General features: G+C 69.0%; 45 protein-coding genes, 1 tRNA gene and 1 pseudogene (2 of these 47 cut by a window edge). 18 read left to right on the top strand and 29 right to left on the bottom strand.

Annotated features, from left to right (window positions below; all coding sequences use genetic code 11):
• The 10 genes from bfr to K7G19_RS16200 all read right to left on the bottom strand — a co-directional run.
• Positions 1–456 carry the 5' portion of a bacterioferritin gene (gene bfr / locus K7G19_RS16245; RefSeq protein WP_053821000.1) on the bottom strand. Its footprint begins 24 nt before the window's first position, so the window shows 456 of its 480 coding nt (coding positions 1–456); the start codon lies at positions 454–456; its stop codon lies beyond the left edge, outside the window.
• A gap of 120 nt (positions 457–576) precedes the next feature.
• Complete coding sequence (locus tag K7G19_RS16240) at positions 577–921, bottom strand: bacterioferritin-associated ferredoxin (RefSeq protein ID WP_255650797.1); 345 nt, start codon at positions 919–921, stop codon at positions 577–579.
• Between the two features lie 192 nt (positions 922–1,113).
• A complete protein-coding gene (gene ptsP / locus K7G19_RS16235; protein ID WP_149317149.1) occupies positions 1,114–2,895 on the bottom strand; it encodes a phosphoenolpyruvate--protein phosphotransferase in 1,782 nt (593 codons plus the stop codon).
• A 50-nt stretch (positions 2,896–2,945) separates the two neighbouring features.
• Positions 2,946–3,215, bottom strand: a complete 270-nt coding sequence (locus K7G19_RS16230) for an HPr family phosphocarrier protein (protein WP_149317150.1) — start codon at positions 3,213–3,215, stop codon at positions 2,946–2,948.
• Complete coding sequence (locus K7G19_RS16225) at positions 3,184–3,639, bottom strand: PTS sugar transporter subunit IIA (RefSeq protein WP_149317151.1); 456 nt, start codon at positions 3,637–3,639, stop codon at positions 3,184–3,186. The genes K7G19_RS16230 and K7G19_RS16225 overlap by 32 nt, the downstream gene beginning before the upstream one ends.
• 81 nt (positions 3,640–3,720) lie before the next feature.
• A complete protein-coding gene (gene gshB, locus K7G19_RS16220) occupies positions 3,721–4,737 on the bottom strand; it encodes a glutathione synthase (RefSeq protein WP_226108127.1) in 1,017 nt (338 codons plus the stop codon).
• 66 nt (positions 4,738–4,803) lie between these two features.
• Positions 4,804–6,099 carry a glutamate--cysteine ligase gene (gene gshA, locus K7G19_RS16215; protein WP_149317153.1) on the bottom strand — a complete coding sequence of 432 codons (1,296 nt, stop codon included), beginning with the start codon at positions 6,097–6,099 and terminating at the stop codon, positions 4,804–4,806.
• Positions 6,100–6,617: 518 nt separating this feature from the next.
• The gene (amt, locus tag K7G19_RS16210; protein WP_149317154.1) at positions 6,618–8,156 is read right to left on the bottom strand and encodes an ammonium transporter; all 1,539 of its coding nucleotides are present in this window, start codon (positions 8,154–8,156) and stop codon (positions 6,618–6,620) included.
• 71 nt (positions 8,157–8,227) lie between these two features.
• Positions 8,228–8,566, bottom strand: a complete 339-nt coding sequence (locus tag K7G19_RS16205; protein WP_006159494.1) for a P-II family nitrogen regulator — start codon at positions 8,564–8,566, stop codon at positions 8,228–8,230.
• Between the two features lie 60 nt (positions 8,567–8,626).
• Entirely contained in the window at positions 8,627–9,397 is a 771-nt protein-coding gene (locus K7G19_RS16200; RefSeq protein WP_149317155.1) for a TorF family putative porin, read from the bottom strand.
• A gap of 381 nt (positions 9,398–9,778) precedes the next feature.
• Here K7G19_RS16200 and K7G19_RS16195 point away from each other — a divergent pair.
• Together K7G19_RS16195 and K7G19_RS16190 are read left to right on the top strand one after the other, a co-directional pair.
• Positions 9,779–10,027 (top strand): annotated as a pseudogene (locus K7G19_RS16195) (accessory factor UbiK family protein); the annotation flags it as partial.
• A gap of 343 nt (positions 10,028–10,370) precedes the next feature.
• Positions 10,371–12,017, top strand: coding sequence for a YifB family Mg chelatase-like AAA ATPase (locus tag K7G19_RS16190; RefSeq protein ID WP_226108126.1), 1,647 nt, complete (start codon positions 10,371–10,373; stop codon positions 12,015–12,017).
• Positions 12,018–12,439: 422 nt separating this feature from the next.
• Here the strand turns inward: K7G19_RS16190 and K7G19_RS16185 are convergent, their stop codons facing one another.
• From K7G19_RS16185 to K7G19_RS16175, 3 genes are all read right to left on the bottom strand, one after another.
• Complete coding sequence (locus K7G19_RS16185) at positions 12,440–13,099, bottom strand: LysE family transporter (RefSeq protein WP_226108125.1); 660 nt, start codon at positions 13,097–13,099, stop codon at positions 12,440–12,442.
• Positions 13,100–13,374: 275 nt separating this feature from the next.
• Positions 13,375–14,853, bottom strand: a complete 1,479-nt coding sequence (locus tag K7G19_RS16180) for an MFS transporter (RefSeq protein WP_226108124.1) — start codon at positions 14,851–14,853, stop codon at positions 13,375–13,377.
• Positions 14,853–15,437: a hypothetical protein gene (locus tag K7G19_RS16175; protein ID WP_226108123.1), complete on the bottom strand. Its 585-nt coding sequence runs from the start codon at positions 15,435–15,437 to the stop codon at positions 14,853–14,855. Before K7G19_RS16175 ends, K7G19_RS16180 begins: the two co-directional genes overlap by 1 nt.
• Before the next feature lie 163 nt (positions 15,438–15,600).
• On the opposite strand from K7G19_RS16175, the gene K7G19_RS16170 reads away from it, so the two are divergent.
• The 10 genes from K7G19_RS16170 to K7G19_RS16125 all read left to right on the top strand — a co-directional run bounded on the left by K7G19_RS16170 (position 15,601) and on the right by K7G19_RS16125 (position 25,833).
• A complete protein-coding gene (locus tag K7G19_RS16170) occupies positions 15,601–16,209 on the top strand; it encodes a thioredoxin fold domain-containing protein (protein WP_226108122.1) in 609 nt (202 codons plus the stop codon).
• 296 nt (positions 16,210–16,505) lie between these two features.
• Positions 16,506–17,051: a TlpA disulfide reductase family protein gene (locus tag K7G19_RS16165; protein ID WP_149317161.1), complete on the top strand. Its 546-nt coding sequence runs from the start codon at positions 16,506–16,508 to the stop codon at positions 17,049–17,051.
• 259 nt (positions 17,052–17,310) lie between these two features.
• Positions 17,311–19,437: an ATP-dependent helicase gene (locus K7G19_RS16160; RefSeq protein WP_370639554.1), complete on the top strand. Its 2,127-nt coding sequence runs from the start codon at positions 17,311–17,313 to the stop codon at positions 19,435–19,437.
• Between the two features lie 328 nt (positions 19,438–19,765).
• The gene (locus K7G19_RS16155; protein WP_006578238.1) at positions 19,766–20,086 is read left to right on the top strand and encodes a ferredoxin; all 321 of its coding nucleotides are present in this window, start codon (positions 19,766–19,768) and stop codon (positions 20,084–20,086) included.
• Positions 20,087–20,169: 83 nt separating this feature from the next.
• Positions 20,170–20,814 (top strand): alpha/beta hydrolase, encoded by a 645-nt coding sequence (locus K7G19_RS16150; protein WP_149317163.1) that lies wholly within the window; start codon positions 20,170–20,172, stop codon positions 20,812–20,814.
• 114 nt (positions 20,815–20,928) lie between these two features.
• Positions 20,929–22,134 (top strand): D-alanyl-D-alanine carboxypeptidase family protein, encoded by a 1,206-nt coding sequence (locus K7G19_RS16145; protein ID WP_149317164.1) that lies wholly within the window; start codon positions 20,929–20,931, stop codon positions 22,132–22,134.
• A 23-nt stretch (positions 22,135–22,157) separates the two neighbouring features.
• Positions 22,158–22,448 carry a DUF493 family protein gene (locus K7G19_RS16140; protein ID WP_053820987.1) on the top strand — a complete coding sequence of 97 codons (291 nt, stop codon included), beginning with the start codon at positions 22,158–22,160 and terminating at the stop codon, positions 22,446–22,448.
• Between the two features lie 169 nt (positions 22,449–22,617).
• Positions 22,618–23,820: a class I SAM-dependent rRNA methyltransferase gene (locus tag K7G19_RS16135; protein WP_226108120.1), complete on the top strand. Its 1,203-nt coding sequence runs from the start codon at positions 22,618–22,620 to the stop codon at positions 23,818–23,820.
• A gap of 492 nt (positions 23,821–24,312) precedes the next feature.
• Positions 24,313–25,290 (top strand): nitronate monooxygenase family protein, encoded by a 978-nt coding sequence (locus tag K7G19_RS16130; RefSeq protein ID WP_149317166.1) that lies wholly within the window; start codon positions 24,313–24,315, stop codon positions 25,288–25,290.
• A gap of 120 nt (positions 25,291–25,410) precedes the next feature.
• Complete coding sequence (locus K7G19_RS16125; protein WP_149317167.1) at positions 25,411–25,833, top strand: YbaN family protein; 423 nt, start codon at positions 25,411–25,413, stop codon at positions 25,831–25,833.
• A gap of 110 nt (positions 25,834–25,943) precedes the next feature.
• Here the strand turns inward: K7G19_RS16125 and K7G19_RS16120 are convergent, their stop codons facing one another.
• The 7 genes from K7G19_RS16120 to K7G19_RS16090 form a co-directional block, all read right to left on the bottom strand.
• Complete coding sequence (locus K7G19_RS16120) at positions 25,944–27,191, bottom strand: phenylacetate--CoA ligase family protein (protein WP_226108119.1); 1,248 nt, start codon at positions 27,189–27,191, stop codon at positions 25,944–25,946.
• 125 nt (positions 27,192–27,316) lie between these two features.
• Complete coding sequence (locus K7G19_RS16115; protein WP_149317169.1) at positions 27,317–28,132, bottom strand: ABC transporter ATP-binding protein; 816 nt, start codon at positions 28,130–28,132, stop codon at positions 27,317–27,319.
• 116 nt (positions 28,133–28,248) lie between these two features.
• On the bottom strand, positions 28,249–29,586 hold the full coding sequence (locus K7G19_RS16110; protein ID WP_149317170.1) for an ABC transporter substrate-binding protein: 1,338 nt from the start codon (positions 29,584–29,586) through the stop codon (positions 28,249–28,251).
• A 94-nt stretch (positions 29,587–29,680) separates the two neighbouring features.
• On the bottom strand, positions 29,681–30,757 hold the full coding sequence (locus K7G19_RS16105; protein ID WP_149317171.1) for a branched-chain amino acid ABC transporter permease: 1,077 nt from the start codon (positions 30,755–30,757) through the stop codon (positions 29,681–29,683).
• 36 nt (positions 30,758–30,793) lie between these two features.
• The gene (locus K7G19_RS16100) at positions 30,794–31,708 is read right to left on the bottom strand and encodes a branched-chain amino acid ABC transporter permease (RefSeq protein ID WP_149317172.1); all 915 of its coding nucleotides are present in this window, start codon (positions 31,706–31,708) and stop codon (positions 30,794–30,796) included.
• A gap of 66 nt (positions 31,709–31,774) precedes the next feature.
• A complete protein-coding gene (locus tag K7G19_RS16095; protein ID WP_149317173.1) occupies positions 31,775–32,725 on the bottom strand; it encodes an ABC transporter ATP-binding protein in 951 nt (316 codons plus the stop codon).
• A gap of 13 nt (positions 32,726–32,738) precedes the next feature.
• Positions 32,739–34,748 carry a long-chain fatty acid--CoA ligase gene (locus tag K7G19_RS16090; RefSeq protein ID WP_226108117.1) on the bottom strand — a complete coding sequence of 670 codons (2,010 nt, stop codon included), beginning with the start codon at positions 34,746–34,748 and terminating at the stop codon, positions 32,739–32,741.
• A gap of 258 nt (positions 34,749–35,006) precedes the next feature.
• Between K7G19_RS16090 and K7G19_RS16085 the strand changes: the two genes are divergently transcribed.
• The gene (locus tag K7G19_RS16085; protein WP_006578248.1) at positions 35,007–35,675 is read left to right on the top strand and encodes a Crp/Fnr family transcriptional regulator; all 669 of its coding nucleotides are present in this window, start codon (positions 35,007–35,009) and stop codon (positions 35,673–35,675) included.
• A 10-nt stretch (positions 35,676–35,685) separates the two neighbouring features.
• Here K7G19_RS16085 and K7G19_RS16080 read toward each other — a convergent pair whose 3' ends face one another.
• From K7G19_RS16080 to icmF, 4 genes are all read right to left on the bottom strand, one after another.
• Complete coding sequence (locus tag K7G19_RS16080) at positions 35,686–37,743, bottom strand: hypothetical protein (protein ID WP_226108115.1); 2,058 nt, start codon at positions 37,741–37,743, stop codon at positions 35,686–35,688.
• Between the two features lie 392 nt (positions 37,744–38,135).
• A complete protein-coding gene (locus K7G19_RS16075; protein ID WP_150084045.1) occupies positions 38,136–38,996 on the bottom strand; it encodes a 3-hydroxybutyryl-CoA dehydrogenase in 861 nt (286 codons plus the stop codon).
• Between the two features lie 87 nt (positions 38,997–39,083).
• Positions 39,084–39,500: an HIT family protein gene (locus K7G19_RS16070; protein WP_226108113.1), complete on the bottom strand. Its 417-nt coding sequence runs from the start codon at positions 39,498–39,500 to the stop codon at positions 39,084–39,086.
• A gap of 250 nt (positions 39,501–39,750) precedes the next feature.
• On the bottom strand, positions 39,751–43,083 hold the full coding sequence (gene icmF, locus K7G19_RS16065) for a fused isobutyryl-CoA mutase/GTPase IcmF (protein ID WP_226108111.1): 3,333 nt from the start codon (positions 43,081–43,083) through the stop codon (positions 39,751–39,753).
• A gap of 281 nt (positions 43,084–43,364) precedes the next feature.
• On the opposite strand from icmF, the gene K7G19_RS16060 reads away from it, so the two are divergent.
• Entirely contained in the window at positions 43,365–44,441 is a 1,077-nt protein-coding gene (locus K7G19_RS16060; protein WP_226108109.1) for a hypothetical protein, read from the top strand.
• Between the two features lie 161 nt (positions 44,442–44,602).
• Here K7G19_RS16060 and K7G19_RS16055 read toward each other — a convergent pair whose 3' ends face one another.
• The 3 genes from K7G19_RS16055 to K7G19_RS16045 all read right to left on the bottom strand — a co-directional run bounded on the left by K7G19_RS16055 (position 44,603) and on the right by K7G19_RS16045 (position 48,477).
• Positions 44,603–44,950 (bottom strand): DUF2917 domain-containing protein, encoded by a 348-nt coding sequence (locus K7G19_RS16055; RefSeq protein ID WP_226108107.1) that lies wholly within the window; start codon positions 44,948–44,950, stop codon positions 44,603–44,605.
• Between the two features lie 466 nt (positions 44,951–45,416).
• Positions 45,417–46,805, bottom strand: a complete 1,389-nt coding sequence (locus K7G19_RS16050; RefSeq protein WP_226108105.1) for an amino acid permease — start codon at positions 46,803–46,805, stop codon at positions 45,417–45,419.
• A gap of 340 nt (positions 46,806–47,145) precedes the next feature.
• Positions 47,146–48,477 carry an aspartate aminotransferase family protein gene (locus K7G19_RS16045; RefSeq protein WP_226108103.1) on the bottom strand — a complete coding sequence of 444 codons (1,332 nt, stop codon included), beginning with the start codon at positions 48,475–48,477 and terminating at the stop codon, positions 47,146–47,148.
• Between the two features lie 362 nt (positions 48,478–48,839).
• On the opposite strand from K7G19_RS16045, the gene K7G19_RS16040 reads away from it, so the two are divergent.
• The gene (locus K7G19_RS16040; RefSeq protein WP_226108101.1) at positions 48,840–50,282 is read left to right on the top strand and encodes a PLP-dependent aminotransferase family protein; all 1,443 of its coding nucleotides are present in this window, start codon (positions 48,840–48,842) and stop codon (positions 50,280–50,282) included.
• 162 nt (positions 50,283–50,444) lie between these two features.
• Here K7G19_RS16040 and K7G19_RS16035 read toward each other — a convergent pair whose 3' ends face one another.
• Positions 50,445–51,017: an acyloxyacyl hydrolase gene (locus K7G19_RS16035; RefSeq protein WP_226108099.1), complete on the bottom strand. Its 573-nt coding sequence runs from the start codon at positions 51,015–51,017 to the stop codon at positions 50,445–50,447.
• A gap of 520 nt (positions 51,018–51,537) precedes the next feature.
• Here K7G19_RS16035 and dmeF point away from each other — a divergent pair.
• Positions 51,538–52,554, top strand: a complete 1,017-nt coding sequence (dmeF, locus tag K7G19_RS16030; RefSeq protein ID WP_226108097.1) for a CDF family Co(II)/Ni(II) efflux transporter DmeF — start codon at positions 51,538–51,540, stop codon at positions 52,552–52,554.
• Between the two features lie 43 nt (positions 52,555–52,597).
• On the opposite strand, the gene K7G19_RS16025 is transcribed toward dmeF, so the two are convergent.
• Positions 52,598–52,671 (bottom strand) — tRNA-Cys (locus K7G19_RS16025).
• Positions 52,672–52,876: 205 nt separating this feature from the next.
• Here K7G19_RS16025 and K7G19_RS16020 point away from each other — a divergent pair.
• Together K7G19_RS16020 and K7G19_RS16015 are read left to right on the top strand one after the other, a co-directional pair.
• Entirely contained in the window at positions 52,877–54,187 is a 1,311-nt protein-coding gene (locus K7G19_RS16020) for an exonuclease SbcCD subunit D C-terminal domain-containing protein (protein WP_226108095.1), read from the top strand.
• A protein-coding gene (locus K7G19_RS16015) for an AAA family ATPase (RefSeq protein WP_226108093.1) crosses the window boundary here: on the top strand, positions 54,184–57,671 show its 5' portion. It continues 586 nt past the right edge of the window; 3,488 of the gene's 4,074 nt are visible here — the first part of the coding sequence; it begins with the start codon at positions 54,184–54,186; the stop codon falls past the right edge of the window. The genes K7G19_RS16020 and K7G19_RS16015 overlap by 4 nt, the downstream gene beginning before the upstream one ends.

Genomic DNA, 57,671 nt, shown 5'->3' with positions numbered 1-57,671 from the left:
CGATTGCAGATAGTTCTGCAGGCCGACCTTGTCGATCAGGTCCAGCTGCGTTTCCAGATACTCGATGTGCTCTTCGGTATCGGTCAGGATGTCGACCAGAATCTCGCGGCTGACATAGTCGCCGACCGATTCACAGTAGGCGATGCCTTCCTTGACCGTCACGTGAGCGGTCTGCTCCAGCTTCAGGTCGCACTTGAGCATCTCGGGCGTGTCTTCGCCGATCAGCAGCTTGTGCAGGTCCTGCAGGTTGGGCAGTCCGTCTAGCATCAGAATGCGTTCGATCAGCCGGTCGGCATGCTTCATTTCGCCGATCGATTCCTTGTACTCCACGTCGCCGAGCTTCTTGAGGCCCCAGTGGCGATACATACGGGCGTGCAGGAAATACTGGTTGACCGCGGTCAGCTCGTTGGTGAGCTGCGCATTCAGATACTGGATGACCTTCTTGTCACCTTTCATCGGGGGCTCCTGTTGCTACGGGCCCGCAAAAACGCGACGCGGCGCTGGTTGCGCCGCGTGCAGTCAGAGGAAAACGACGAAGACACGCGCCGATCGCCGGTCTGCGATCGGGAGGCGTGTTCAGGCAACCAGCTCGGTTTGCTGGTCGTTCGCGACTGCCGGGTCCCGTGTGTCCATTATGGCACGCGGTCCCGACGAGGAACAGGAGGAAAACCGGACGACGTGAACGGTCTGGGCCGTCACCGTGGTGGACGCGCCGTGGCAGGACGCTGCAACGCCCTCGGCGAGAACCTGCTGCGCGCAATCGCGGCAGCGGCCGCAGCAAGTGCCGACGCCGAGCGTTTCGGCCAGCTCGTCGAGCGTGGACACGCCCAGCTGGACGGCGCCATGGATCTCGCGATCGGTTACCTGGTTGCAGATGCAGACGTACACAAAGCCTCCTTGGGGCAGCGCGGACACCGGCATGTCCTGACTGTTGGAGGCAGAATAACAGAGATCAAAAATGATAACAATTCCCATTAAGAAACAGAAACATCATAGGGGAATTGGAATCACTTCCTTCCAAATCAAGGGCTTAGGCCGTCACGTGGCGGCTCGCCACGCGGTCCACGAAGCACTTATGGAGCACAAGGAAGGGCCGCTATAACCCCGCGAGTTTCAGGGTTGTGACAGTCGCGCCAGCGCGGCGGCGGCCTCTTCCGGCTCGTAGGCGCACAGCACCTGTTCGACCAGGCCCTCCAGCCGGGTGCAGTCCGCATGCAGGATCTCCTGCTTGACGCGCAGCAGCTGGGCGGGGTGCATCGAGAACTCGCGCAGGCCCATGCCGAGCAGCAGCCGGGTCATCGCCGGGTCGCCCGCCATCTCGCCGCAGACGGCGACCGGCACGCCGGCGTGATTTGCCTCGCGGATGGTGCGCGCGATCAGTTGCAGCACCGCGGGATGCAGCGGGTCGTACAGATGCGCGACGGCGTTGTCGGCGCGGTCGATCGCCAGCGTGTACTGGATCAGGTCGTTGGTGCCGATCGACAGGAAGTCCATGCGCCGCAGGAACAGCGGCAGCAGCAGCACCGCGGCCGGGATCTCGATCATCGCGCCGACCTTCAGGTTGGGATCGTAGGCGACCCCGCGCTGATCGAGCTCGTGCTTGGCGCGCGCCACCAGTTCCAGCGTCTGGTCGATCTCGCGCGCATGCGCCAGCATCGGGAACAGCAGCCGCACCGGCCCGAAGGCCGAGGCGCGCAGCAGCGCGCGCAGCTGGGTCAGGAACATCGCCGGCTCGGACAGCGACCAGCGGATCGCGCGCAAGCCCAGCGCGGGATTGAGCGCGGTCTCGTATTCCTCGGCACGGCCGTCGCGCCCGTCGCGGAAATCCAGCAGCGGCTTGTCGGCGCCGATGTCGATGGTGCGGATGGTGACCGGCAGCCCGCGCATCGCCTCGACCGCGCGGCGGTAGGCCTCGAACTGTTCGTCCTCGCCGGGCAGTTCGCCGCGCCGGTTCATGAACAGGAATTCGGAGCGGAACAGGCCCACGCCGACCGCGCCGGCGGCCAGCGCGGCGGACGCGTCCTCGGCCATCTCGATATTGGCCAGCAGATCGATCTCGATGCCGTCCAGCGTCACCGCGGGCGTATGCCGCAGCCGCTGCAGCCGCTTGTTCTCGAGCGCCCGCTCGCTCTGCCGATGACGGTATTCCTCGAGGATGATCGGCGTCGGGTCGACGATCACCAGCCCGGCATCGCCGTCGATGATGATCCAGTCATCCTGGCGGATCAGCTCGCTCGCGTTCTGCACGCCGACCGCGGCCGGAATGTCGAGGCTGCGCGCGACGATCGCGGTATGCGAGGTGCGCCCGCCCAGGTCGGTGACGAAGCCGTGGAACACGGTATGGCGGAACTGCAGCATGTCGGCCGGCGAGATGTCGTGGGCGACCACGATCACGCCGGGGGTGGGCTGGCCGTCGGCCGCCACCGCGGGCACCGGCGCCGGCGTCAGCACCGGCGCGCCGGCCAGCACCTTCAGGATCCGTTCGACCACCTGCTCGATATCGGCCTTGCGCTCGCGCAGGTATTCGTCCTCGATCTCGTCGAACTGGCGCATCAGGTCCTCGAGCCGCGTCGTCAGCGCCCATTCGGCGTTGTAGCGGCGCTCGCGGATCAGCCTTTCGGCCTCGCGCGACAGCATCTCGTCGTCGAGGATCATCGCGTGCACGTCGAGGAAGGCGCCCATCTCCTCCGGCGCATCGCGCGGCAGGTCGCGCTTGAGCGCCGCCAGTTCGGCCCGCACCGCGGTCCGCGCGTTGCGCAGCCGCAGCACCTCGTCCTCGAGCCGGTCTTCGTCGACCAGGTAATGGGACACGTCGAGCGCGGCCGGCGCCAGCAGGTGGGCGCGCCCGATCGCAACGCCGCGCGAGACTGGGATGCCGTGCAGGGCGAATGGCATGAACCGCTCCGTTCAGGAACGTTGATGAAATCCGGACAGGGCCTGCGCCCTCACTCTCCCTCGCCGAAGCGGTTGGCGATCAGCGCGGTCAGCGCATCCATCGCCTCCTGCTCGTCGGGTCCCTCGGTTTCGATCGTGACCGTCGAGCCGATGCCCGCGGCCAGCATCATCACACCCATGATGCTCTTGGCGTCGACCTGGCGCCCGTTGCGCGACATCCTGACCTGGCTGACAAAACTGCCCGCCAGTTGCGTGAGCTTGGCGGAGGCGCGGGCATGCAGCCCGAGCTTATTGATGATGGTGATGTCCCTCTGCAGCATACTTGTCGGGGTGATTGGCGATCTGGTTCTGTACGGTGGTCGAGCCGATCTGCAGCACGCCTTGCGAGCCGCCGGCGAGCGCCTTGGTGGCGAGCTGGTCCAGCTTTTCGGAGCGGTAGCAGATCGCCCGCACGAGCATCGGCAGATTGACGCCGGCGAGCACCTTGATCCGGCCCGGCTCGGCGAGCCGGGCGGCGATATTGGCGGGGGTGGCGCCGAAGATGTCGGTCAGCACCAGCGCCCCATTGTCTTCGATCACCGAGGCCAGGCATCGGCGCGCCTCGGCCAGCACGGCCGCGGGCTCCGCATCCGGAGCGACGTCGATCGCCTCGAGCCGCTTGGGCTCGCCGCAATAGACATGCGCGGCGCAGTCCCGCAGCGCGGAAGCGAGCGGCGCGTGCGCGATGATCAGAATGCCTGCCATGATGGTGAATCCTGTGGATTGCCGCGATTGTAGCAGGCGGGGTAACGGCGCCGTCGCGTGAAAGCAGTCCGGCGCCCGCGCTCAGGCGCCCTTCGCGGCCGCCCGCGCCGCGACCGCCCGCTCCAGCGCGTCGATGAACATGCCGGCCACCGGGAAACCGGTCTGCTGCATGATCTCCTGGAAGCAAGTCGGGCTGGTCACGTTGACCTCGGTCAGGTAGTCGCCGATCGCGTCGAGTCCCACCAGCAGCAGGCCGCGCTGCCACAGCACCGGCGCCAGCGTCTGCGCGATCTCGCGGTCGCGCTCCGACAGCGGCTGCGCGCGGCCGGTGCCGCCCGCCGCCAGATTGCCGCGCACCTCGCCGGCCATCGGCACGCGCGCCAGCGCGTACGGCACCGGCTCGCCGCCGATCAGCAGGATGCGCTTGTCGCCGTCCTTGATCGCGGGGATATAGCGCTGCGCCATCAGCGTGCGCGCGCCGTTCGCCCCGAGCGTCTCGATGATCGCGCCCAGGTTCATGCCGTCCGCGCCGACGCGGAACACGCCCATGCCGCCCATGCCGTCCAGCGGCTTGACGATGATGTCGCGATGCTCGGCATGGAAGGCGCGGATGCGGGCCGCATCGCGCGTGACCAGCGTCGGCGTGATGAACTGCGGGAACTGCGCGATCGCCACCTTCTCGGAATGGTCGCGGATCGCCTGCGGCTTGTTGAAGACGTTGGCGCCCTGCGACTCGGCCAGCTCCAGCAGCCAGGTGCTGGTCACGTACTCCATGTCGAACGGCGGGTCCTTGCGCATCAGCACCGCGTCGAAGGCCGGCACCGGCATCGCGGCCGGGGCATCGAGGCGGAACCAGGCGGCGTGGCCGTGGCCGTGGTCATGGGCGTGATCGTGACCGTGATCGTTGCCCTGCTCGGCCTCCAGCAGATGCAGCCGCTGCGCGACCGCCTCCACCGCGCCGCCGACCAGCGACAGCTGCGACTGCAGGCAGAAGAACAGCTCGTGGCCGCGCGAGGCGGCCTCGACCATCATCGCGTAGGTGGAGTCCTTGTAGGTCTTGAAGGTCTCGAGCGGATCGGTAATGAACAGAATGCGCATGCTGGCGAGTTCCGGTTGTCGTGCCCGTGGTCGGTCGTGGTCGTGCCCGTTGTGCCCGTTGCCCCGTTACAGGATCGGGTTGGGGTCGGTCTTTTCCAGTTCCAGCGAGGCCGCCAGCAGCGCGAGCCGCGCCACCACGCCATACATGTAGAACCGGTTGGGCACCGCCGCGCCCGGCTTGGCATGCGTGTCCGGAATGCTGTTGGGCGCGAACGCCAGCGGCACGAAATGCATGCCCGGCGCGTTCAGGTTCTCGTCGACGCCGCGGCCGGTATGGACGCGGTAGAAGCCCCCGACCACGTACCGGTCGATCATGTAGACCACCGGCTCGGCCACCGCCTCGTTGACCTTCTCGAAGGTATGCACGCCTTCCTGGATGATCACGTCGTTGACCTCGAGGCCTTCCTTGACGACGCTCATCTTGTTGCGTTCCTTGCGGTTCAGGCCCTTGACCTCGGCCGGATCGCGCACCGTCATCACGCCCATGCCGTAGGTGCCGGCATCGGCCTTGACCACCACGTACGGCGTTTCCTTGATGCCGTACTCGCGGTACTTCTTGGCGATCTTCTTGAGCACGCCCTCGACCGCGTCGGCCAGCGCGTCCTCGCCGACCCGCTCATGGAAGTCGATGCCGCCGACCTTGGCGAAGTACGGGTTGATCATCCACTGGTCGATATCGATCAGCTTGGCGAACTTCTTGGCGACCTCGTCATAGGCCGAGAAGTGCGAGGACTTGCGGCGCGTCGACCAGCCCGCGTGCAGGGGCGGCAGCACGTACTGCTCGTTGATGTTCTCGAGGATCGGCGGCACGCCGGCCGACAGGTCGTTGTTCAGCAGGATCGAACAGGGATCGAAGTCCTTGAGCCCCAGCCGGCGGTCCTTGGTGCCCAGCCGGGTCAGCGGCTCGACCACCAGGGTCTGGCCGTCGGGCAGCTCGATCGGGGTCGGTTCGGTAATGTCCTCGGACAGCGAGCCCAGCCGGACATTGAGCCCCGCCTGGCGCATGATCAGCGACAGCCGCGCCACGTTCTGCAGATAGAACATATTGCGGGTATGGCGCTCGGGGATCAGCAGCAGGTTCTTGGCGTCCGGACAGATCTTCTCGATCGCCGCCATCGCCGCCTGCACCGCCAGCGGCAGCATTTCGGGCGCCAGATTGTTGAAACCGCCGGGGAACAGATTGGTATCGACCGGGGCCAGCTTGAAGCCGGCGTTGCGCAGATCGACCGAACAGTAGAACGGAGGGGTATGCTCCTGCCATTCCAGACGGAACCACCGCTCGATGGACGGGGTCGCGTCCAGTATCTTCTTTTCCAGTTCGAGCAGGGGGCCGTTCAGCGCGGTGATGAGGTGCGGGACCATATCCATCCTATTGATCGTCTTTATCGTCCGCCCCGATTGTAGAGGAACGGCCAATTGCATGCAGATGGCATGCCAATGCCGGCGAAACGGGAAAATGTCCGATCGTTTCCGCCTTGGGCTAACAATATGGGGATGGGCCGCGGAATTCAAAGAGCGCGGGGAGCGCCGTCGCGAGGGCAAAAAAAAACGCGGCTTCGCCGCGTTTCAAGTGGCCTGACAGATACGGGGAGCGTTCTGCAGGTGGAGGAAACTGCCTCACCTGCACTCTATGCGGGTGCTGTCCTTAACACAAATGAAGGATATTGAATTCGGATTTAAGCGGATGGCGAACAGTGCTTGCCAACCTGGCGGCAAGCCGCGCCAGTGCTGGCTTTGCCGGCGGTCCGCCAATAAAAAAGCCCGGCACGCGGCCGGGCAAAACTCCTGAGAGAAGATTCCCAATCAGCTCTCCAGCACAACACCGTGGGCGCTGCGGGGGCGGCAAGCCGTGGGTCCCCGCACCGCATGTTTCGCCGGCATCAGGCCTCGTAGGCGGTCTCGCCGTGCGAGGTGATGTCCAGGCCTTCGCGCTCCTCGTCCTCGGGCACGCGCAGGCCGATCAGCAGGTCCACCAGCTTGAAGGCGACGAAGGCCACCACCGCCGACCACACCACGGTGGTCAGCACGCCCTCGGTCTGCACCCAGACCTGGCTCGCGATCGAATAGTTGTCCGAGACCTTGTTGGCCACGTAGTCGTAGATGCCCACGCCGCCCAGGCTCGGCGCCGCGAACACGCCGGTCAGGATCGCCCCGGCGATGCCGCCGACGCCATGCACGCCGAACACATCCAGCGAGTCGTCCGCGCCCAGCAGCCGCTTCAGGCCGGTCACGCCCCACAGGCACAGCAGGCCCGCCACCAGGCCCATCACGATCGAGCCCATCGGGCCGACGAAGCCGGCGGCCGGGGTAATCGCCACCAGGCCGGCCACCGCGCCGGACGCGCCGCCCAGCATCGACGGCTTGCCCTTGGTGATCCACTCGCCGAAGGTCCACGCCAGCACCGCCGCGCAGGTCGCCAGCAGCGTGTTGACGAAGGCCAGCGCGGCGCCGCCGCTCGCTTCGAGGCCCGAGCCGGCGTTGAAGCCGAACCAGCCGAACCACAGCAGCGAGGCGCCGACCATGGTGAAGGTCAGGCTGTGCGGGCGCAGCGCCTCGCGGCCGAAGCCGATCCGCTTGCCGAACATGTAGGCACCGACCAGGCCCGCCACCGCGGCGTTGATATGCACCACGGTGCCGCCGGCGTAGTCGAGCGCGCCCTTCTGGAACAGCCAGCCGGCCTTGGCCGTCGCCGCCTCGGCGGCCGCCGCGTCGGTGTAGGCATCCGGACCAGGCCAGAACCAGACCATATGGGCCATCGGGATATAGGCGAAGGTGAACCACAGCACGATGAACACCAGGACCGCGGAGAAGCGGGCGCGCTCGGCGAAGGCGCCAATGATCAGGCTGCAGGTGATCGCCGCGAACGCGCACTGGAAGGCGAAGAAGCCCAGCTCCGGAATCACCACGCCCTTGCTGAAGGTCGCCGTCACCGCTTCCGGCGTCAGGCCCTTCATGAACAGCCGGTCGGTGCCGCCGAAGAAGGCGTTGCCCTCGGTGAAGGCGAAGCTGTAGCCGTAGATGGCCCACAGCAGCGCCACCAGCGAGAAGATCACCAGGCACTGCATCAGCACCGACAGCATGTTCTTCGAGCGGACCAGGCCGCCGTAGAACAGCGCCAGGCCGGGCAGCGTCATCAGGATCACGAAGGCCGTGCACATCAGCAGCCAGGCCACGTCGCCCTTGTTGGGGGTCGGCGCGGCGGCGGGCGCCGCGGCTTCCGCGGCTGCGGGGGCCGGGGCCGTTGCGGCGGCAGGCGCAGCAGGCGCGGCAGCCGGGGCGGCAGGCGCCGTGGCGGCGGCCGAAGCCTCGGCGGCGGGCTTGTCCTGGGCCGCGGCCGGGCCGGACAGCGCCATGCCCGCCGTGCCCAGGGCCAGCGCCATCGCGCCGGCCGTCAGGAATCGTTTGAACCAGCTAGTCATCTGAATACCCTCTTGTCGCTTTTGTCGCGCTTGTGGCTTGTATCGCGTGTGTGTTTGCGTCCGGCGTGCCGTTACAGGGCGTCGCCGCCGGTCTCCCCGGTACGGATCCGGATGACCTGCTCGATCGGTGCGACGAAGATCTTGCCGTCGCCGATCTTGCCGGTGCGGGCCGACTTCTCGATCGCCTCGATGGCGCGGTCGACCACGTCGTCGGGCACCGCCACCTCGATCTTGACCTTGGGCAGAAAGTCGACGATGTATTCGGCGCCGCGGTACAGCTCGGTATGGCCCTTCTGCCGGCCGAAGCCCTTGACCTCGGTAACGGTGATGCCGGACACGCCCACGTCCGACAGCGCTTCACGCACTTCGTCGAGCTTGAACGGCTTGATGACGGCGATGATCAGTTTCATCCGTGTTCTCCTGAGAGCGCGGCCCCGTTCCAGCCGGGGCCCGCTCGTGCTGACCGTGAATTAGAAAGTCTTGGTGAGCGTGGCAACCACCGTGGCCTTGCCCATGTAGCGGCCCGAGGTGTTGGTGTAGACGCCGCGCTTGGCATTGGTGTCGACATACGAGACCGCGGCCGAGAAACCGTTGCCCAGGTCCTTGGTCAGGCCGAGCTTCCAGTCGGTGTACGAGGCGTCCGACACGTTCTGCACCTTCTGGTAGCCGACGTGCGCGTTCAGCGTCAGGCCCCAGAACTCGAGCGGCACGTTCGCCGACAGGTCCACGTACCAGCTGTTCTTGCTGTCGTAGAAGCCGAACAGGTTGGTCGGCGCGTACGAATACTTGAGGAACACCGGGCCGTAGCCGATGCCCGCGTACAGCTCGGTGGTGTACGGGCGGGTGAAGTTGGCCGGATAGTCGCCGGGGTAGTAGTACTGCAGCACGCCGACGTCGTAGTTCCACTTGCCGTCGCCGAAGGTGTTCTTGAAGCCGGCGTAGAAGTCCATCTCGATCGGGGCCGACACCTCGTCGTTGCTGTCGTTCAGCCAGCTGATGCTCGAGTTCCAGTTGCCCGCGTAGAAGCCGCTCGCATGGCTGTAGTCGAAGCCGCCCTGGATCGCCGGCCGGCGATTGGTCTGCATGATCCCGCGGTAGCGGTATTCGGAGGCCAGCGTCACGTTCGCCGTGAACGTATGCGGCGAGGCCGCTTCGGCGGTCGCGGGCGCGCTCTGCGCCAGTGCGGTGGTGGCGGAACCGCACAGCGTCAGCGCGCCGATGGCGAGGGCCAGCGTCTTCATGGATTTCTTCTCCTTTTCCTTGGGCTCGGGACTTCTCTGTCAGGGCGGATACTGCAACTGCCATGCCAGGGTCCGGCGTGGAGCGGGCGCGCATGGACAGCCCTGACGGCACGCTGAACGCCTCGTATGCAAGCCGGTTTCCATCTGCCTTCGAAAAGCCCGCAACACGGGGCTGGGCGCGCCGCGCCGGGTTAAATGCTGTGTCCGGCGGGGCGAAGCCGCTTTTCCCGGCGCGCTTCACGGGCCATAATCCGCCCATGCCACCGGCTGGTGCCGGCCGCCGCCACGGGCGCGCGTTGCACCGATACCGTGCAGATGCGCCCATCCGGCCGCTCCCGCCGCCCCCGATCGATGCACCCCCACGGTGCAGAAGGAGAAACGATGAAACCCACCGATCTCTTCAACGACCTGCAGAGCAAGGTCAGCGAGGTCCTGCGCAATTCGCCCGCCAAGGACATCGAGAAGAACGTCCGCAGCATGATGACCCAGGGCTTTGCCAAGCTCGATCTGGTCACGCGCGAGGAATTCGACGTGCAGTCGCAGGTGCTCGCCCGCACGCGCGCACGGCTCGAGGAGCTGGAGATGCGAGTCGCGGACCTGGAACGGCGCGCCGGCATGGCGGGCGCGGCGGGTGTGGGCCCGGCCACGGTCGGCACCGCCGGCGCCGGCACCACGGCCTCGGCCACCTCGGTACCGGGCTCGACCACGCCCGAGCCGGGCACCGGGCCGGCAAACCCGGGGCTGGCCGGCTGAACGCGCCAGACCTCACGTCATGCGAAAGGCCGCCGGGCAACCGGCGGCCTTCTGCGTTTACGGCGGCGTTAATAAATCGGTGACATGCCGGATCGCCCTTCCACCGCCTTCGTCCACCGCATTTGTCTACCGCATTCGTCCACCGCCTTGGTCCGTCGCCCAGGCCCATCACCCTCGTCCATCTTTCCTCCACCTCTTCCTCTTTCCCCTGGTCGCCCCCATGCACCTCGCCGTCCTGCGCAGCCGCGCCCTGACCGGCATCGACGCGCCGCCGGTCTCGGTCGAAATCCATCTGGCCAACGGCCTGCCCGCCTTCGCCATCGTCGGGCTGGCCGAGACCGAGGTGCGCGAGAGCCGCGAGCGCGTGCGCGCCGCGATCCTGAACTGCGGCTTCGAATTCCCGAACCGCCGCATCACCGTCAATCTGGCCCCGGCCGATCTGCCCAAGGAATCGGGCCGCTTCGACCTGGCCATCGCGTTGGGCATCCTGGCGGCCAGCGGACAGATTCCGGCGGCGGCGCTGGACGGCTACGAGTTCGCGGCGGAGCTGTCGCTGTCGGGCGCGCTGCGGCCGGTGCGCGGCGCGCTGGCGATGGCGATGGGGCTGGCGCGCGAGCACGCCGGCGCGGTGTGCGGCCGAGCGAGCGGCACAGCGGGCGGCTTGGTGGCTGGCCCAGCGAGCGGGCCAACGGGCGGCTTGGCGGCTGGCACAGCTGGCGGCTTGGCGGGCGGCACAGCGGTCGGCCCGGCACGCGCGTTCGTGGTCGCGGCGGGCAACGGCGCCGAGGCCGCGCTGGTGGAGTCGGTCACCGTGCTGGCGGCCGCTTCGCTGCCCGAGGTCTGCGCGCACTTGGCCCGCACCGGCTCGCCGCTGGCGCGGGCCAGGCCCGTGACGGCGGCACCCGTCGATGGCTCGTCCGCGGGCATGCCGGACATGCGCGACGTGCGCGGCCAGGGGCAGGCGCGCCGCGCGATGGAGGTGGCGGCGGCCGGGCAGCACTCGGCCCTGCTGATCGGCCCGCCAGGCACCGGCAAGTCGATGCTGGCGCAGCGCTTTCCCGGGCTGCTGCCGCCGATGACGCTGCAGGAGGCGCTCGAGTCCGCCGCGGTGCTGAGCCTGACCGGCGCCGGCTTCCAGAGCGAGCGCTGGGGCCGCCGGCCGTTCCGGGCGCCGCACCATACCGCCTCGGCGGCCGCGATGGTCGGCGGTGGCGGCGATCCGCGCCCGGGCGAGATCTCGCTGGCGCATCACGGCGTGCTGTTCCTCGACGAGTTGCCCGAGTTCGACCGGCGCGTGCTGGAGGTCCTGCGCGAGCCGCTCGAATCCGGCCACATCACGATCTCGCGTGCGGGCCGGCAGGCCGATTTCCCGGCGCGCTTCCAGTTCGTCGCGGCGATGAACCCCTGTCCGTGCGGCTACCAGGGACATCCGGCCCGGGCCTGCCGCTGCACGCCCGACCAGGTGCTGCGCTACCAGGCGCGATTGTCCGGGCCGCTGCTGGACCGCATCGACCTGCAGATCGAGGTGCCGGCGCAAAGCCAGCAGGAGACGCTGGACGGCCCGCCCGGCGAGGACAGCGCGGCGATCCGCGTGCGCGTGCTGGCCGCCCGGGCGCGGCAGCTCGAGCGGCAGGGCAAACCCAATGGAGAACTGGCGGGGGAGGAGATCGACCGGCATTGCCCGCTGGACGAGCAGGCGCAGGGGCTGTTGCGCGCGGCGATGGCGCGCCTGGGCTGGTCGGCGCGCTCGTACTTTCGCGTGCTGAAGGTCGCGCGGACCATCGCGGATCTGGGCGGCGCCGACACCATCGGCGCGGCACACGCGGCCGAGGCGGTGCAGTATCGGCGGGTGTTGCGGCCGGTTTAGCGATGCGCTGCGTTCATCGGCTGATCGGCTGATCGCTCCGCGTCACTTCTTCCGCTGGCGGGAAGGGTTGGAGGAGGGGAACGGCGCTCGCCACACCGACGGTGCCGGCCGTTCAATCGCCCCTGCCCTCTCCCCCGCCCCTCTCCCACCAGTGCGCGAGGGGAGCAAACCGGGCGCGGTAGCGGTGCAGGCCGTTAATCAAGCCGGACGGCGGGCTTCGGGCGGCTCGCCCGGCGGTTCCGGCTCCTCCTCGATCGGCGGATGATCGGGCGGCACGCCGGGCGGCGGCGGGTCTTCTATCGGCGGAACGGTGTGGTCGGCGCGGCGCGGCATCGGTCGGCTCCAAGGGGCGGGTAACCACCATTGAAGCAAACCGGCCGGGGGATCGCCAGCCGGCGCGGTCCTGTCCGGTCCGATCGCGCTCAGCCCGGCTGCCGGCGCACGAAGAACAGCGCGGCGCCGACCGCCATCAGCACGCTGCCGAACACGCGGTTCTGCCAGCGCATCGCGCGCGCGTCGCGAAACAGCCCCTGCATGCGCGAGGCCAGCAGCGCGTAGCCGTGCATCACGATCAGGTCGACCGCGCACATCGTCACGGCCAGGATCGCCAGCTGCGGCGCCAGGGGCCGCGCCGCATCGATGAACTGCGGCAGCACCGCCACCATGAAGACGATGCCCTTGGGATTGGTGACATTGGTCAGCAGGCCGGTGGCGAAACGCCGGCGCGGACTCATCGCGGCCACGCGGATGCCGCACTGGGACTTGCCCTCGCCATTTGCATCGCTCGGCTCCTGCTCGACCCGCGCCCGCCACTGCTGCACGCCCAGATAAATCAGGTACAGCGCGCCGACCGTCTTGACCGCCGCGAACGCATGCTCGGATGCAATCAGCAGCGCGCCCAGCCCGCCGCCGGCGACCAGCAGCACGATCAGCAGCCCGGTCTGCAGGCCGAGAATCGTCGTGGTGGTCCTGCGCAGTCCATAGGACAGCCCGTGGCTCATCGACAGCACGGCGCCCGAGCCCGGCGAGACCGCGATCGCCCAGCAGGCCGCGAAATAGGCGAGCCAGATTTCCCAACGCATGATTTGCTCCTTCTTGTTTTTGCCTAAGCTCGAACCTTTTCAACCCCGGAACCTTGCCGGACCCTGGGACCTTCGATTCCCCGGACTTCTCCAATCCGCGGACTTTTCCAATCCCCGGACCTTTCCAATCCCCGGACCTTTCCAATCCCCGGACCTTTCCAATCCGCGGACGTATCCAAACCCCGGACCTTTTCAGATCCCCGGACGTTTCCGCGGACGTATCCAAACCCCCGGTCCTTTTCAGCCCCCCGGATCGTTCCAAACGCCGGCGGCGTTCAACCCGCCACCCGCCGCCAAAGCCGCGGCACCAGCGCATACCAGAGATAGCCGACGAGCTGCAGCCCCAGCAGTCCGCCAAGCGCCGCGCGGAACGCGTCGGCCTGCGGCAGCCCGGCGTCGCGGAACAGGTCGATCGCCACCCCCAGACCCCACTGGATCAGGAAGCTGCCGCCGAACACCAGCAGGTTGTAGGTGGTATTGGCGCGCCCGGCGACCGCCGCCGGAAACGACAGGCTCAGCGTGCTCAGGATCAGCGACAGCGTGCTCGCGCACATCGCCAGCAGCGGCCACAGCAGCCACGCCGCCGGCGCGGTCCAGGCGACGATCGCCGCCTGCAGCACCAGCGTCAGCCCGGCGCCGACCATCACCAGTCGCGCCGACTCGACCGGATCGCGCGCGCGCCGCGGCGCCAGCCAGCCCAGCAGCAGATAGCCGGCCAGCAGCGCGATATTGAACAGGAACAGGATTTGCGCGGTGCGGTCCGGCCCGAAGCCGAGCACGTCGACCAGCCACGGGCCGACCCACAGCGTCTGCACGGCCATGAAGCCGGCCTGGTTCAGCAGGCCGAAGGGCAGCACGCGAACGAAGGCCGGGTGGCGCAGCAGCGCCCGATATCCGCCGGCCATCGTGGCCGCCGGGACCTGCGCAGCGGCGGTCGCGCGATCCACGCCGTTCGTCGGGCTGCCCAAGCTATTCGTCGCGCCGTCCGTCATGCCGTCCGTCGCGCTTCCTGCCCCGCTGCCAGTTGCACTAACGGTCGCGCTAGCAGTAGCGATATCGGCCGCGATATCGACAGGATCGGCGAGCGCACTCCTCCGTTCCGCCCCGCGCGCCAGCCGCGCACTGCGCCGCTCGACCCGCGCCAGCCCCCGATACAGCGCCAGCGCCGACACCAGCAGCAGACCGGCCATCACCAGGAAGACGCCGCGCCAGCCCAGCCACGGCAGCACCGCCTGCACCGGCAGCGTCGTCATCAGCGCGCCGCCGCTGCCGGCGACCAGCATCCACACCGACAACTGGCTCTGCCGCGCGGTCGGAAACCAGCGGCGATAGGCGGTGTAGGACGCCATCAGGCAGGCCGAGACGCCGGCGCCGATCAGCGCCCGCCCCAGCCACAAGGTCGCCGCCGAGCCGGCCAGCGCGAACACCAGCGCGCCCGCCGCGGCGATCAGCAGCAGCACGGTTTCGACGCGCCGCACGCCGCGCCGGTCCAGCCACTGGCCGACCGGCAGCTGCATCGCGGCGAAGGCGAGGAAATAGGCCGACGACAGCAGGCCCAGGTCGGCGTTCGACAGCCGCATGTCGGCGATCAGCTCGGGCGCGATCACCGCGTTGATGGTGCGCAGCGCGTACGACAGCACATAGGCCGCGGCGAAGCAGGCGAACACCAGCGCGCCCTCGCTACGCCGCAGCAGCGAGGACGGCCGCATGGACAGTCCGATGCGGTTGCTGCGCGAGCCGGTACGGGGACGCATCAGAACGGGTGGAAGCCGCCCAGGAACTGCTCGACCTGCTCGGCCTGGCGGTGGTCGCGCGCGGCATCGCCGGCCTCGAGCACGACCGCCTGGTAGACCTTGGTCCCCTTGGCGACCAGCCGCGCGGTCAGCCGGCGCGGCGCCTTGTCCTGCGGCGAGACGCCAGCCACGCGGATCTCGATGCCCTGCAGCGCCACCGGCGGCTGGGCCGACGACATCACCGTGACCGCGCGCGTCTGCACCGGCTCGGTCGGCGCGTTTCCCAGATTGGCCAGCAGGCCGGACTGCATCGCCGACAGCGCCTCGGCGCGCAGCGCGGCGTCGTCGCTGGGCAGGCTGACCACGCCGACCGCGAACAGCGTCTCGTCGACGCGGGCCGCCTCCATCGTCATCGGCAGCTTGCGGCCCGCGATCGCGACATCACGCGCGGCGCTGGTCGGCTTGCCGGGATAGAGCGCGGCATAGCCGCCCTCGTTGGACTGGATGGTCCGCCAGTCGTAACGCGGCGAGCAGGCGAGCAGCGCGGCCACCGCCAGGCCGGCGCAATACCGGGCCGGCCGGCGGAGGAACGAAAGGCGAGACATCGGGAAGCCTGAACGACGGGTGGAAGAAGACGGCCGATAAAGGGAACGAAGCGCCGCACCGGCAGGGGTGCGGCCAAGCCGCTATTATCGGGGATCAGGCACTGACGCAGTGTCTTTCTGATCTCGATATTTCATTATGGTTTTGGACTTCGCAGGTCGCCGCATGGGTTCGGCATGGCTCCGGGGCGCCGCCCTGGCGCTGCCGGCCGCCCTGTCGGCTGCCCTGACGGCCTCGCGATCTGCCGCGCTATCGGTCGCGCGATCTGCCGCGCTATCGGCCGCACTGTTCGTCGCCCCGTTTGTCGCCCTGCCCGTCGCCGGCCTGTCGCTCGCCCTTGCCGCGCCATCGGTCCAGGCGGCCAGCCCCGCGCACCTTCCGGCGGTCGCCGACCTGGCGGCGGAGACGCGCTCGGCCAGCCTGCGCGGCGAACCGCTGGTGGTGCTGGTGACGCTGCCGAACTGCGGCTATTGCGAAGCGGTACGGCGCAACTACCTGGGCCCGCAGGCCGCCGCCGGGCAGCTCGCGGCGCGCGAGCTCGACATGAGCGCCGCCACGCCGATCCGCGATGCCGACGGCCGTGCCACCACCGCACGCGCCTGGGCGCGCGAGCATGGCATCCGCTTCGCGCCGACGGTGCTGTTTCTCGACGGCAAGGGGCGCCCGGCCGCGCCGCCGCTGCGCGGCATGCAGCCGGACTTCTACGGCGCCTATCTGGAACAGTCGCTCGACACCGCCCGCGCCGCGATGGCGGCTGCGGCCCGCGGGCGCTGACCCGCCGGGGGCCACCACGCGGCCCCGCCACGCCACGCCACGCCCGAGCCCGAGCCCGTGCCCGTCCTCGGGCTCGGCTCGGCTCGGCTCGGCTCGGCTCGGCTCGGCTCGGCTCGGCTCGGCTCGGCTCGGCTGGGGCTGGGGCTGGGGCTGGGGCTGGGGCTCGGGCTGGGGCTCGGGCTGGGGTTCGGGTTCGGGCGCGCGCTCAGCCTCGAGTTCGGGCTAGAGCTCGGGATCGGCGCCCTCGGCCACCTCGGCGCTAGAATGGCGTTTTCCCCTCCTTCGGTCGGCCCATCATGACTTCGTCCGCCTCCCAACCGGAACGTCCCGCCTCCCCCCGCAAGCGCTGGCCGCTGATCGTGGGCCTGCTGGTGCTGGTCCTGCTCGGCTGGTTCGGCTACCGGGCGCTGACGCCGGCCCAGCATGCGCCGCAGGCGACCTTCGTGCTGCTGTCCGGCGAGCGCGTCAGCACCGCGCAGCTGCAGGGCAAGGTCTATATGGTCAATTTCTGGGCCACCAGCTGCACCACCTGCGTCAAGGAGATGCCGGACATGGTCCGCACCTACCAGCAGTTCAAGGACAAGGGCCTGGAGTTCGTCGCGGTGGCGATGAGCTACGACCCGCCGATGTACGTGACCAATTTCACCGAGACACGCAAGCTGCCGTTCAAGGTCGCGCTCGATTCGGACGGCTCGGCGGCCAAGGCCTTCGGCGACGTGCAACTGACGCCGACCACCTTCGTGGTGGACAAGGACGGCCGCATCCTGAAGCGCTACGTCGGCGAGCCGGAATGGGACAGTCTGCACCGGCTGCTGGACGAGGCGCTGGCCAAGGCGGTCTGATGCGCTGACGGGGGAGGGGCTGCCCTCTCGCCCAGCCCCTCCCGCAAGCGGGAGAGGGGCGCAAACCCGCAGCGTCCCAACGGCGATTGGGTTCGCCCTCTCCCGCGGGCGGAAGAGGATCGGGGAGAGGGCATTCCCGGCGCAAGCTCCACCAAAAGCGCCCTTCAAGTCCCTTCCGCGATCCCCCGCTTGCCCAACACATCTGTATGGATATACAGTCTGCGGCGAACATTTCCGGTTTTCGCCCTCGCCCGCCCCTGTGTCCGCCGATCTCGCCCTCGCTCCCGCCGCAGCACTGTCCGATCCGATCGCTCCGAGCGTTCCGGCCGACTATCTCGCCGCGCTCAACCCCGAGCAGCGTGAAGCGGTCGAGCACGCCACCGACCGGCCGCTGCTGATCATCGCCGGCGCGGGCTCGGGCAAGACCAATACGCTGGCGCACCGCGTCGCGCATCTGCTGCTGGGCGGCGCCGATCCGCGCCGAATTCTGCTGCTGACGTTCTCGCGGCGCGCCGCGGTCGAGATGGGCCGGCGCGTCGAGCGCATCGTCGACCAGGCCTTCGCGGCCCGCAACGGCACCACCTCGTCGGCCAACCCGGGCCGCGCCGCGCTGCAATGGGCCGGCACCTTCCACGCGATCGGCGCGCGCCTGCTGCGCGAATACGCGGAGACGCTGGGCCTGTCGCCCTCCTTCACCATCAGCGACCGCGGCGACTCGGCCGACCTGATGAACGTGGTGCGGCACGACCTCGGCCTGTCGGCGCAGAACGCGCGCTTCCCGCGCAAGGAAACGTGCCTGGCGATCTATTCGCGCGTGGTCAACACCCAGTTGCCGCTCGAAGAGGTGCTGCAGCGCCAGTTTCCGCGCTACGCGATGTGGGTGGACGCGCTGCGGGCGCTGTTTGCCGGCTATGTCGAGGCCAAGCAGAAGCAGCAGGTGCTCGACTACGACGACCTGCTGCTGTACTGGGCGCAGGCGCTGGCCGAGCCGGCGCTGGCGCGCGACATGGGCGAGCGCTTCGACCATGTGCTGGTCGACGAATACCAGGACACCAATGCGCTGCAGGCCGCGGTCCTGCTGTCGCTCAAGCCCGACGGCCGCGGCCTGACCGTGGTCGGCGACGACGCGCAGTCGATCTACGCGTTCCGTGGCGCCACCGTGCGCAACATCCTCGACTTCCCGCACCGCTTCTCGCCGCCGGCGGGACAGGTCACGCTGTCGCGCAACTATCGCTCGACGCAGCCGATCCTGGCCGCCGCCAACGCGGTGATCGGGCTGGCGGCCGAGCGCTTCACCAAGGACCTGTGGTCCGACCGCGCCAGTGCCGAGAAGCCCGGCGTGGTGGTGGTGGGAGACGAGACCGAGCAGGCGCGCTTCGTGGTCGAGCGCATCCTCGCGCGGCGCGAGGAAGGGCTGGCGCTGATGGCGCAGGCGGTGCTGTTCCGCGCCGCCGACCACAGCGCGCAGCTCGAACTGGAACTGGTCCGCCGCAACATCCCCTTCGTCAAGTTCGGCGGGCTCAAATTCCTCGAGTCGACCCACGTCAAGGACATGCTGGCGGCGCTGCGCTGGCTGGAGAATCCGCGCGACCGCATGGCGGGCTTCCGCACGCTGCAGCTGATGCCGGGCGTCGGGCCCAAGACCGCCGCGCGCGTGCTCGACGGCCTGGAACTCGCCAGCGATCCGCTGTTCGCGCTCGAATCGTTCGAGGCGCCGCCGGCCGCGGCCGAGGCATGGGCGGAACTGGTCGCGCTGGCGCGCGAGGCGATGGCGCCCGCGGCGGCATGGCCGGTTGACTTCGAGCGCGTGCTGCGCTGGTACGAGCCGCATCTGGAACGCCTGCACGACGATGCCGCCGCGCGCGCCGCCGACCTGCAGCAGCTGGCGCGCATCGCCGCGACCTACGGCTCGCGCGAGCGCTTCCTGACCGAGCTGACGCTGGACCCGCCCGACGCTTCCAGCGACGAATCGGGCGTGCCGCTGCGCGACGAGGACTACCTGATCCTGTCGACCATCCATTCGGCCAAGGGCCAGGAATGGAAGGCGGTCTACGTGCTGAACGCCGTGGACGGCTGCCTGCCGTCCGACCTGGCCACCGGCACCACCGAGGAGATCGAGGAGGAGCGCCGGCTGCTCTATGTCGCGATGACGCGCGCACGCGACCATCTCGACATCGTCGTGCCGCAGCGCTTCTACGTGCATCAGCAGCCCGGCATGGGCGACCGCCACGTGTACGCGTCGCGCACGCGCTTCCTGCCCAATCGCGTGATGCCGCATTTCCACAGCCGCGCGTGGCCGCCGCCTCCGCCGGTCGACGCGGCGCCGCAGCGCGCGTCGCTGCCGGCGGTGGACCTGGCCGCGCGGATGCGCAATATGTGGCGGTGAGCCGGGCGTAGTGGTCGTAGGACCGTAGCAGCCGTAGTTGCCGCGCCGGCCGTAGTTGCCATAGGCGACGTAGCCGCCATGGCGTCCGCAGCAACCATAGGGGCCGTAGGCCGTAGCCGCCGTGCCCGTTATGCTGCGCTCGCGACGAGGGCCTCAAACCAGCGCCTCCTGTGCGCCATAGCTAACACCCACCGCGGCGTGGCGCTGCAGACGCCGCCGTGCGGTCGAAACGGCCCCCGGCTCGCCGTATAATTCCGAGCTTCCCACCGTTCCGACCGGCGCCAAGCCGCGCGCGCGGCCCAGCCGAGCGCGCCGCGCCCTCCCACGCATGAGCAGCTACTACCAGCACCACGTCTTCTTCTGCCTGAATCAGCGCGAGCCGGGCGAAAACTGCTGCGCCAACCACAACGCGAAGGCGATGCAGGAATACGCCAAGAAGCGTTGCAAGGAGCTGGGCATCGCCGGCGGCGAGGGACGGGTGCGGATCAACAAGGCGGGCTGCCTGAACCGCTGTGAACTCGGTCCGGTACTGGTGGTCTACCCGGAGGCCGTTTGGTACACATTCGTCGACGAGCAGGACATCGACGAGATCATCGACAGCCATCTGATCCACGGCAAGCCGGTCGAACGCCTGATGGTGGATCGCTGAGCGCCGCGCGCGCAGGCGCATCCGCATCCATCCGCCGCCCACGCCCACTTTCGTTTCGACCCCGGATTTCCGCCCTTCCTGCCATGAACGCGCATACCCAGGTACTCACCGTTGCCGGTCCCGCCGGCGCGATCGACGTCTCGGTCGACCTGCCGCAGGCCGCCCCGGTGCGCGGCCTCGCGCTGGTCGGCCATCCGCATCCGCTGTTCGGCGGCACCAAGGACAACAAGGTCGCGCAGACGCTGGCGCGCGCCTTCGTGCAGCTGGGCTACGCCACCGTGCGGCCGAACTTCCGCGGGGTCGGCGGCACCGCCGGCGAGCATGACAACGGCCAGGGCGAGCAGGACGATCTGCTGGCGGTGATCGACTGGATGCGCCAGCAGCGCGACTGGTCCGCCGACGCGGCAACGCTGCCGCTGGCGCTGGCCGGCTTCTCGTTCGGCAGCTTCGTCGTCAGCCATGTGGCGCGGCGCCTGGCCGAGGCCGGCACGCCCGCCGAGCGCCTGGCGATGGTCGGCACCGCGGCCTCGCGCTGGCAGGTCGCGCCGGTGCCGGCCGATACCATCGTGATTCACGGCGAGCAGGACGAGACCGTGCCGCTCGCCAGCGTGCTCGACTGGGCGCGGCCGCAGGAACTGCCGGTCACGGTGATTCCGGGCGCCGACCATTTCTTCCATCGCAAGCTGCATCTGATCAAGCAGCTCGTCGTCAATGCGTGGCAGCGCTGAGCCCGGGCATTGAGCGGGCGGCCATGGCAATCCGTGGCCGCCGTTCCTTGCCCTGCCGCCACGCCCGCGTGGCGGCGCGACGCTGCCCTTTCTCTCTTGTCGGAACCTGAAAACATGTTCAATCAAGCTTCGCCGCTGTTCTCCCACCGCATCGCCCACACCCTGCTGGCCAGCGCCGCCGTGCTCGCGCTCGCCAGCGCACCGCTGACGGTGCGCGCGCAGGCCGTGCCGATGCCGCAGGTGGCGGCCAAGGCGTGGATGCTCTACGACGTCACCAGCGGCCAGGCGCTCGGCTCGCAGAATGCCGATGCCCGCATCGAGCCGGCTTCGCTGACCAAGATCATGACCGCCTACCTGGCCTTCCAGGCGCTGAAGGAAAAGCGCCTGACGCTGGACCAGGCCGTGGTGCCGACCAATCTGGTGCTGAAGGTCAAGAGCGACGAGTCGCGCATGTTCATCGAGCCGAACAAGCCGGTCACGGTGCAGGACCTGCTGATGGGCCTGATCGTGCAGTCGGGCAACGATGCCGCGCTGGCGCTGGCCGAGGCGGTCGGCGGCTCGGAGGAAGGCTTCGTCGCGATGATGAACCGCGAGGCCCAGCGCATGGGCATGAAGAGCACGCACTTCACGAATACCGACGGCATTCCCGACCCGAACCACTACACCACCGCGGCGGACCTGGCGATCCTGACCACGCGCCTGATCCAGGACTTCCCCGAGTACTACGGCATGTACTCGCAAAAGGAGTTCACCTATAACAAGATCAAGCAGCCCAACCGCAACCGCCTGCTGTACATCGATTCGACCGTGGACGGCGTCAAGACCGGCCACACCCGGTCGGCGGGCTACTGCCTGATTTCCTCGGCCAAGCGCCCGCTGGCCAACGTGCCGAACGGCTCGCGCCGCCTGATCTCGATCGTGATCGGCACCACCAGCGAACAGGTCCGCACGCAGGAAAGCCTGAAGGTGCTGAACTACGGCTTCCAGTTCTTCGACACGCTGCGCCTCTACGACAAGGGCCAGGTGCTGGCCACGCCGGACATCTACAAGGGCAGCAACGACACCATCAAGATCGGCGTCCGCGACGAGACCTACGTGACCGTGCCCAAGGGCACCGCGGGCCGTCTGAAGCCGGTGCTGGAGCGCCAGGAGCTGCTGGTGGCGCCGATCACGGCCGGCCAGCAGGTCGGCACCGTCAAGCTGATGGACGGCACCACCAAGGTGGCCGAGTTCCCGGTGGTCGCGCTGGAGGAGGTGCAGGAAGCCGGCTTCTTCGGCCGCATCTGGGACACCATCCGCCTGTGGTTCAAGCGCAAGTAACACGCAACAAGGAGGCCGCCGCCATGAGCGCCGACAACACCGACAACGGGCGCGACCAGCCTTCGCTGATCGAATACCCGAGCGATTTCCCCATCAAGGTGATGGGCGCGATGCAGGACGGCTTTGCCGAGGCCATCGTCACGCTGGTGCAGGAATTCGACCCCGGCTTTCATGCCGGCAAGATGGAGATGCGCCCCTCGCGCAACGGCAACTACCTGGGCCTGACCGTGACGGTCTGGGTCACCAGCCGCGAGCAGCTGGACGACCTGTATCGCGCGCTGACCGCGCATCCGATGGTCAAGGTGGTGCTGTAACGCGACGATGGCGCCGGCTTCGGCCGGCGGTGCCTGTCCCTTTCCACCGCGCCGCTCTTACCGCGCCGCTTTACCGTTCCCTCCAGGCCCTGTCCCGCAGGCCGGGGAGGAAAGCGAACCGCGCGGTGAACCAGAAGGCCGCCGCTGCGCGGCCCCCCTTCCCTGAATCATGAATACCCTGACCCTGAAGCCCGGCAAGGAAAAGTCCCTGCTGCGCCGCCATCCCTGGATCTATGCGACCGGCATCGACCGCGTCGAGGGCCGTGCCGAGCCCGGCGCCACCATCACGGTGCGCGCCGCCGACGGCCGCTTCCTCGCCAAGGCGGCGTACAGCCCGCACTCGCAGATTCGCGCGCGCGTGTGGACCTTCGACGAGAACGAGCCGGTCGACCATGCGCTGATCAAGCGCCGGGTCGCCACCGCGGTGGCGCATCGCCGCCAATGGGTCAGCGACAGCGACGCGGTGCGGCTGGTGTTCGGCGAGGCCGACCGGCTGCCCGGGCTGGTGGTCGATTACTACGGCGCCGGCCGCGGCGCCGAGCACGCCCAGCTGGTCTGCCAGTTCAACGCCGCCGGCGTCGAGCAGTGGAAGGACGCGATCGTGCAGGCGCTGATCCGGGAGACCGGCTGCCCCAACGTCTACGAGCGCTCCGACGCCGCGGTGCGCGAGCGCGAGGGGCTGGCGCTGGTGACCGGCGTGCTGGCCGGCGCCGAGCCCGACCCCGAGCTCTCGGTCACCGAACACGGCGTGCGCTACTACGTCGACGTGCGCAACGGCCACAAGACCGGCTTCTATGTCGACCAGCGCGACAACCGCAAGCTGGTCGGCGATCTCGCCGAAGGGCGCGAGGTGCTGAACTGCTTCTGCTATACCGGCGGCTTTTCGCTGGCGGCGCTGCGCGGCGGCGCGGCCTCGGTGGTGTCGATCGATTCGTCGGGCGAGGCGCTGAAGATTGCCGAGGGCAATGTCGCGCTGAACGGCTTCGATGCGGACCGCGCCACCTGGCTCGACGCGGACGTGTTCAAGTCGCTGCGCCAGTTCCGCGCCGAGGGCCGGCAGTTCGACCTGATCGTGCTGGACCCGCCGAAGTTCGCGCCGTCGGCCCAGCATATCGACCGCGCCGCGCGCGCCTATAAGGAAATCAACCTGGTCGGCATGCAGCTGCTGCGCCCGGGCGGGTTGCTGTTCACCTACTCGTGCTCGGGCGCGATCGGCATGGAGCTGTTCCACAAGATCGTGGCCGGCGCGGCCACCGACGCCCGCGTCGATGCGCGCATCCTGCGGCGGCTGTCGGCCGGCACCGACCATCCGATGCTGGCGGCCTTCCCCGAGGGCGAATATCTGAAGGGGCTGCTGCTGCAGCGTGTGTAAGCACGGATGGACCCAATGGGCGCGCATGGGCGCGCATGGGCACGCATGGGCACGCATGCGCCGCGCAGGAGCCGTGCAGGAACGCATGGGACCGCGTACCAGCGCATAGGAGCGCGCCGCGTTGGGCGCGCCGCCGGCCGCTTCATCGAGACGTCACCGGGTCGTCCCCGGATCGTCATATTGCCCCTCTACCATGCCGTTGACGGCTTCGGCATTGGCAGGTGCCCGCCGTCGATGTATCAGTCTTCGTGGTAATTGCCCCGCCCCGGACGCGGGGCTTTTTTTGCCTCGCGGGTTCCGCAAGGGCGGCGACCGCGGGGCAGGGCCGGATTCGCGCTAGATTGGTGGGGCTGGATCGGAATTGCACTTCGGCTAGACCCACGCTTCTAATGCCGCGATAACGCCCGAACAAGGGAAGTCCCTATAATCGAACGATCGTTCAGAACATCGATGCCACGCAGCGCCACGCTTGCCGTGGGTCAAGGAGACACCATGCCTGCCGCCAAACATATCCCCGCCGCCCTGCAGAAGCTGACGCTGCCCGTGATCGCGTCGCCGATGTTCATCGTCAGCTATCCGGAACTGGTGCTGGCGCAATGCAAGGCCGGCATCGTCGGTTCGTTCCCGGCGCTGAACGCGCGCCCCGCTGAACTGCTCGACGAATGGCTGACGCAGATGCAGCAGGAGCTGGCGGCCTTCCGCGCCGCCAATCCCGATGCCACGATTGGCCCGATCGCGGTCAACCAGATCGTGCACGCGTCGAACGCGCGGCTGGAGCAGGACGTGCGCGTCTGCGTCGAGCACAAGGTGCCGATCTTCATCACCTCGCTGCGCGCGCCGGTCAAGGAGATGATCGACGCGGTGCACAGCTACGGCGGCATCGTGCTGCACGATGTGATCAACCTGCGCCATGCCGAGAAGGCCCTCGAGGCCGGCGTCGACGGCCTGATCCTGGTCGCCGCGGGCGCCGGCGGCCATGCCGGCACGCTGTCGCCGTTCGCGCTGGTCGGCGAGGTGCGCCGCATCTTCGATGGCCCGATCGCGCTGTCGGGCTCGATCGCCACCGGTGACGCCGTGCTGGCGGCGCAGGCGATGGGCGCGGATTTCGCCTATGTCGGCACGCGCTTCATCGCCTCGCAGGAAGCGCATGCCAGCGAAGCCTACAAGCGCTCGATCACCGATGCGGCGGCCGCCGACATCGTCTACACCAACCTGTTCACCGGCGTGCACGGCAACTACATCCGCGAGAGCATCCTCAATTCGGGGCTCGATCCGGAGAACCTGCCGCAGGCCGACAAGAGCAAGATGGATTTCTCCAGCGGCAGCTCCAAGGCCAAGGCGTGGAAGGACATCTGGGGCGCGGGCCAGGGCGTCGGGCAGATCGACGCGATCCAGTCGGCCGGCGAGATTGTCGCGCGCATGAAGGCCGAGTACGATGCGGCCAAGGCGCGCCTGTGCGCCGTCAACTGACCGCAGCCGTAGCCGCTGCCATAGCCGCCGCGGTCGCCGCTGCAGACCGCTGGAGATTCCCCGCTGGATAAGCCCCCTGTCGTCATTGCCGAGGTCCGGCGCAGCCGCCGCGAACGCCTGGTGCGCGCGGCCTGGGCCACGCTCGGCATCGTCTGCATGGTGCTGGCGGTGCTCGGCGTCTTCCTGCCGGTGCTGCCGGCCACGCCCTTCGTGCTGCTCGCGGCGGCCTGCTTCGCGCGCGGCTCCGAACGCTTCCATGACTGGCTGATGCGCCATCCCCGGCTCGGCCCGATCGTGCACGACTGGCAGCGCCATCGCAGCATCCCGCTGCGCGCCAAGATCGTGGCGATCGCGACGATGTGGATCTCGCTGCCGACCACCGCCTGGGTGCTGCGCGCCCGGCCCGCGCTGTCGATCGCGCTGCTGGTGCTGGGCGCCGTGGCCACCGCCTATCTGCTGTACCTGCCGACGCGGCCGCGCGGCGGCCACGGACCGGCAAGCACCGCGCCGCCGTCCGAGCCGGAGCCGCCGCGGCAGGGCTGAACGCGCGCTGTCGCGAACGCCCTGCGAACGCGCCCTGTGAACGCGCCCTGCGAACGCGCCCTGCGAACGCGCCCTGCGAACGCGCCCTGCGAACGCGCTCGTGAACGCGCTCAGTCGTAGCTGCGCGCGTCCTCGATGACCTTGCCGTCCTGCGGCAACGAACCGGCCGGCACGAACCGGACCTCGCCCTTGAGCCGCATCACGTCGCGCATCGACACCGCGATCGCATCGGCCAGCCCCGCGTCCTGCCGCGTGGCGTCGCAATGCAGCGTCATCACGTCGGCGCCCGGCGCACCGGTCACGACCAGGCGCGCCGCGCGCAGCTCGGGATGGCGGCGCATCACCTCGCCGATCTGGCCCGGATGGACGAACATCCCCTTGACCTTGGTGGTCTGGTCGGCGCGGCCGAGCCAGCCGCGCAGCCGGATATTGGTGCGCCCGCAGGGGCTGGGCGTCGACGACGAGCCCGGCACGACGGCGGACAGGTCGCCGGTGCCGAAGCGGATCAGCGGATAGTCCTCGTTGCCCAGCACCGTGACCACCACCTCGCCGACCTCGCCCTCCGGCATCGGGCGCGTGCCGCCCGGTTCGACGATCTCGACCAGCACGCCCTCGTCGACCACCCAGCCGTCGGCACCCTCGCTCTCATAGGCGATCAGGCCGATATCGGCGGTGCCGTACATCTGGTGCACCTTGATGCCGCGCTCGACGAACCAGGCGCGCAGCGAAGGCGGCATGGCCTCGCCCGACACCAGCGCCTTGGCCAGGCTGCACGGCTGGCCGAGTTCAGCACCGCGTTCGAGCAGGATCTTCAGGAAGGACGGCGTGCCGGCGTAGGCCGCCGGCCGGAGCATCGACAGCGCCTGCACCTGCGATTCGGTCTGGCCGACGCCGGCCGGAAACACGCAGCAGCCCAGCCGGTGCGCGCCGGTTTCCATCATCATGCCGGCCGGCGTGAAGTGGTAGGAGAAGGTGTTGTAGACCAGCTCGCCGCGGCGAAAGCCCGCCGCGTACATCGCGCGTGCGGTGCGCCACCAGTCCGGCCCGTGGCCGTCGGGCTCGTGCAGCGGTCCGGGCGACTGGAAGATATGGCGCAGCGCGCCCAGCGGCGTCGCGTTCAGCCCGCCGAGCGGGGCATTGGCCTGCTGCAGCGCGCTCAGCTGCGCCTTGCGCGTGACCGGCAACGCGGCCAGCGCCTCGCGCGAGGTCAGCGCCTGCGGATCGACATCGCGCAGCGCCTCGGCAAAGTAAGGCGCGTGCGTCCTGGCATGCGCGACCTGGCGCGACAGCGCGGCCAGCAGGGCCTGTTCGCGCGCGGCGGGGTCGCGCGTCTCGAGAGCGTCGAAGTATTCGGACATGATGACGGATGTCGGTGAGGATGGGGTGCCGGGCGATACGGGTTACGGCCGCGGCGGGCCAAGGCATGATGTCGGCGCCGATCGCCGCGCGGGCCGGCCGGTCCGCGCGCTGGTCCGTGCGCCGCTCAGGCGAGCCAGCGTTTGCGCCGGCGGTAGCTTTTGACGTCGCGGAACGACTTGCGGCCGCCGCCGTCGGCATCGTTGGCCGCCACGCCGAGGTAGAACTCCTTGACGTCCTCGTTGGTACGGAGCGCCTCGGCGGCACCATCCATCACCACGCGGCCGTTCTCGAGGATGTAGCCGTAGTCGGCATAGCGCAGCGCGACCATCGTGTTCTGCTCGGCCAGCAGGAAGCTGACGCGCTCGCGCTGGTTCAGGTCGCGCACGATCTCGAAGATCTCCTCGACAATCTGCGGCGCCAGTCCCATCGACGGTTCGTCGAGCAGCACCATGCTGGGCTTGGCCATCATGGCCCGGCCGATCGCGCACATCTGCTGCTCGCCGCCGGAGGTATAGCCGGCCTGCGACTTGCGCCGGGTCTTCAGGCGCGGGAAGTAGGTGTAGATCTTGTCGAGCTCGTCGCGCGTCTCGCGGCGCGAGAGTCCGCGCGTATAGGCGCCGGTCAGCAGGTTTTCCTCGATGGTCAGGTGGGCGAAGCAGTGGCGGCCTTCCATCACCTGGATCACGCCGCGCTTGACCAGATCGTTTGGCGTCAGCTGGTCGACGCGCGCGCCGCGGTATTCGATCGAACCCTTGGTCACGTCTCCGCGCTCGGCGCGCAGCAGGTTCGAGATCGCCTTCAGCGTGGTGGTCTTGCCCGCTCCGTTGGCCCCCAGCAGCGCCACGATGCCGCCCTCGGGCACGTCGAGCGACACGCCCTTGAGCACCAGGATCACGTGGTCGTAGATCACTTCGATGTTGTTGATGGACAGCAGGGTCATGGTGGACCTCGGTAGGGATAGCGGGGCGCGGTGGTGTTCTCCCTCTCCCGTCCGGGGGAAAGCGGGGGAGAGGTTGGGGAGAGGGAGAACGCCTTACGCAAGCACCAATATGCGCATCACGACTTCGCGCAGGCCGGCGTGATGCCCTTCTCCTTCGCGTACTGCGCCGCGTTGGCCTTGAACAGCGGGTGGATCAGGCTCTTGTTGCCTTCGATCCAGTCCGACACCACGGTCCACTTGGCGCCGTCCCATTGCTGGATCTTGACCTTGCCCGAGCCCTCGTGGTTTTCGCAGCTGGTCTTGATCTCCGGCAGCAGGCCGGTGGCGCCCAGCTGCTGCAGCCGCGCATTGGTGAGGTTCAGGTTCTCGAAGGCCCAGCGCATCTGCTCGCCGCTCATCGGCTTGCCCTTGCCGAACTTGTTCTGCGCCACGCGGATCGCCTCGACCGTGACCACCGCCGCCGACACGCCGCGGTTGTACAGCACCGAGCCGATCTTGTTGCGGTCCTGCATATTGCCCTTGCCGCCGCCGTAGACCACCTTCTCGATATCGGCGATCAGCGGCACGCCCTTGCCCGCGACGTTCCAGGTCGCGCTCATGTAGCCCTTGGCGGCATCGCCCGCGGGCACGGTGTCTTCCTCGGAGCCGGCCCACCACGAGCCGATCATCTTGTCGCGCGGATAGCCGACCTTCTGCGCGGCCTTCAGCGCGGTCTGATTCATCACGCCCCAGCCCCAGAAGATCACGTAGTCGGGACGCTCCTGCCGGATCCGCAGCCACTGCGCGCCCTGCTCGTTGCCGGGATGCGCGACCGGGATCTCGATCAGGTCGAACTTGTTCAGCTTGGCCTCGGCCTGCAGCGCGACGATGGGCTCCTTGCCGTAGGCCGAGTCGTGGTACAGGTAGACGATCTTCTTGCCGGCCAGCGAACCGCCGCTCTTGCCGGCCAGGTACTTGACGATCGCCGACACCTGCATCTGGTAGGTGGTCACGAGCGGAAAGGCGTAGGGGAACACCGAGCCGTCCACCGCGTCGGTGCGGCCATAGCCCATCATCACCAGCGGCACCTTGTCGGCCGCCGTCTTGTCGACCAGCGCGTACGAGATGCCGGTCGACATCGAATGGTAGGCGGTGCCCCTGGTGGTCGGGTTCTTGCCCTTCAGGCGCTCGTAGCACTCGACGCCCTTGGCGTTGTTGTACTCGGTCTCGCACTCTTCCCAGGTCAGCTTGACGCCGTTGACCCCGCCTTCCTTCAGATTGACGTAGTTCAGATAGTCGATAAAGCCGCCGTACCAGGACTGCCCGTTGGCGCCATACGGCCCGACCCGGTAGCTGGGCAGCGCGATGAACTGCTCGCCGCTCTGGGCCTGCGCCGGCAGCGCCGGCACCAGCAGCGCGGCGGCCGCGCCGACTGCCAGCGCGACGCGCTGGGCATTGCGAATCAGGTTGCTCATCACTGTCTCCTTCACCTTGGCAGGTGCATTGTTATGGCGTTGTTGTCCAACGACCCGTTTGCATGACATCGGCGCGTGCCCCGTCGACACGGCGTCAATGCGGGAACGGCCACAGCCGCAGCTTCTCCTTGCCGATCTGCCAAAGCCGAGCCAGGCCGTGCGGCTCGACGATCAGGAAGAAGATGATCAGGCCGCCGAACACCATCATCTGGATGTGCGACACCGTCGCGTTGGTGAACGGCAGATGCAGCAGCGCGGCCAGCGGCGGCAGCATGTTGTCGAGCAGGATCGGCAGCAGCAGGATGAACGCGGCGCCGAGGAAGGAGCCGAGGATGCTGCCGACCCCGCCGATGATGATCATGAACAGCACGCGGAACGACAGGTCCAGCGAGAAGCCGTCCGGCTCGACCGAGCCCAGGTAGCAGAACGCATACAGCGCGCCGGCCACGCCGCAGTAGAACGAGCTGACGGCAAACGCCAGCAGCTTGGTGCGCATCAGCGGAATGCCGATCACCTCGGCGGCCACGTCCATGTCGCGCACCGACATCCACGCGCGTCCGGTCGACGAGCGCACCAGGTTCTTGGCGACCAGCGCCAGCACCGTGACGATCGCCAGCACGAACAGGTACTTGCGCATCGGCGTGTCGATCGGCAGGCCGAACAGGTCCAGCTGCTGCGCGGTGATCACGCCCGATGAGCTGTTGTTCGAGAACCAGGGGAACTTGGTCAGCGCCCACACCACGAAGAACTGCGCCGCCAGCGTCGCCACCGCCAGGTAGAAGCCCTTGATCCGCAGCGAGGGCAGGCCGAAGGCGACGCCGACCACCGCGGCCGACAGCCCGGCCAGCACGAAAGTCAGCAGCACCGGCAGCCCGTCGATGCGCAGCTGGAAGTTGTAGGCCGCATAGGCGCCCACCGCCATGAAGGCCGCGGTGCCCAGCGACAGCTGCCCCGCGTAGCCGGTCAGGATATTGAGCCCGAGCGCGGCGAGCGAGAAGATCAGGAACGGGATCAGGATCGCCGAGAACCAGTACTCGCTGCCGATCAGCGGCACGCCGACGAAGGCCAGCGCGAGCAGCACGGCGAAGCCGATGCGGTCCTGCCGGATCGGAAAGATCTGGCTGTCGGCGACATAGTCGGTCTTGAACTGGCCGGCTTCACGATAGAACATGGGCGACTCCTTGGCGTCGTGCCACCTGACGGACCGTCACACGCGGTCGATATGTTTTTCGCCGAACAGCCCCTCGGGCCGCACCAGCAGGAACAGCAGCGCGAACACATAGGGGAACCAGCCTTCGATGCCGCCGAAGTTGCCGCCGAACATCGACTGGAACACCGGCGGGATGTAGATCTCCGCCAGCTTCTCCGAGGCGCCGATGATCAGCCCGCCGACGATCGCGCCCGGCACCGAGGTGAAGCCGCCGAGGATCAGCACCGGCAGCGCCTTCAGCGCGGTCAGCGTCAGCGCGAACTGCACGCCATTGCGCGAGCCCCACAGCATGCCGGCCACCAGCGCGACGAAGCCGGCGACGCCCCAGACGATCGCCCAGATATGCTGCAGCGGAATGCCCAGCGACAGCGCGGCCTGGTGGTCGTCGGCGACCGCGCGCAGCGCCCGGCCGACCTTGGTGTACTGGAAGAACAGCGCCAGCGTGGCGACCAGCACGCCGGCGATCGCCGCCGCGGCCAGGTCGAACTTCGAGATCACGATATTGAAGCGGGTCAGGATCGCCTCGATCGGTTCGTCGACGATGCCCAGCTGGATCGGGCGCACCTCGTTGCCGAACAGCAGCGGCCCCAGCCCTTCGAGGAAGAACGACAGGCCGATGGTCGCCATGAACAGCGTGATCGGCGGCTGGTTGACCAGCTTGCGCAGCACGAAGCGTTCGGTGCCGATGCCGACCAGCGTCATCACGAAGAAGGCGCCGATCACGGCCGCCCACATCGGCATGCCCTTGTCCATCAGGCCCACCACGGCCAGCGCGGCGAAATAGACCATCGCGCCCTGCGCGAAGTTGAACACGCCGGAGGCCTTGTAGATCAGCACGAAGCCGAGCGCTACCAGCGAGTACATCAGCCCGGACAGCAGTCCGCCGAGCAGGATTTCGAAGAAGAAGGTCATCGGCGTGGCCTCGGTGAAGGACGGGGGGCGGCGTTGGGCAAGCGAGCGAGCTGGCGGGCGGGCCGTTCAGTGCGACGCGCCCAGGTAGGCGCGGATCACCTCGGGGTTGGACTTGACCTGCTCGGGCGTGCCGTCGCCGATCTTCTTGCCGTAGTCGAGCACCACCACGCGGTCGGAGATGTCCATCACCACGCCCATGTCGTGCTCGATCAGCACGATGGTGGTGCCGAACTGCTGGTTGACGTCGAGGATGAAGCGGCACATGTCCTGCTTTTCCTCGACGTTCATGCCGGCCATCGGCTCGTCGAGCAGCAGCAGCGAGGGCTCGGCGGCCAGCGCGCGCGCCAGCTCGACGCGCTTCTGCAGCCCGTAGGGCAGGCGCCCCACCGGCGTCTTGCGGATCGACTGGATCTCCAGGAAGTCGATCACCTCCTCGACCTTGCGCCGGTGCGCGATCTCCTCGTTGCGGGCCGGTCCCCACCACAGCGCATTGGCCAGCAGGCCGGAGCGGAAGCGCGTGTTGCGACCGGTCATGATGTTGTCGAGCACGGTCATGCCCTTGAACAGCGCGATGTTCTGGAAGGTGCGGGCGATGCCCTGGCGCGCGGCGGCGGTCGGATTCATCTTGCGCCGTTCCTCGCCGCGGAACACGATGCGTCCCTGCTGCGGGTGATAGACGCCGTTGATCACGTTCAGCATCGAACTCTTGCCGGCGCCGTTCGGGCCGATGATCGCGCGGATCTCGTGCTCGCGCACATCGAACGAGATATCGGTCAGCGCCTTGACGCCGCCGAACGCCAGCGAGATATGCTGCAGATCGAGAATCACCTCGCCATGCCGCGTCGATGCCGCGCGCCGGCCCGGCACCGACTCCGCCGCGATCGCCACGCCGCCCTCGGCCAGCGGCTCGCCGGCCGCGCCGGTGCCGGCGCTCGTGCCTGCGCTGGTCCCTGCGCCCGCCCACTCCGGTGAGCCGTCGGCCCGCCGCTCCACGCCTTGCCACGCCATCTGCGTCATCCTCCTGCCCCTGCTATGCCGCTTGCTCGGCGGGCGTTGCCGCGCCGGCCTGCGTTGCCTGCGCGGCCTGCGCCGATCCGGCCGGCGGGAAGCGTTTGGCATCCACCAGCTTCAGCGTCGCGCTGACGCTGCCTTCGCGCCCGTCCTCGAACTTGACGCGCGTCTCGATGAACTGCTCCGGGCGTCCGGCGTACAGCGCGTCGATCAGCACCCCGTACTTCTCCGCGATGAAGCCGCGGCGCACCTTGCGGGTGCGGGTCAGCTCGTCGTCGTCGGGATCGAGCTCCTTGTGCAGGATCAGGAAACGCGCGATCTGCGAGCCCGACAGCGCCGGATCCTTGGCCAGATCGGCATTGACCTGCTCCACGCATTCGGCGATCAGGTCGATCACCTGCGGCTGCGCGGCCAGGTCGATATAGCCGGCGTAGGGCAGGTGGCGCCGTTCGGCCCAGTTGCCGACCGCCTCGAAGTCGATGTTGACGAAGGCGCAGACGCGGTCGCGGCCGGTGCCGAAGGCCACCGCTTCCTTGATGTACGGGAAGAACTTGAGCTTGTTCTCGATGTACTTGGGCGCGAACATCGAGCCGTCCACCAGCTTGCCGACGTCCTTGGCGCGATCGATGATCTTCAGATGGCCGTCGGCGTCGATCACGCCGGCGTCGCCGGTCATGAAATAGCCCTCGTCGTTGATCGCCTCCCGTGTCGCGTCGTCGCGCTTGTAATACGCCTTCAGCAGGCCCACGCCGCGCACCAGCACCTCGCCGTTCTCGGCGATGCGGATCTCCATGCCGGGCGCGGCCGGGCCGACCGAATCGAACTTGACCTGGCCGTCGGGCTGCAGGCAGACATAGGCGCAGGTCTCGGTCTGGCCGTAGAACTGCTTCAGGTTGATGCCGATCGAGCGATAGAAGCGGAACAGGTCCGGACCGATCGCCTCGCCCGCGGTATAGGCCACGCGGATGCGGCTCATGCCGAGCACGTTGCGCAGCGGGCCGTAGACCAGCGATTCGCCCAGCGCGTAGCGCATGCGCTCGAGCAGCGGCACGGGGCGGCGATCGAGGATGTCGGCGCCGCAGCGGCGCGCCGCGTCCATGGCCCAGCCGAACAGCTTGCGCTTGAGCCAGCCGGCGTCCTCCATGCGGATCATCACCTGCGTCAGCAGGCTTTCGTAGATGCGCGGCGGCGCGAAGTAGTAGGTCGGGCCGATCTCGCGCAGATCGGTCATCACGGTCTCGCGCGACTCGGGGCAGTTGACGGTGAAGCCGGCGGCCAGCGCCTGCGCGTACGAGAACAGGTTGTCGCCGACCCAGGCCATCGGCAGGTATGACAGCACGTCGTCGTCGGGACCGAGCCGGTCGAACTCGCAGCCGTGCATCGCCGCGCCGATCAGGCCGCGGTGCGAATGGCAGACGCCCTTGGGCTTGCCGGTGGTGCCCGAGGTGTACAGGATGATCGCGGTATCGTCCGGATCGCCGGCCGCCACGGCCCCGTCGAAGAAGCCCGGATGCGCGCGGTCGTATTCGCGGCCGATCTCCTGCAGGCGCTCGTACGACATCAGCGACGGATGGTCGTAATCGCGCAGCCCGCGCGGGTCTTCGTAGACCAGATGGCGCACCGCGCCACCCTGGGCTGCCAGCTCTTCCTCGACCTCGAGCAGCTTGTCGACCTGCTCCTGGTCCTCGACCACCGCGAAGGCGATTTCGGCATCGCGCAGCACGTAGACCATCTCGCTGGCGATCGCGTCCTGGTACAGCGGCACCGGCACGCCGCCCAGTGCCTGCGCGGCGGTCATGGCCCAGTACAGCCGGGGACGGTTGTCGCCGACCACCGCCAGGTTCATGCCGCGGCCGAAGCCCAGCGCGGCCAGTCCGCAGGCTAACGCACGTACCTCTTGCGCCGCCTGCGACCAGCTGCTCGTCTGCCAGATACCGAGATCCTTCTCGCGATAGGCCGGATGATCCGGCCGCTGCTGCGCGTGCGCCAGCAGCAGTCGCGGGAAGGTCGTTGCCGACCTGTCCTGCATCGCTGTCTCCTGTCCCTCCGACGGGTGGGTTCCCGCCGGTGCCAAGCGCCGGTGCCGATCGTTATACTTGCCCCTGGTCGTCCGAAGGCCAGCAGGCCGCCGCGCGCCAGGGATATCGTGGCCGCGCCTTGAGCGCGGGTCGGTCCGTGGTGAACGTAAGATAGCCGATGCCCCTCCCCCCGGTTGTCACGTCGGTGACAATTCCGGGTTAATCCCTAGCGGAGTCCCCGCCGGACTCCCGACCGGAGCCAAGCAGGCATGCTCAACGACTTTCTCGACCGGTGCATCTGGGCCGCCGACCTCAGCGACGAACAGCGCCAGCGGGTGCGGCAGGCCATGTTCGTGCGCGAATACAACCCCGGCGATTACGTCTGCCACAAGGGCGAAATGGCCGAGCACTGGCTGGGCGTGCTGGAGGGGATCGTCAAGATCACCACGGTGTCGCCATCGGGCAAGTCGGTGACCTTCACCGGCGTGCCGACCGGCGGATGGTTCGGCGAAGGGGCCGCGCTGAAGCAGGAGATCCGCAAGTACGACGTGATGGCGCTGCGCCATTCGCGCATCGCCTTCCTGCCGCGCGAGACCTTCCAATGGCTGCTCGATACCAGCCTGCCCTTCACGCGCTTTCTGCTGACCCAGCTGAACGAGCGGCTCGGCCAGTTCATTGCCGCGGTCGAATACGAGCGGCTGCTCGATATCGACTCGCGCGTGGCGCGCGCGGTGTCGTCGCTGTTCAACGAGCACCTCTATCCGGGCATCGGCACCAAGCTGGAGATTTCGCAGGAGGAGATCGGACTGCTGGCCGGCATTTCGCGCCAGCGGGCGAACCAGGCCCTGAAGGTGCTGGAGCAGCAGGGCCTGGTTCGGGTCGACTATGGCGAGATCGAAGTGCTCGATCTCGAGGGACTGCGCCAGTACGGCGAATGAGGCATCGGATTCAGACCGGCACCTTTTCGGTGGGCACCTTTTCCGTTGGCACCTTTTCGGCCGGCACCTTGCTTGCGGAGGAGGACGGCTCCGACTGCTGGTTCGGTGCGCTGCCGTTGCCGAGCGAACGCCACTGCCGCTGATCGCCCTGCTGGTTTGGCCCGGTCGGGTGAAACACGGGCAAGGATTCGAATTTGCCGTCCTTATAGAGGGTGACGGGCTTGTTGCAGTCGGCCTCCGTCACGTTGGCAAGCCGCGGGAACACGTTCTTGAGATCCTGCCTGAGCGCGTACGCCGCAGCCTGGCGCTGCGAGACCGGATCCGCCGCCACCGGGCCCGAACGCGCCGCGTCCTCGTCCCGCATGATGACGCGGTCCGCGGAGAAGTCGTTCTGGCCCGGTGCGACACGGGCTGCCCGGTCCGCATCGCCTGCCCAGCGATGGAGGTAGGCGAAGGTCGTATTGCCGATCCGCAGATTGCCGGTCAGCTTGAGCAACAGATCTTTCGCCGCGTCGCCTTCGGGCGTGTCCTGGAAACGCAAATCCTCGCGGAGCGCCTGGACGCTTTCCATGACAAGCGGCAGGATTTCGTTCTGGTAGAACCGCCCGAGCGAGCTGTCGAAAACCGTCTGATGCAGTGCCCTGGCATCGCTTTCGACATCCTTCGGCACCTCGGCCAGCTTGATGGTCTTCCAGGCCCACTTCGCCATGTTGCGCTGTCCCAGCGGCACGAAGCGCAATGCCTCGCCATCCTCGCGCGATGCGACCGCAAGCACTTCCTCGCCAGGCGCGTCGCCGGACAGGCGCTCCAGCAGTCCCGGCTTGCGTGTGAAGTGCACCAGCCGTACGCGCGCCGGCAAGGCGGAGCCCGCCGCGCGATCGGCATGCAGGGCCTGCGCCGCCTCGCCATTCACACCGCATTGCCGCACGACCTCGCGCACGAAGGCGGCGAGCCGCTTTCCGGCGAGATGGGGCTTGACCTTCTGCTGGATTTTCTCGATCAGCCTCTCGCGCGCATCCAGCACCGTCGATACCACGGGATCGCCCTTGTCGCGACACACGCCATTCAGGATGGTCTGAAAGCGCTGTGCCGCGGACGCACGGCAGGATGCCATGGCTTTGTCGACCGCGCGGGCAAGGGCGCGCCGCGTTGTCCGGGTCGGCTCCGGCCTGCCCTTCTTCACCGTGCAGATCATCAGCGGCCTGACGTCGTTATCCTGGTCATCCCGGACGATCGCGCTGGCCGACGCTTCCAGCAGCCGGGGCGCTTCGTCTTCGATCGTCGCCACCATGAAACGACCCATCAATTCGGCCATGTTCCGATAATCGCAGCCCTGTCTCTGGCCCTTGGCAATACGCAGCAACCGCTCCATGTCGCGCTGGACGCGCTCCTTCCCGTGCGTTGCGACGCTCGGCGCGTGAAGGCGAAACTCGATGGCATCGCCCCCGCTCTTGAAGGACAGCACCAGGATGTCGCCCTCGATTCTGGTCTTGCTTCGGTCGATATGCGCCAGGCCCACCGGACCGCCCTCGGCACAGCGGATCCACGCATCGATTTCCCCGGGGTTCAGCGGCGCCAGTGATCCCAGCGTGCGTTCCGATATCGCCCGGTTCGTCGGCACCGCGGTGCCGCGCCGGTCGGAGGGGCCCTGGCCGGCTTCGGCGTTCCGCGCCTCGATGTCGGGCCACAGTTCGTCGACGATGCGATCGACATGCGCGCGCATGTCCTTGACCAGGCCAGTCGTGATGGTGGACCCGCTGCGCAGCGCCCGCTCCATGGTGCGCGTGCTGCTGCGGAAGAACAGAAAGTCCATCAACTGCATCAGTCGCGTCTGCACCAACGACTCGCCGTTCTCGAACTCGCGCCGGATGCACAGTTGCCGTGTTTTCCCCTTTGTGGCCCACGTCAGCGTGAAGATGTTCTCGCCGATCTGAAACCTGCCACTCGGCTCTGCCCCGGCGGCGTTCTGCCCCAGGACGCGCTTCACGAAGTCGCCTGGATTGTTCCGCACCTCGTTGTAGAACTGCTCGTAGTCCGTCTTCTTCACCGTTCCGATAAAGGTCGCCATGACTTTCAATCCTCATAGAGTGAATGAGGCGGTCATCGTACGGATCAAGGCCAGACCACTTTTCGGAAAGCGAACGATCCTTTCCCATGCCGTCCGGCCTCGCCGAACGCGTCGTCGCGCGACCTTCGCATTCGGCTTGCGCCGTGCGTCATGCGTCCATCATCGACGGCATGCCGCACGGCCGGCACCACCGCGGTGTGCATGTGGTTGTCGCAACATCACCGCATGGCGCTGGAACAGATCACCCGAGGCGGCGCTGCGAAGGTATCGGGTTTGGCCGGCATGAAGGACCTGCCTCGCGTCGGAGTCGGTGGCCGCTTACGCGTTCCGTTACGCATTCCGTTACGCATTCCGTCACACGGCGCGGTGTCCGTCATGCCGGCAGCGGAACGCTATTTCGCCGCGCTGTAGACGTAGACTCCCCTGCCCGTCTTGCGGCCGAGGTAGCCGGCGGCCACCATCTCGCGCATCAGCATGGCGGGGCGGTACTTCGGATCGGCGAACTCGGCGTACAGCACCTCCATCACGGCCAGCATGGTGTCGAGCCCGATCATGTCCGCCAGCGCCAGCGGGCCGATCGGATGATTGCAGCCCAGCTTCATCCCTTCGTCGATTTCCTCCGGCGAGGCCAGGCCCTCGCCGAGCACGCAGAAGGCCTCGTTGATCATCGGGCACAGGATGCGGTTGACGACGAAGCCCGGGCTGTTCTTCACCGTGATCGGATACTTGCCGAGCTGCTTCGACAGCTGCTCGACCGCCGCGTGCGTGGCGTCGCTGGTCTGCAGGCCGCGGATCAGCTCGACCAGCGCCATCATCGGCACCGGGTTGAAGAAGTGCATGCCGATGAAGCGTTCGGGGCGGCTGATCGCCGCGGCCAGCTTGGTGATCGAGATCGACGAGGTATTGGACGCGACGATGGTGTCCTCGCCGACCAGCGCATCGATCTGCTTCAGGATCTTGAGCTTGAGCTCGTAGTTCTCGGTGGCGGCCTCGATCACGATCTGGGCGGCCTTCAGGTCCTCGTAGGCAGTCGAGCCGCGCACGCGCGCGAGCGCCGCGTTCTTGTCGGCCTCGGTGATCTTGTCCTTCCTGATCAGGCGGTCCAGGCTGCCGGCGATGGTGGCGATGCCCTTGTCGACCGCGGCCTGGCTGATATCGACCATCACGACATCGAGCCCGACCACCGCGCACGCCTGCGCGATGCCGTTGCCCATGGTGCCTGCGCCGATGATGCCGACGGTGTGGATTGTCATGCTGTCTCCCTGCTTGCGGATGGAATGGAAATGGAATGGGTATGGATGCGGATCGCGTGAATGCGGATCGCGTGAATGCGGACGGCGTCAGCCCAGCGCCGCGACGATGCGCGCCGCATGCTGCTGCAACACCGCCGGATCCTGCGGCTCGCTGGCGTGGCCGCGCAGCGGGCGGTCGGCGTAGCGCGGCACGATATGGAAGTGCACGTGCGGTACGGTCTGGCCGGCGGCGGCGCCATTGAACTGGCCGATCGACAGGCCGTCCGGGCCGAACGCGTCGCGCACCGCGCGGGCGATGCGCTGGGTGGTGCGGATCGCGGCCTGAGCGGCGCCTTCGGACAGGTCGAACAGCTCGGCGGCGGCCTCCTTGGGCAGCACCAGCACGTGGCCGTCCGACTGCGGCATGATGTCCATGAAGGCCAGCGTGTCGGCGTCTTCGTAGACCTTGTGGCAAGGCAGCTCGCCTCGCAGGATTCGGGCAAAGATATTGTTCGGGTCGTACACCGTGAGCTCCGGTTCGGGAATGCGCGACTGCGCCGGAATCGCGCCGGGGTCCGCTGGACTGGCTGCGATGGATCGACAGCCCGGCGGCAAGGCAGCGCCGCTTGCGAGTTTAACGCACGGTCGTGCGAATTCGCCGTCCAAGGGCGAGGCAACAGCAGGCCACCGCAGCAAGCGGCCGAAGCAAACGACCGCGCGGGACGTGGCGGTCCCGCGCGGTCGCTCCCCGCAGTCGCCGCCTGTTCGGCGGACGCTACATGTTCCGCCGATACTGTCCGCCAACCTCGAACAGCGCATGCGTGATCTGCCCCAGCGAGCAGACCCGCACCGCGTCCATCAGCACCGCGAACACGTTCTCGTCGTCGATCACCGCCTGGCGCAGCCGCGCCAGCATCGCCGGCGCCGCGTCGGCATGGCGGGCGTGGAATGCCTGCAGCCGCCGCAGCTGGCTCTGCTTCTCGTCCTCGCTGGAGCGTGCCAGTTCGAGCGTGGCCGGGGTCGGATCGCCGTCGGGGTTGCGGAAGGTATTGACGCCGATGATCGGCAGCGAGCCATCGTGCTTGCGCTGCTCGTAGAGCATCGACTCTTCCTGGATCTTGGCGCGCTGGTAGCCGGTCTCCATCGCGCCGAGCACGCCGCCGCGCTCGGCGATCCGCTCGAACTCCTGCAGCACCGCCTCCTCCACCAGGTCGGTCAGTTCCTCGATCAGGAAGCTGCCCTGGTTCGGGTTCTCGCACTTGGCGACGCCCCATTCGCGATTGATGATCAGCTGGATCGCCAGCGCGCGCCGCACCGACTCCGCCGTCGGCGTGGTGATCGCCTCGTCGTAGGCGTTGGTGTGCAGCGAATTGCAGTTGTCGTAGATCGCGATCAGCGCCTGCAGCGTGGTGCGGATGTCGTTGAAGTCGATCTCCTGCGCGTGCAGCGAGCGGCCCGAGGTCTGGATGTGGTACTTCAGCTTCTGGCTGCGCTCGTTGGCGCCGTACTTGTCGCGCAGCGTGACGGCCCAGATGCGGCGCGCGACGCGGCCCAGCACGCTGTACTCGGGGTCCATGCCGTTCGAGAAGAAGAACGACAGGTTGGGCGCGAAGTCGTCGATATGCATGCCGCGGGCCAGATAGGCCTCGACATAGGTGAAGCCGTTGGCCAGCGTGAAGGCCAGCTGCGAGATCGGATTCGCGCCGGCCTCGGCGATGTGATAGCCGGAGATCGACACCGAGTAGAAGTTGCGCACCTGATGATCGACGAAGTACTGCTGGATGTCGCCCATCACCTTCAGCGAGAACTCGGTCGAGAAGATGCAGGTGTTCTGGCCCTGGTCCTCCTTCAGGATGTCGGCCTGCACGGTGCCGCGCACGTTCTGCAGCACCATCGCGCGGATCTTCGCCGCCTCGCCGGCATCGGGCTCGCGGCCCTGCTCGCGGCGGAAGCGGTCGAGCTGCTGATCGATCGCGGTGTTCATGAACATCGCCAGGATCGCCGGCGCCGGGCCGTTGATCGTCATCGACACCGAGGTCTGCGGATCGATCAGGTCGAAGCCGTCGTACAGCACCTTCATGTCGTCGAGCGTCGCGATCGAGACGCCCGAATTGCCGACCTTGCCGTAGATGTCGGGACGCAGGTCCGGATTCTCGCCGTACAGCGTGACCGAATCGAAGGCCGTCGACAGCCGCTTGGCCGGCATGCCCTCGGAAACCAGCTTGAAGCGGCGGTTGGTGCGGAAGGCATCGCCCTCGCCGGCGAACATCCGCGTCGGGTCCTCGTTCTCGCGCTTGAAGGGGAACACGCCCGCGGTGTAGGGGAAATAGCCCGGCAGGTTCTCGCGCATCAGCCAGCGCAGCAGCTCACCCTCGTCGGTAAAGCGCGGCAGCACGACCTTGCGCAGCCGCGTGCCCGACAGCGTGGTGGTCACGAGCCCGGTGCGCAGGTCCTTGCCGCGGATCGTCACCACGTGCTCGTCGCCGCTGTAGGCTTCGCGCAGCGCGGGCCAGCCGGCCAGCAGCGCGCGCTCGGTCTCGCCCAGCGCGCCGTCGCGCGCGGCTTCGAGCGTCTCCAATGCCTGCAAGGCCTGCGGTGCCTGCCGCGCATCGGCGCCCGCGGCAGCCGAGGCCTCCGCCAGCATCCGCCGTGCCTCGCGCAACTGCTGCCGCTCGCGCGCGATCGCGCTCTGCGCCGCAACCCGCTTGTGATACGCCCGCACGGTATCGGCCAGCTCGGCCAGATAGCGGCTGCGCGCCGGCGGCACGATCGCGTTGCGGCCGGTGCTCTGCCGTCCCGCCAGCCGCGGCAGCGTGCCGTCGCGCAGCACCAGGCCGCGCTGGGCCAGCGCCTCGCGCAGGCCCAGGTACAGCATCGTCACGCCGTCGTCGTTGAAGCGCGAGGCCTGGGTGCCGTAGACCGGCATGTCCTCGGCGCGCGCGTGCCATTGCTCGCGGTTGCGCTGCATCTGCTTGGCGACGTCGCGCCACGCGTCCTGCGCGCCCTTGCGGTCGAACTTGTTGATCGCGACGAAGTCGGCGAAGTCCAGCATGTCGATTTTCTCGAGCTGGCTGGCGGCGCCGAACTCGGGCGTCATCACGTACAGCGACAGGTCGACATGGGGCACGATCGCCGCGTCGCCCTGGCCGATGCCCGAGGTCTCGACCACGATCAGGTCGAAGCCGGCGACCTTGCAGGCCGCCAGCGCGTCCGGCAGCGCGCGCGACACCTCGCTGGCGGCATCGCGCGTGGCCAGCGAGCGCATGTAGATCTGCGGATGGTGGATCGCGTTCATGCGGATCCGGTCGCCCAGCAGCGCGCCGCCGGTACGCCGGCGCGAGGGATCGATCGAGATCACGGCGATGCGCAGGCTGTCCTGCTGGTCGAGCCGGAAGCGGCGGATCAGCTCGTCGGTCAGCGACGATTTGCCGGCCCCGCCGGTACCGGTCACGCCGAGCACCGGGGTCGCGATGCCGGCGGCATCCGCATGCAGCGCGGCGGCCAGGGCCGAATCGGCCTTGCCGTTCTCCAGCACGGTGATCCATTGCGCCAGCGCGCGGCGATCGCCCGCGCGCAGCGAGTCCAGCGTCGCGGGCGCATGGCGCGACAGGTCGAAGTCGCAGCGCCGCACCATGTCGGCGATCATGCCGGCCAGGCCCATGCGCTGGCCGTCCTCGGGGCTGTAGATGCGCGCCACGCCGTAGTCCTGCAGCTCGCGGATCTCCGCCGGCACGATCACGCCGCCGCCGCCGCCGAACACCTGGATATGGGCGCCGCCGCGCTCGCGCAGCAGGTCGACCATGTACTTGAAGTATTCGACGTGGCCGCCCTGGTAGCTCGAGACGGCGATGCCCTGCACGTCCTCCTGCAGCGCGGCGGCGACGACCTCCTCGACGGAGCGGTTGTGGCCGAGGTGGATCACCTCGCAGCCCTGCGCCTGCAGGATGCGGCGCATGATGTTGATCGAAGCATCGTGGCCGTCGAACAAGGATGCGGCCGTCACGAAACGGACCTTGTGGGTCGGCGCGCCGGCGGGCGCGGGTGCCGGCGCCACGGTGGCGGCCTCGGCTTCGGCGCCTGCCTTGCGCAGGTCGGACAGATCGGTCATGGTCTCCACCCGGTGAGGCCGGGAGCGGCGGACAGACTGCGCCGCCGAAGCACCGGCCATCGCGTTGTGCGGCCATTGCTGGCCATATTGTCTGGGGTTGCCCGCGCCGGCGGTGCCGCCGGTGGGCCAGTCGATTGTAGGCCCATCCCGCCGGGCGTGACCAGCGGGCAGCAAACGGCACGTGACGCCCCCTGCCTTCGGCTACAATCGAGAACATCCGCCGGGACTCGGACCTCCGGTCGGCACAACAAAGGACACGCACAGCCGGCCGTGTCGACCTATTGAAGGGGATTCCTATGCGGCATTGCGTGCCGTGGCTGCCGCGCCTTGCGCTGCTCGCAGGTCTGATCGGCCTGCCCGCCAGTGCCATCGCGTGGGACTACACGCCCGCGGCCATCTCGGGTCTGACCAGCCTGTACGGCTACCTGACCAACCAGAACGCCACGCTCGAGCGCGCCGCGGCCAAATACCCGTCGCTGCGCAACGACATCCAGCAGGTGCGCAACGCGTTCGACCGCCAGTATCCCGATGCGCTGGCCACGGTGACCCGGCTGTTCCAGGACATTCCGCTGCCCGCCACCGACCGTGCCCGGCTGGCGACCAAGGTGCTGGAAATGGACCGCGAGGCGATGCAGTCGGCGCTGGCCTCCGAGCCCGCGATGCAGGCCTATCTGCAGCGCGTGCGCGAAAGCGCCCAGGGCGACATGGAAAAGGCCTCGCTGCAACTGCTGCTGGCCGCGGTCTACGAGGACAAACCCGCCGCCGAACTGGCCTCGCCGATGGCCAGGACCTACACCACCAGGGGCGTCCGGCAGGCCGGCGCGATCGACCTGATGTTGCGCATGCCGCTGTCCTGGGAGCGCGATGCGGCCCGCGAAAAGCTGCTGCCGGACAACGCGATCTTTGCCTTCACCAGCCAGGGCGGCAACGGCCTGTCGACCATCGATCTGCTGGCGCGCCCGCTGCCGAAGGACGGGGCCAGGGAAGGATCGAAGGAAGGCGCGAAGGAAGGCGGGAAGGAAGGCGGGAAGGAAGGCTCGGGCGCTGTGGCCGCCGCGCGCGCGGCCGAGGAACTGAAGGCGCTGACCGGCGCCAGCGCCAAGGTGATCGCCCAGGGCACCGTACGGCTGGCGAATCACCGCGCCAACTGGGCCAGCTTTTCCATCGCCAGCGACGGTGGCCGCCTGCAGTACGGCCGCGTCTGGTGGGTACCGCTGCCGGAGGCCGGCCAGACCGCAGTGCTGCTGTGCCGCACGCCGTCGCTGGCGCCGCAGGCCGCCGACAACGAGCGGCAGCGGCTGGAGCCGTTGTGGCAGGCGGTCGCCGCCACGCTGTCGTCCGCGACGCCGGCGCGCTGAGCGCCGCCGGGCCGCGCTCCATCCTTCCGGCCCATACGCTCCAAACGTTCAAACGTTCCAAACGCTGCGAGGGCTTCGAGCGCTTCGAGCGCTTCGAGCGCTTCGAGCGCTTCGAGCGCTTGGAACGCTTCGAACGCTTCAATCGCTTCGACCCATTCCCGCTAGCGCGACAGATGCCGTGCCGGCCACCAGCCGGCGGACGGCTCCGGCAGCCGTATCGGGTCGGGCCGCGGCCGCGGGCGCAGCAGGGCGAGCAGCCCGCGCCATGACAGCGGCGCCGACTGCTGGGCCACCGTGAAGCGCGCCCCCGGCGCGTCGGCCGAGATCCATACCCAGGCGCCCTCGGGCAGGTCGAACGACTGGCCCGGCGCCAGCCAGACATCGCCGCGCTGCCCTTCCACCGTCAACCAGATGTTCCCGTCGCGCGCGACGATGCGCTGGCCCAGCCGCGCGCGCCAGCTGACCGGCGTGCCGGCCTGGTCCAGTTCGAAATCCCTGAGTTCCTGCATGGTGGCTGCTCCTGTCGATGGGCATCGAGCGGAGCCGGCTCGTCCGGCCCGCCGCCTGCCGGTCACGCAGCGGCGGGACCGGATGTTGTCCAGGCGGGCATGGTCGGCGCCGATGGTCCTGAAGCCTTTCGGTATTTCGCGGCGGTTTTTTGCCCGCTGCGCCGGGCCTCTTGCCAATGTGGGCGACCGCACGGACGGCCGCGCCACGGCGTGCTTCGATGCACGATTTCATTATGGACGGCCGGCGCGGCCATCAAAGGGACAGTTCCGAACAGTTTCCCAGGTACTGTTCCGGCGTTTTTTCTGACAGTTGGGGCGCTGGGCGGCGGAGGCCCTGCCGACGAGGCGGTGACGAGGCTGGACCCGCGACGCCCTGTCGAGGCCCCGACGAGGCCGGACCGACGACGCCCTGACGAGCCCCTGACGAGCCCCTGACGACGCCCGTTCGACGAGGCCCTGGCGAGCCCTACCGATGCAGCACGGCGTTGCGCCGCGCATAGCCGAAATAGATCACCAGGCCCAGCGCCAGCCACAGCAGGAAGGCTACCCAGGTGAACGGCTGCAGATGCGCCATCAGGAACAGGCAGAAGCCGACCGACAGCAGCGGCACCACCGGCACGCCCGGGCAGCGGAAGGTGCGCGGCAGGTCCGGCCGGGTCTTGCGCAGCACCAGCACCGCGATCGAGATCAGCGCGAAGGCCGACAGCGTGCCGATATTGATCAGCTCGGCCAGCACGTTCAGCGGCACCAGGCCGGCGATCGACGAGAACACGATGCCGACCGCCCACGTCGCCTGGAACGGCGTCGCGTGCACCGGATGCACCCGCGACAGCCGGGCCGGCAGCAGCCCGTCGCGCGACATCGCGAACAGGATGCGGGTCTGGCCGTAGGTCATCACCAGGATCACCGTGGTCATGCCGAGGATCGCGCCGAGGTCGACGAAGCCGGCAACCCAGTTCTCGCCGGCGTACTGCAGCGCCAGCGAAACCGGATGGTCGATGCCCTCGAACTTCGGGAACGGCACGATGCCGGTCATGATCGCCGCCACCGCGACATACAGCAGCGTGCAGACCGCCAGCGACCCAATGATGCCGATCGGCAGGTCGCGGCGCGGATTGCGCACCTCCTCGGCCGCCGAGGTCACCGCATCGAAGCCGATGAAGGCGAAGAACACCAGCGCGGCGGCATTGACGATGCCGGCGAAGCCGAACGGCGCGTAGGGTTGCCAGTTGACCGGCTTGACGTGCCAGACGCCGACCGCGATGAACAGCAGCACCACCGCGACCTTGATCGCCACCATGATGTTGTTGACCCGTGCCGACTCCCGCACGCCATACGACACCACCCAGGTGATCGCCAGCATGATCAGCACCGCCGGCAGGTTCAGCACGGTCTGCACGCCCGGCACCGCGCCGGGCGCGGCGGTCAGCGCCGCCGGCAGTTGCCCGCCGAAGCCCGACAGCAGGGACTGGAAGTAGCCCGACCAGCCGACCGACACCGCCGAGGTCGCCAGCCCGTATTCGAGCAGCAGGTCCCAGCCGATCATCCAGGCGACGATCTCGCCCAGCGTGGCGTAGCTGTAGGTGTAGATCGAGCCGGACACCGGGATCGCGGTCGCGAATTCGGCGTAGCAGAGCGCGGCGAAACCGCAGGCGAGCGCGGCGATCACGAAGGACAGCGTCAGCGCCGGGCCCGCGGTCAGCGCGCCGGTACCGGTCAGCACGAAGATGCCGGTGCCGATGATGGCGCCGATGCCCATCATCACCAGGTCGACCGGGCCGAGCACCTTTTTCAAGCCATCGTCGCGGCTCGCGGCCAGCATCGTTTCGATGTCCTTGGTGCGGAACAAGCTCATGAAGGGATCTCCTGCATTGGCGGCATCCGCCCGGGGTCGGCCGGGCGGTGTCGCCAGGATCGAGTTTGGCCGGCCCGTGGATGACCGGTCGCCAATGCCCGCGGGCGCCACCGCCTGGGTGGACGCGCAGGGCCGCCCGCGGCTCGGCAAGGTGGGCCGGCCGGGGCAAAAAAGGCGCCTAGTTTATCGAACCGCTCTGGCCAAACCGTCACTTATGGAGGCGGGCTTCGGGGTTCGGAGCAGAAGAAGGGAGCGGGAGGTGGGGTGGGAGTTTTCGCTCCCCTCTCCCGCAGCGGGGAGAGGAGAGGGATCGGCGCGGGGCGTCCGCGCCGGCGCTGCCTTACTGCACGTCCTTCAGCACCTGCCGCACCGTCTCGAACAGCTCGGCGATCTGCGCCTCGGTGACGATCAGCGGCGGCGAGAAGGCCAGGATGTCGCCGGTGTACCGCACCAGCACGCCGCGCTCCAGGCACTTGAGGAAGACCTCGTAGCCGCGCGCGCCCGGCTGTCCCGGCCGCGGCTCGAGCTCGATGCCGGCCACCAGGCCCAGGTTGCGGATGTCCTTGACGTGCGGAGCGCCGCGCACGCCGTGCGCGGCCTCCTCGAACAGCGGCGCCAGCTTCGCGGCGCGCCCGAACAGGTCCTCGCTGCGATACAGGTCCAGCGTGGCGATCGCCGCGGCAGCCGCCAGCGGGTGGCCCGAATAGGTATAGCCGTGCGGCAGCTCGATCGCGCCGGCGGCGGCGGCGTCGATCACCGTGTCGTGGACCTCGCGCCGGACCGCCACCGCGCCCATCGGCACGGCCGCGTTGTTGATCGCCTTGGCCATCGTGATCAGGTCCGGCGTGACCTTGAAGCGCTCGGCCGCGGTGGCCGCGCCCAGCCGGCCGAAGGCGGTGATCACCTCGTCGAAGATCAGCAGGATGCCATGCTTGCTGGTGATCTCGCGCAGCCGCTCCAGGTAGCCGACCGGCGGCACCAGCACGCCGGCCGAGCCCGCCAGCGGCTCGACGATGACGGCGGCGACGTTGGACGGATCGTGCAGCGCGATGATCCGCTCGAGATCGTCGGCCAGATGCGCGCCCCAGGTCGGCTGGCCCTTGGAGAAGGCCGCCTCGGCGATATTCAGCGTGGCCGGCAGATGGTCGGTGCCCGGCATGAGATTGGCCGAGAAGGCCTTGCGGTTCGGGCCGATGCCGCCGACCGCCATGCCGCCGAAGCCGACGCCGTGATAGCCGCGCTCGCGGCCGATGAAGCGGGTGCGTTGCCCCTCGCCGCGGGCGCGGTGATAGGCCAGCGCGATCTTCAGCGCGGTATCGACCGATTCGGAGCCCGAGTTGGTGAAGAAGATGCGGTCCAGGCCCGAGGGCATGATCGCCGCGACCTTGCTGGCCGCCTCGAACGACAGCGGATGGCCCATCTGGAACGGCGGCGCATAGTCCAGCGTCTGCACCTGGTGCGCGATCGCGTCGGCGATCTCCTTGCGGCAGTGCCCGGCCGCCACGCACCACAGGCCGGCGCAGCCGTCGAGGATCTTGCGGCCGTCGTGGGTCGTGTAATACATGCCGCTGGCCGAGGCCAGCAGCCGCGGCGCCGCCTTGTACTGGCGGTTCGCGGTGAACGGCATCCACAGCGCATCGAGATCGGGAATCACGGTCTTGGCGGCGTCCATTACTTCCTCCTTGGGTTCGTCCTGGCTTGGTCGGGCTGGGTCCGGGGCCTTGTGCAGGGCCTGGTCCGGTCGGTTCGGGATGTCGCGCCGCCGGGCAACAGCGGCCGATGGCGCGGGATAGCGATCCGGCCACTGTAGCGAGCCCGGCGCTCCCTAAAAATATACGGTTGTGAAATGCTCGCCTTACCGTACTGATTTTGCGGCTCGAACCGTACAGGTCAATCCCAGTCCCGGCGCCGCGGCATCATCGCGATGCGCCCGTATCCGCCGGAAGCATGCGGCATCGCGGCATGGCCGGGGTGGCCGGCAGCGCCCCTCGCCGCGCTTGAACTGTACAGGCATCCCCCGCACAATGCGGTCGCATGATCCAGCTCGAATTGACCCGCAGCCGCCGCGGCGGCGACACGCTGACCGAACAGATCGTCGCCGGCATCGCGGCGCTGGTCGACCGGCGCGCCCTGCGCCCCGGCATCGCGGTGCCCTCGGTGCGGCGTTTCGCCGCCCAGCATGGCGTCAGCACCTTTACGGTGGCCGAGGCCTACGGCCGGCTGACCGCGCTCGGCTACCTGGCCGCGCGCGCGGGCTCGGGCTACACGGTCGCGCATCGCCAGGCCAGCACCGAGCAGGCGCCGAGCCCACGCTGGGAAACCCCTGCCCTGAATGCAGCGTGGCTGCTGTCGGACGTGTTCGCCGACCATTCGGTGCCGATCAAGGCCGGCGCCGGCTGGCTGCCCGGCGACTGGCTCAACGAGGAAGGGCTGCACCAGGCCATCCGCGCCGCCGCCCGCGTGCCGGCCGGGCAGGTGTCGGGCTACGGCCATCCCTACGGCTTCGCCGCGCTGCGCGAGCACATCGCCACGCGGCTCGCGCAGTACGGCATGCCGATGCAGGCGCAGCAGGTGGTGCTGACGCAGGGCGCGACGCAGGCGCTGGACCTGGTGGTGCGCACGCTGCTGCGCGCCGGCGATACGGTGCTGGTCGAGGACCCGTGCTACTGCAATCTGCTGCAGATCCTGCGGCTGGCCGGGCTGAAGGTGGTGGGCGTACCGCGTGGCGCGGCGGGGCTGGATACCGACGCGCTCGACGCGGCCATCCGCCGGCACAGGCCGCGCGCGCTGTTCGTCAACACGGTGCTGCAGAACCCGACCGGCGGCACGCTGACCAGCATGAACGCGCACCGCGTGCTGCAGCTGGCCGAGCAGCACCGGCTGCTGGTGGTCGAGGACGATATCTATCGCGAGCTGGCTCCCGCCGGCGCGCCGATGCTGGCGGCGATGGACGGGCTGTCGCATGTGGTCTACGTCAACGGCTTCTCGAAGACCATCACGCCGTCGCTGCGGGTCGGCTATCTGGCGGCCAGCCCGGAACTGGCCAAGGCCTTCGCCCGCACCAAGATGGCGGTGGGGCTCACTTCCTCGGAGGTCACCGAGCGGCTGGTCTATGCGGTGCTGACCGGCGGCCACTACGCGCGCCACGTCGACGCGCTGGCCGCGCGGCTGCGCGCGCAGCAGGACCGCGTCACCGAGAAGATGGAGGCGCACGGCCTCGAAGTGCTGCTGCGCCCGGAAGGCGGCATGTTCGCCTGGGCACGGGTACGTGGAGCGCCCGACGGCGCGGCCGCGGCCGCGCAGGGGCTGTCCGGCGGCCAGCTGGCGACGCGCGCGCTGTCGCACGGCGTGTGGCTGGCGCCCGGCAGCTATTTCGCGCCGGACGAGACCGATTCGCCGTGGATCCGCTTCAATGTCGCGACCAGCGATGCGCCGGCGCTGTGGGAGTTCTTCGATGGCGTGCGCGGCGGCAGCTAGCCGCGCACGCTTTGGCGCCCGGCAGGCCCGGAGCGGCCCCGAAGCGGGTCTCCAAGCAAGCCCCAGGCAGTGGGCCCGGGAGAGGCCGGGACCGGCCGAGTCCGGCCGGGAATGGGCCCGCGGAGAGGTCGGGGCCCGGACGCGGGCGCCCGGAGGCAGCGCTCAGAAGCGGTAACGCACGTAACCGGTGTAGAAGTTGGTACCCGGGTTCGGCCGCTTGATGCTGGCATTCGAGATGTGCTGGAAGCGGAAACCCGCCTCGGCACGCTTCTGCGGACCGAAGGCCACGCCCACGCCGACCATGTCCGAGAACTGGAAGGCGGTGCTGTAGTCGTGCGAGTCCGAAGTCGAGGTGGCGCTCATCAGGCGCAGGCCCACCGACAGCTCGGCGAACGGCACCACGCTCCAGCCGTGCTTCTCGACGCGCAGGATCGGCGAGAAGCCGAGTTCGGTCACGTCGCGGCGGTTGTTGCCGCTGCGCGCGTTCCAGCGCGCCAGTTCGACTTCCCATTGCAGCTTGGCCAGCCAGCCCTGCGGATTGCCGTAGGCGAAGCCCGAATCCCAGTTCAGGCCCACCTCGTACTTGTTCAGGCCGTGGCCGGGGTCGCGGCCGTAGGCCACATGGACGGCGGGGTCGGCCTGGGCGGGCGCCGCGGCGATCAGCGCTGCTGCGGCGCAGCAAAAGGCGGCCGAGCGGCGCAGCGAACGCGCCGTGCGTTCTTGTTGTCGTGTCATGGTCGAGGGGAGAGGAGGAGTTGAAAGATGCCGGCGAAGGCACTGGCACAGTCCGTGCCAGGCAGGAAACGCCACCCGCATCGGCGCCGCGCGAACGGGCTGGAGGTCAGGCCCAGAGCCGTTCGATCAGCCAACCGGCGGTGGCGCACAAGCCGAGCCACGCCGCCATGCAACCGGCAATGAATCGATAAGTCATCGTACTTTTGGCAAGCAAAGAGCGAAATTACGCAAAATCGTGATCGCGATGATACATGCATTCATGAATGTATGTTAAGCGGCGACAAATCCATTTTGCGTCTGGGGGTAAACGATCGGCCATCCGGGAAACTTGAGGGCGCCGGCTGCTGGCGGTTCCAACCGCGGGTGCCGCCCCAAGCCGCGGCGGCGAGGCCAGACTGCGAGTCCTGACCGGGTCCCGACTGCCACTGCCGACCGCGAGTCGGCGCACTTGCAGCAGGGATTTGCGCCTGCCCACGCATGCATGCTGCTACCCTTGCGGCCATCGAAAAGAGGCCAAGCCATGCATACCCACGATCTCTCCCCCTGGACCCACTCGCATGTCTTCGACCGCGGCAACGCCGCCGGCGAACGCGGTACGCGCCTGGTGCTGCTGCTGACGGCCGCGGCGATGGTGGCGGAGATCGCCGCCGGCTGGTGGTTCGGCTCGATGGCGCTGCTGGCCGACGGCTGGCACATGAGTTCGCACGCGCTGGCGATCGGCCTGTCGGTGTTCGCGTATGCGGCCGCCCGCCGCTTCGCCAACGACCGCCGCTTCGCCTTCGGCACCTGGAAGATCGAGGTGCTGGCCGGCTTCGCCAGCGCGGTCTTCCTGATGGGGGTGGCCGCGCTGATGGGCTTCGCCTCGATCGAGCGGCTGTTCGCCCCGGCGGCGATCCGCTATCCGGAAGCGATGGCGGTCACCTGCCTGGGCCTGCTGGTCAATCTGGCCAGCGCCTGGCTGCTGGGCGGCGCGCACCACCATCACCACGGGCACGGGCACGATCACCACCACCATCACCACGACGATAATCATCACGGCCACCACCACGGGCACGGCCATGACCACGCGCATGGCCACGACCTGAACCTGCGTTCGGCCTACCTGCACGTGCTGGCCGACGCCGCCACCTCGGTGCTGGCGCTGCTGGCGCTCGCGGGCGGCTGGTGGCTCGGCTGGAACTGGCTCGATCCGGTGATGGGCATCGTCGGCGCGGTGCTGGTCGGACACTGGGCGCTCGGCCTGATCCGCCAGACCTCCGCGGTGCTGCTCGATCGCGAGATGGACCATCCGGTGGTCGACGAGGTGCGCGAGGTGCTGGCCGGCTTCGACCAGGGCCGCGATGGCACCCGCGTGACCGACCTGCATGTCTGGCGGGTCGGCAAGGACAAGTTCGCCTGCATCGTCGCGCTGGTCACGCACGACCCGACGCTGACGCCGGCGCGCGTGCGTACCGCCCTCGGCGTGCACGAGGAACTGGCGCATGTCACGGTGGAAATCGCGCGCTGCGACGATGGCGCGATGAAAAAGGCCGGCTGAACCACGCCGCTCGCGCCGATTGCATTGGCGCGGGCAGGAAAGCTGGAGGCGGGGGAACGGAATCGAACCGTCGTACACGGCTTTGCAGGCCGTGGCATGCCACTCTGCCACCCCGCCGCTGTCTTGAAGCGGTGCGCTGCGAACAGCGCGGGCCGAAGTGTAGCCCGATTCGCCCGATCGTGCAGAAGGCCGCCGCATCGCGGCCGAGCCCGGCCCCAGCCCGGCCCCAGCCCGGCCCGAGCCCGAGCCAACGAGCGGCCAAGCCGGCCCCCCACCGATCTCTGCTATCGTCTCGGCCAACGTTGAAAGGCCCTCCCCCAGCATGCGACTGCTGCACACCTCGGACTGGCATCTCGGCCAGACCCTGCATCACTACGACCGTACCCACGAACATCAGCACTTCCTCGACTGGCTGCTCGATACGCTGGACGCCGAGGCCACCGACCTGCTGCTGGTCGCCGGCGACATCTTCGACACCGCCAACCCCTCGGCCGCGGCGCAGCGCCAGCTGTACCGCTTCCTGACCGAGGCGCGGCGCCGGCGCCCCCATCTGGCGATCGTGATGATCGCCGGCAACCACGACTCGCCGGCGCGGCTGGAGGCCCCGGCGCCCTTCCTCGACTGGTTCGGCGCGGCCTGCGTCGGCCAGGTCCATCGCTTGCCTGACGGCACGATCGACGTGGAGAAGCTGGTGGTGCCCGTGCGCGATACGGGTGGCCGGATCGCGGCGTGGTGCCTGGCCATCCCCTTCCTGCGCCCCAGCGACGTGCCGCGGGTCGAGGCCGCGCGGGACAACGCGGATACCGGCATCCATACCGGCATCGATACCGGCATCGATACCGAGGCCGGCACCGGCACCGACCCCTACCAGGCCGGCGTCGCCGCGCTCTATCGCAGCGCGCTCGAACTGGCGCTGTCCCGCCGGCAACCCGGCCAGCCCATCGTCGCGCTGGGCCACTGCCATATGCGCGACGGCGAGGTCTCGGAGGACTCGGAACGGCGCATCGTGATCGGCGGCGCCGAGGCGCTGCCGGCCGGCATCTTCGACCCGGCCATCGCCTATGTCGCGCTGGGGCATCTGCATCGGCCGCAGAAGGTCGGCCGCCACGAGCACATCCGCTACAGCGGCAGTCCGCTGCCGATGTCGTTCTCCGAGATCCACTATCCGCACCAGGTCGTCAGCGCGCGGCTCGAGGGCGAGGCCCTGGCCGAGTGGCGCGCGATCCCGGTGCCCAGACCCGTCGACCTGATGCGCGTGCCCCTGACGCCCCGGCCGCTCGAACAGGCGCTGGACGCGCTGCGCGCGCTCGAGCTGCCGCCGTTGCCCGACGCGCTGCAGCCGTATCTGCAGGTGCGGGTCGCGCTGGACGGCCCCGAGCCGACGCTGCGCGCCAAGGTGGAAGCCGCGCTCGACGGCAAGCCGGTGCGCCTCGCGCGCATCGAGGTCAGCACCGCCGCCGCGGCCGGCGAGGCGCCCGCGCCGATGCTGTCGCTCGACGACCTGAACCGGCTCGACCCGGCCGCGGTGTTCGCCTCGCTGTATCGCGAGCGGCATGGCGCCGAGGCGCCCGCCACGCTGGCGGCCGCGCTGGCCGAACTGCTGCACGCGCCGGACGAGGTGGCAGCGCCATGAAGATCCTCGCCATTCGCGGCCGCAACCTGGCCTCGCTGTCGGGCGAGTTCGCCATCGACTTCACCGCCGAACCGCTGGCCTCGGCCGGCCTGTTCGCGATCTGCGGCCCCACCGGCGCGGGCAAGAGCACGCTGCTCGATGCCCTGTGCCTCGCGCTGTACGACGAGACCCCGCGCGTCGCCCGCGTCGGTGGACGTGCCACGGTGCTGCCCGATGTCGCGGGCGAGACCATCGGCGCGCACGACACGCGCACGCTGCTGCGCCGCGGCGCCGCCGAGGGCCACGCCGAGGTCGACTTCGTCGGCGGCGACGGGCAGGCCTACCGCGCCCGCTGGAGCGTGCGCCGCGCGCGCTCCAAGGCCGGCGGCAAGCTGCAGCAGACCCAGATGTCGCTGGCCCGGCTGCCCGGCGAGGAACCGGTCGGCGGTGGCCTGAAGACCGAAGTCCAGGCCGCGATCGTCGAGCGCGTCGGGCTGACCTTCGAGCAGTTCACGCGCGCGGTGCTGCTGGCGCAGAACGAGTTCTTTGCCTTCCTGAAGGCCGGCGACGACGAACGCGCGGCGCTGCTGCAGGCGCTGACCGGCACCGGCCGCTTCGAGGCGATTTCGCGGCGCGCCTTCGAACGCAACAAGGCCGAGCAGGAAGCGTTGCGCCAGCTGCGCGAGCAGGCCGCGCAGCACCAGCCGCTGGAAGCCGAGACGCGCGCGCAATACGAACTGCAACGCCGGCAGCAGCACGACGCTGTGACGGCGCTGGACGAACGGCTGCGGCAACACGAGGCGCAGTTGCGCTGGCACGCCGACGCGGCGGAACTCGCCAAGCTCGAACAGCAGGCGATTGAGCAGCATCGGGCGGCCGTCGCCGCGCACGATGCCGCCGCGCCGCGGCGAGCCCGGCTGGCGGACGCACATGCGGCCCAGGCCGCGCGGCCGCTGGTGGCCGAGATCGACCGCCTGGCCGCTCAGCGCGAGGCACAGCGCCAGGAACTCGCGCGCGCCGCCGAGGCGCAGGCGGCGGCCGAACGCGCGGCACAGCACGCACAGGCCGAACGGCAGCGCGCTGCCACCGACCTGGAGGCGGCGCGCCACGCCGAGGCCGAGATGGCACCGCGCCTGGCGCAGGCGCGCGAGTTCGACGCCGTGATCGCAACGCTGACGCCGGACCGCGAGCGCGCGGCGCAGGCGCATCGGCAGGCCGCGCAGGCACTGGACGAGGCACGCCGCGAACAGGCCCGACTGCGGACGGAGCGCGACTCCGCGGGCGCGGCGCTGGCCGCCGCCGAAGACTGGCTCGCGCGGCATGCCGGCCGCGAGGCGCTCGGCGCGCAATGGCCGCGCTGGGAGGCGCTGTTCGCGCAGGCCGACGATTGGCACGGCCGGCACGTCGCCGCCACGCAGGAGGTCGCGCTATTGGCCGAGCGGCTGGCCACGGCCCGGCGCGACCAGTCCGAGGCACAGGCGCGGCTCGCCTCCGCCGCCGAGTCGCTGCAAGGCGCACAGCGGCAGGTCGCGACGGCGCAGCAGGCGCTGGCCGGCCATGATCGCGATGCCATCGCGGCGCGCGCCGTCGCATTGCAGCGGCATCGCGACGCGCTGCAGCAGGCCGCGGCACGCTGGCGCGAACGGCTTGCGGCCGAAGCGCGGATGGCCGAGCTGATCCAGCAGCGCGAGACGCTGCAGGCGCAACGGCAGCAGTGCCAGCAAGACATCGATGCGGCCCGCGCCGCGCGGCCTGCCGCGCAGCAGGCCGCCACGCAGGCGGAACGCTCCTGGCAACGCGCGCTCGCGGCGTGCCAGCAGAGCGTCGAGCAATTGCGCGAGACGCTGGAGCCGGGCGAACCCTGCCCGGTGTGCGGCGCCAGCGAACACCCGTACGCGCATGACGACTCGCCGCTGCGCGCGGCGCTGCAGGCCACGCTGGGCGCGCTGGAGGACGAGTACCGCCGTGGCCAGCAGGCGCTGGCCCGGATCGACGCCGACGAACGCAGCGCCGCCACGCTGGCGCACAGCCACGACGAAGCGCTGGCGCAGCTCGACACGCGCCTGGCCGCCGCACGGCAGCAGCGCGACCGCGCCGAACGCGAGTGGCAAGCCGATGCGCTGGCCGCGCAGCTCCCGCAGCGCGTGGACGTGGGGCAGGTGCCGCGGACCGGGCAAGCCGTGCAGGCCGGGCAAGCCGCGCAGGCCGGGCAAGCCGGGCAAGCCGGGCAGGCCGGGCAGGCCGTGCAAGCCTGGCGGGCCCAGGCCGTGCAGGCCGGGCACACTGCGCAGGTCGAGACCGTCGATGCCGACCAGCGCGCCGACTGGTTCGCGCGGCAATTGGCCGACGCCGACGCGCAGCTGCGCAGCGCGGCCGAACTCGACGCCGACCTGCGCGCGCTCGACAAGCAGCTGCAGGCCGCGCGCGTGCGCCTGGACGCCGCGCAGGCCGAACAGATGGCGGCCGACAGCGCGCTGCAACGCGCGCAGGCCGCGGCCGCCGAACTCGCGCTGCGTCACGGCGCGGCGGTCGAGTCGGCGGCGGCAACGGCGGCGCAGCGCGACCAGGCCCTGCGCGAACTGGACGCGGGCGCGCTGGAGCGCGCCGCGGGCCTCGACTGGCGCCGGCAGTGGCACGACGATCCGGCGGCATTCCGTGCGCGCTGCGAGGCTGACGCCGGCGCATGGACGCGGCACCGCGACCAACGCGACGCGCAGCGCCAGCGCATCGTGCAGCTCGATGGCGCACTGGCCGCCGCCACGCAGGCGCACGAGCATGCCGTCGAAGCGCATCGCAAGGCCGCCGAGTCGCTGGCGTTCGCCGACGCGCGCCTGTCCGAGCAAAGGGTGCGCCGCGATGCGCTGTTTGCCGGCACGCCCGATGCGGGCCTGACGGTCGAGGCCATCGCCGCCCGTCTGGCGCAAGCCAGCACCGAGGCCACGGCGCGCGTCGACGCGGCGCAGAGGGCGAGCCAGGCTGCCAGCGAGCAGCTGGCGCGGCAGACCGCGCGCGCCGAACAGGCGCAGGCCCAAGCCCAGGCGCTGGAGCAGCAGGCGCGCGACGCCGCGACGCGGCTCGATGCGTGGTTGCATGCCTGGGGCGACGGGCACGTCGGACACGATGGGCACGACGGGCACGTCAGACACGACGGGCACGACGGGCACGACAGCCGCGACAGGCGCGATGGACGCGACGGACACGACGGGCATGACGGCCTCGACGCAGACGTCCGACACATCGGCCCCGCCGCCACCGCGCCGTTCGACGAAGCCGCCCTGCGCGCGCTGCTGGCGCTCGATGCCGACTGGCTGGCGCGCGAGGAAGAGGCGCTGCACGCGCTGCAACGCGAGGTCGATGAAGCCCGCGCCGTGGTGCAGACGCGCCGCGCCGAACGCGAACGCCATCTGGCACGCCGGCTGGGCGAAGGCGACGCGGCCACCGTCCAGGCCGCGCTGACGGCGGCCCGCGCCGAACTCGAACGCGCCAAGCAGGCGCTGGCCGAGGC

The organism is Cupriavidus sp. DB3 (genome assembly GCF_020418465.1).
Classification (GTDB): domain Bacteria; phylum Pseudomonadota; class Gammaproteobacteria; order Burkholderiales; family Burkholderiaceae; genus Cupriavidus; species Cupriavidus cauae.
Note: the sequence above shows the minus strand (reverse complement) of the source record. Positions and strands in the feature narration are given on the sequence as shown.

Coding starts and splice junctions, on each gene's coding strand:
- K7G19_RS16240 (WP_255650797.1), bottom strand. CDS start 921: ATGCCGGTGTCCGCGCTGCCCCAAGGAGGCTTTGTGTACGTCTGCATC.
- ptsP (WP_149317149.1), bottom strand. CDS start 2,895: ATGCCATTCGCCCTGCACGGCATCCCAGTCTCGCGCGGCGTTGCGATC.
- K7G19_RS16230 (WP_149317150.1), bottom strand. CDS start 3,215: ATGCTGCAGAGGGACATCACCATCATCAATAAGCTCGGGCTGCATGCC.
- K7G19_RS16225 (WP_149317151.1), bottom strand. CDS start 3,639: ATGGCAGGCATTCTGATCATCGCGCACGCGCCGCTCGCTTCCGCGCTG.
- gshB (WP_226108127.1), bottom strand. CDS start 4,737: ATGCGCATTCTGTTCATTACCGATCCGCTCGAGACCTTCAAGACCTAC.
- gshA (WP_149317153.1), bottom strand. CDS start 6,099: ATGGTCCCGCACCTCATCACCGCGCTGAACGGCCCCCTGCTCGAACTG.
- amt (WP_149317154.1), bottom strand. CDS start 8,156: ATGACTAGCTGGTTCAAACGATTCCTGACGGCCGGCGCGATGGCGCTG.
- K7G19_RS16205 (WP_006159494.1), bottom strand. CDS start 8,566: ATGAAACTGATCATCGCCGTCATCAAGCCGTTCAAGCTCGACGAAGTG.
- K7G19_RS16200 (WP_149317155.1), bottom strand. CDS start 9,397: ATGAAGACGCTGGCCCTCGCCATCGGCGCGCTGACGCTGTGCGGTTCC.
- K7G19_RS16190 (WP_226108126.1), top strand. CDS start 10,371: ATGCACCTCGCCGTCCTGCGCAGCCGCGCCCTGACCGGCATCGACGCG.
- K7G19_RS16185 (WP_226108125.1), bottom strand. CDS start 13,099: ATGCGTTGGGAAATCTGGCTCGCCTATTTCGCGGCCTGCTGGGCGATC.
- K7G19_RS16180 (WP_226108124.1), bottom strand. CDS start 14,853: ATGCGTCCCCGTACCGGCTCGCGCAGCAACCGCATCGGACTGTCCATG.
- K7G19_RS16175 (WP_226108123.1), bottom strand. CDS start 15,437: ATGTCTCGCCTTTCGTTCCTCCGCCGGCCGGCCCGGTATTGCGCCGGC.
- K7G19_RS16170 (WP_226108122.1), top strand. CDS start 15,601: ATGGGTTCGGCATGGCTCCGGGGCGCCGCCCTGGCGCTGCCGGCCGCC.
- K7G19_RS16165 (WP_149317161.1), top strand. CDS start 16,506: ATGACTTCGTCCGCCTCCCAACCGGAACGTCCCGCCTCCCCCCGCAAG.
- K7G19_RS16155 (WP_006578238.1), top strand. CDS start 19,766: ATGAGCAGCTACTACCAGCACCACGTCTTCTTCTGCCTGAATCAGCGC.
- K7G19_RS16150 (WP_149317163.1), top strand. CDS start 20,170: ATGAACGCGCATACCCAGGTACTCACCGTTGCCGGTCCCGCCGGCGCG.
- K7G19_RS16145 (WP_149317164.1), top strand. CDS start 20,929: ATGTTCAATCAAGCTTCGCCGCTGTTCTCCCACCGCATCGCCCACACC.
- K7G19_RS16140 (WP_053820987.1), top strand. CDS start 22,158: ATGAGCGCCGACAACACCGACAACGGGCGCGACCAGCCTTCGCTGATC.
- K7G19_RS16135 (WP_226108120.1), top strand. CDS start 22,618: ATGAATACCCTGACCCTGAAGCCCGGCAAGGAAAAGTCCCTGCTGCGC.
- K7G19_RS16130 (WP_149317166.1), top strand. CDS start 24,313: ATGCCTGCCGCCAAACATATCCCCGCCGCCCTGCAGAAGCTGACGCTG.
- K7G19_RS16120 (WP_226108119.1), bottom strand. CDS start 27,191: ATGTCCGAATACTTCGACGCTCTCGAGACGCGCGACCCCGCCGCGCGC.
- K7G19_RS16115 (WP_149317169.1), bottom strand. CDS start 28,132: ATGACCCTGCTGTCCATCAACAACATCGAAGTGATCTACGACCACGTG.
- K7G19_RS16110 (WP_149317170.1), bottom strand. CDS start 29,586: ATGAGCAACCTGATTCGCAATGCCCAGCGCGTCGCGCTGGCAGTCGGC.
- K7G19_RS16105 (WP_149317171.1), bottom strand. CDS start 30,757: ATGTTCTATCGTGAAGCCGGCCAGTTCAAGACCGACTATGTCGCCGAC.
- K7G19_RS16100 (WP_149317172.1), bottom strand. CDS start 31,708: ATGACCTTCTTCTTCGAAATCCTGCTCGGCGGACTGCTGTCCGGGCTG.
- K7G19_RS16095 (WP_149317173.1), bottom strand. CDS start 32,725: ATGACGCAGATGGCGTGGCAAGGCGTGGAGCGGCGGGCCGACGGCTCA.
- K7G19_RS16090 (WP_226108117.1), bottom strand. CDS start 34,748: ATGCAGGACAGGTCGGCAACGACCTTCCCGCGACTGCTGCTGGCGCAC.
- K7G19_RS16085 (WP_006578248.1), top strand. CDS start 35,007: ATGCTCAACGACTTTCTCGACCGGTGCATCTGGGCCGCCGACCTCAGC.
- K7G19_RS16080 (WP_226108115.1), bottom strand. CDS start 37,743: ATGGCGACCTTTATCGGAACGGTGAAGAAGACGGACTACGAGCAGTTC.
- K7G19_RS16075 (WP_150084045.1), bottom strand. CDS start 38,996: ATGACAATCCACACCGTCGGCATCATCGGCGCAGGCACCATGGGCAAC.
- icmF (WP_226108111.1), bottom strand. CDS start 43,083: ATGACCGATCTGTCCGACCTGCGCAAGGCAGGCGCCGAAGCCGAGGCC.
- K7G19_RS16055 (WP_226108107.1), bottom strand. CDS start 44,950: ATGCAGGAACTCAGGGATTTCGAACTGGACCAGGCCGGCACGCCGGTC.
- K7G19_RS16050 (WP_226108105.1), bottom strand. CDS start 46,805: ATGAGCTTGTTCCGCACCAAGGACATCGAAACGATGCTGGCCGCGAGC.
- K7G19_RS16045 (WP_226108103.1), bottom strand. CDS start 48,477: ATGGACGCCGCCAAGACCGTGATTCCCGATCTCGATGCGCTGTGGATG.
- K7G19_RS16040 (WP_226108101.1), top strand. CDS start 48,840: ATGATCCAGCTCGAATTGACCCGCAGCCGCCGCGGCGGCGACACGCTG.
- K7G19_RS16035 (WP_226108099.1), bottom strand. CDS start 51,017: ATGACACGACAACAAGAACGCACGGCGCGTTCGCTGCGCCGCTCGGCC.
- dmeF (WP_226108097.1), top strand. CDS start 51,538: ATGCATACCCACGATCTCTCCCCCTGGACCCACTCGCATGTCTTCGAC.
- K7G19_RS16020 (WP_226108095.1), top strand. CDS start 52,877: ATGCGACTGCTGCACACCTCGGACTGGCATCTCGGCCAGACCCTGCAT.